This is a genomic window from Sporosarcina sp. P19, from assembly GCF_002743165.1.
In the GTDB taxonomy this organism is placed as follows: Bacteria; Bacillota; Bacilli; order Bacillales_A; family Planococcaceae; genus Sporosarcina; species Sporosarcina ureae.
Genome location: NZ_PDYR01000019.1, coordinates 1 through 47,414 on the forward strand (window position 1 = coordinate 1; position 47,414 = coordinate 47,414).

The window sequence follows — 47,414 nt, forward strand, 5'->3', positions numbered from 1 at the left end:
TAACCCAAAGGTCACAGGTTCAAATCCTGTCCCCGCAACCAAGGTCCCGTGGTGTAGCGGTTAACATGCCTGCCTGTCACGCAGGAGATCGCGGGTTCGATTCCCGTCGGGACCGCCATTTTATACATACGCTTTGAAGAGCGTCTTTCTGGAAAATAACAAATGTGGCTCAGTAGCTCAGTCGGTAGAGCAAAGGACTGAAAATCCTTGTGTCGGCGGTTCGATTCCGTCCTGAGCCACCATTTATATGCCGGTGTAGCTCAATTGGTAGAGCAACTGACTTGTAATCAGTAGGTTGAGGGTTCAAGTCCTTTCGCCGGCATCCTTACTGGTGGGGTAGCGAAGTGGCTAAACGCGGCGGACTGTAAATCCGCTCCCTCCGGGTTCGGCGGTTCGAATCCGTCCCCCACCACCATTTAGGGGCATAGTTCAACGGTAGAATAGAGGTCTCCAAAACCTTTGGTGTGGGTTCGATTCCTACTGCCCCTGTATTTTTTAAAAATAATTATTTTGGCGGTCGTGGCGAAGTGGTTAACGCATCGGATTGTGATTCCGACATTCGGGGGTTCGATACCCCTCGTCCGCCCCATATTTTAAAAGCATTAACACTCATTACTATACTGTAAGTGATCATAACATGGCGGGCGTGGCGAAGTGGTTAACGCATCGGATTGTGATTCCGACATTCGGGGGTTCGATACCCCTCGTCCGCCCCATTAATGGGGTATAGCCAAGCGGTAAGGCAACGGACTTTGACTCCGTCACTCGTTGGTTCGAATCCAGCTACCCCAGTCAGTTTTGCGGAAGTAGTTCAGTGGTAGAATACGACCTTGCCAAGGTCGGGGTCGCGGGTTCGAATCCCGTCTTCCGCTCCACTATGTTGGCGGCATAGCCAAGCGGTAAGGCACGGGTCTGCAACACCCTTACCACCGGTTCGATTCCGGTTGCCGCCTTATAATTTTATATAATTACTTTACACGTGCCCGAGTGGTGGAATGGCAGACACGTCGCACTCAAAATGCGATGCCGCGAGGCGTGCCGGTTCAAGTCCGGCCTCGGGTATCACCAAGTCTTATTGTGTTAATTTGAATAAGACCTAAAGCATCTATAAACGTTGAAATATCAACGTTTGTAGATGCTTTTTATTATGTTTAAATACAAGTAGCTAATTTGACTGTACAATAGGACAGATTGTATTGATGTAATAAAATAACATAAAGTATGTTTACATACTAGCCTTTACTCTTATGAGTAAGGGCTTTTTCATATACTTTAGTATACTTCAAGAAATTTAAGTGTTCTTTAAGAATAGCGTAAGTGAATAGTAAGATGCATTGCATAGTATGGTAAATAGAAATAGTGCGACCAAGGAAAGGAAATAGATACTCTATGAAACCAAAAAACGGTTGGATATGGATACTAATATTTCTTATACTTATCGGAATATGCATAGGAATAAAATATAAAGGTAGGGATGTTCAAATTAAACAAGAAGCTCAAGCTGTAAATCGACTAAGTGCAGAGCAATTTGTGATGGATCATTTGATGAAACGAGACGGACGAATTCATACAAATATCTTAGAAAGAAAAAATGAGTATTTATCGGAAACCGTTGGGTTGTGGATGGAGTATTTACTAGTAAAGGACGATTCAAAGCAATTTAAACAGCAAGTTCGTGTATTAGAGAAATACTTCTTAACAAAAAAATATTTAGTAGTATGGGAGTTGAAAAAAGGAAAAGCTGCAAACTCGAATGCGTCAATCGATGATTTACGAATTATGAATGCATTATTTGAAGCAGGAGAGAAGTGGAACAAACCCGCCTATACAGCACTCGCTAAACGTATGGCAGATGGATTAAGAATATATCAGCTAAATGAAGAGTACTTAATCGATTATATCGATTTGAAATCGAAAGAGCAGGGGTCTGTCATCACGCTAAGTTACATTATTCCAGATGCGTTTGATCGTTTGAAACAACGCGGCTACATCTCTGCAACCGTCTATGACAATACGTTTAACTTGCTTACGGAAATGCCATATTCAGCCAAAGGATTTTTTCCGAAATCATTTGATGTTCAAACAAAACACTTTACTTACGACAAAAAAGTGAACTTAATCGATCAGTATTATATTGGCTATCATCGTGCTCAATGGAACGGAGACGTGACAGAATTATTGGAGTTCACTAAACGAGAAATGTCCAAACCACATGGTCGATTGTATGGTGTTTATGATTTGAAAGAGGGTAAACCATTCGCCGACTATGAAGCACCCTCCATCTATGCACTGGCAATCTTAATGTGTTTAGAACTTAAAGAGGTTGAATTGGCAAAGCAATTGTTTACTCAAATGAGAACACTTCAGCAAAACGATGACTCGAAACGATATTACGGTGGATATATCGACTTACCTACACTGGATACGCACACGTTTGATAACTTGTTGGCAATGATTGCAGAAAGGACAGTGGCTTATGAAAACATTTTTTGAAGGAAGTCAGTTTATACTCATAGTGTTATTGCTAGGAGTTCAATTGTCCACCTACTTATTGCTGCCGTATGGTGTGGAGGGGCTTGTATTAATCGCCTTTTTACTTCTGTTACTCAGTTACACGCTGTTAAGAGGTTCAGCCGCGGGGTTATTTTGGAGCTTGCCCTACTTACTAATACTTGGTGCTGTGCTCTTTGATAGTCAGTTTTTCAATCGTTTTGTAAAGGAAATTGAAGTTCCTCTACCTTATATGTTGGCCTACGGAATTGCTTTAATAGGTCTGATTTTACTTGCTGGTTATATACAAAACCAGCTAACTGATCAGAGGCAGTTAGTTTTGAAGCTTCAAGAGAGAATACGTCGATTTACAGCTGTTGATATTGAAACAGGGTTTGATAATCCAGAGCGAATGGAATTTGAAGTTACAGCGGAAATGAAGCGAATCGATCGATATGGAGGATCTTTCGTACTGCTAATTTTACAGATGGATCACTATGAAGAATTTCAAAAACTTTATGGTGAAAAGGAGAGAGCGCATCTTCTTTCGTCACTTGCTTATAAGTTGGGGGAGTTGACGCGGCAAACAGATCGGAAGTTCAGGTATGACACAGATAGACTAGCAGTTTTATTAACTAATACAACTGTCGAGTCCGTGGAAATAGTGTCAAGTAAATTAGAGAACAAACTTAAAGTCCATCAATTGTTAAGTGGTAATTTAATAGATCTCACGTTCCTAATTGGGCAGGTGACGTATGAGCCAGGTTCAGAATCCATGGATTATGAAGTGCTCATGGAGAAGGTTGAAAGTGAGAGGGTTAGCTATGTACTCTAAGATTTTGGTGCTAACGGGTTTACTTATATTCTTTAGCTGGAGTTCTATAACTGATACTTCGAGCGCGGCTGAAGCTAAGCCAACTATTCTATTCATTTACGCATCTGAAAAAAAACAAGTCGATGAAAACATTCATATGTTAGATGCGACATTTTCAGCTTTTGCTATGAAACAGCAGGTCGTATCTGCTGAAGACTTCACACCCGACTTATTGCGCGGAACAGATGTAGTCGTTTTTGTAGGGGATTTTGAAATAAAACTCCCTTCATTGCTCATTCAGGAAATCGATCGTTTTAAAGGAGAGATTATTGTCATTGGGTATAACGGAAGTCAATTCAAAGCATTCAACGAATGGAAGTTTCAAGATGAAGTTGAAATTAGCAAGCTTGACAATACATCACTTTCCATTCCGATGTCAGTAGTCGATGTGATACCTCCAGACGGGAGTGAACTAATTGAAGTCGGGAATAGTTTATATGCACAGCATCCGTATATCGTAAAAAATGGACGTCTGACATATATTGCTTCTTCTGCATTTGAAAACGATCAGAAATATGCCTTATCAAAACAGATGCATCAAATTATGGGCGTTGAAGAGCCTACAGTCCATCCCGCTTACATCCGACTAGAAGACATATCTCCTGTTTCAGATTATAAGCTTGTACAAGAAACTGGAGATTACTTAGCGGATCAGGGAATCCCTTTTTACTTAGCGGTCATTCCAGTGTATGTGAATAACGAGAATGGCGAAAAAGTCTTTATGAAATCCAATCAGAAGTTAGTTAACGTGCTTCGACATTTGCAAAGTCGTGGCGGAATCGTTATCGGCCACGGATATACACACTCTTATCGCTACGAAGAAACAGGGGAAGGCTTTGAGTTTTGGGATGATCAATTAAACCAGAAAATCACAACGGAACGGACTGATAAATTGCCGGAATCGTTACCAAAACGAGAGTCGTTTCGCTCAGAAAGTGAATACAGAATAATCATGGACAAAATGGATTTAATTGAAAAAGGCTATATCGAAACCAAACATCAAAAAGCGATTGGAGAGTTAGCGGATATTGGATTGTATCCGCTCGCTTTTGAAGCGCCTCATTATACGATGAGTTCAACAGGATACAAAATCACTTCAAATTACTTCACTTCAATTTTTGGGCAAGTTCAGTTGAGTGACGAGGACTGGGAGATTATGGACGCTCCACTGTTTGTATCGAATCCTTCAATTCTATCGGGGATGACGTTGTATCCTGAAACAATTGGCTATGTAAACCCTCAGCTAGAGGATCCTTTAGAAGTAGCTAAGGACACTGTCAAACGATTAAAAGATGTACCAGGTTCTATGGTTGGAGGGTTTTATCATCCGTACTTAGGGATGGAACACTTACAAGAAATGCTGGAACTCATCTATTCAGTCGGCACAATTGAATGGCTGGATTTGAGTGAGACAGAACAACGAGTGCAAACAGATCAGGTATTGGTACACCAACAAGCAAACGGTGAACTAACAGTAGAATCTGATCGAAATACTTGGAATCGTTTAGTGGAAAACTCCGTTGATAAACCGCTTGAAGCAATGCTCTGGGGGCTTTCGATTGTCGTCTTGTTGTTTATCATTGCCTTTTTCATCTACATTGTAAATTTACGCGCAGCGCTGAAAAAACGATTGTTTAGAGAGAGGGATTATAGTGGCTGATATTCTTTTTTATACATCACTAATACTTATATGGATGATGCTTCTCTATCATATGTTTCTAATGCAAGGTGGCTATCATCACTTTAAGACATTTGAGAAAGTCATTCCGCAATGGAAAAAAAACATGACAGATTTGCCTACAGTGAGCGTATTTATCCCTGCCCATAACGAAGAAGTTGTAATTGAACAGACGCTGAAAGCAATGGCGCGGTTGTATTATCCAAAAGAAAAATTAGAAGTTATTGTAATAAATGATAACTCATCCGATCGAACGGGCGCGATAGCTGCTCTTTATGGAGATAAATATCCATTTATCAAAGTAATTGAAACAGAGGAGCAAAATAAAGGTAAGGGAAAGTCTTCTGCTTTAAATGATGCCTTACAACGAACAGAAAGTGAAGTTATAGTTGTCTATGACGCAGATAATACGCCTGAGCCAATGGCAGTTTGGTATTTGGTTATGGGGTTAGTAAATGATCCAAAAGCGGGCGCAGTGGTCGGCAAATTTCGCGTGACAAATGCTCAAGCAACCTGGCTAACGAGGTTCATCAACATCGAAACGATTTGTTTTCAATGGATGGCCCAAGCAGGGCGGTGGAGTTGGTTCAAAGTAGCAACGATTCCAGGGACAAATTTTGCAATTAGACGGTCGATTATGAAAGAGCTTGGTGGGTGGGATGTGAAAGCACTCGCCGAAGATACCGAACTAACTGTACGGGTATATGATTCAGGCTATCACATTCGATTTTTTCCAGCTGCTATTACTTGGGAACAAGAACCGGAAACGCTTAGTGTTTGGTGGAAGCAACGTACTCGGTGGGCAAGAGGGAACCAATATGTAGTACTAAAATTTTTAATTCAGTTTTTCAAGTTAAAGCGGAAGCGAATTATCTTTGATTTGTTTTACTTCTTCTTTACGTATTTTCTCTTTTTCTTCGGTGTCATCGTCTCAAACGCATTATTTATCATCAATCTGTTTTATGACATTCAGTTGTCTGTAGGCAATGTCGCTTTAGTTTTATGGGGGTTAGCATTCTTACTATTCCTAGCTGAAGTTATGATTACGCTCAGTATCGAGAAAACACAAATGAATCGCAAAAATTTCTTCAATGTTATCTTAATGTATTTTACGTATTCCCAAATGTGGATTGTTCTCGTGTTTTATGCGTTAGTTCTTGAAACAAAAAGAGTGATTTTCCGGCAAGAAGTCCGTTGGTATAAGACGGAGCGATTCGAAAAGAAACGAGGAGATGTCTAATGAATAGATTTGTTGTTATGTTATTAATGAGTATAGGTTGTTTTATCGGAATGTCAATAGTCGGAGAACAGGTACTTGCAAAGTATGAAATTCAGGTAGCTGACGTTAAAGTGAGTCCGATTGATAAGCAAGTTAAGAATCGTCAATCGTTAACGAACAGATCTATCGAGCTCTATGGTCCAGTAGAAGAAAAAACATTCTTTTATGAAGTGAAAACTGAAACGGAAACAGTTGGGAATGAGGTGGTTTTCCACTTAAAGCATTCTGAACTACTTATTGAGCCTTCCGCTGTAACATTTAGTATCGATGATCAAACTGTACATTCCGCAGCGCTAAAGGAGAGTGAGTTAGCGAACAAAATCGTCATTCCTTTACCAAAAGAAGCACTGTCGATAGGTTTTCACACCATTACCGTATCGTTTAATGGCGTGCTAAAAGAAGGGATTTGTGTCGACCAGGAGATGCCAAGTAATTGGTTGAAAATCGGAATTGACTCTTACTTACAACTGCAAGGTCAACAATCTGAAGATGTCAGTTTGTCAGATTATCCGGAGGTTTTTAGTGCGAAAGATGATCAATCCGTTTCAGTGATCCTTCCGGATAAGCCTTCTTTAGAAACCAAAAGCGCAGGAAGTGCAATTGCTGCATTTTTAAAAAGTAAGTCTGAGAATAGTAAAAGAGTCCAAGTAATACGTGAATCTAAAGTGAACGTGATCGATGGAAATTTCCTTATAGTTGGAACACAATCAGAGTTTCAAACAAAACGGATAAAAAAGATGCTTACTGAAGCAAAAGTAAACGTTCCAGACAAAGGTCTTCTCTTATCTAGACATCGCTTAAACGAGAGTGCGGAGTCGCTGTTCATTCTCGTGAAAACTCCGCAACAATTCAAAGACCGAGTTGAAGTTCTACTTGATGACTCTTTGAGTAAACAACTTACAGATCAGCAAATGATTATTACATCGACACCTGCACTTGATAAAACGAGTGGTGTCATTCCATTGAAGAAATTTGGGATGAGTGATATTACATTTGACCGGACAAATAGAGTGAGTGATACGTATTTCGGGTACGCCCCACCGAGCTGGAATGCTAAACCAACATTAGAACTATTTTTACGCCGCTCAGATACATTGAAATATAGGGAAAATGAAGAAGGTGTAGAACTTTCAGGTGAAGATGTTGAATTAGTTGTTCACATAAATAACATTCCGTATCCAATTGATATTCGGGAACTATATGAAGAAGAGAACGGCGTATTCTCTGTTAAAATTCCTATCGAAGAAGGAACGATTCAAGAAAATCATCTAATTTCACTAAAAGTAGAAGTGAATGGCTTACGAAGAAAGAATCCTTGTTATAGCAACAACGAAAATCGCTGGGTGTACTTATCTGAAGACAGCTATTTCACATTCCAAGAAGGAGATTCAACTAGCGAAAAGACATTAAAGAGTTTCCCATATCCATTTAGTGATTCAGCGCAACAAACAAAAATCATCTTGCCACAGGGTCAAGAAGTTGCAGATGATGACCTAACGAAGTTAATCTCTTCGTTAACTGCATTTGGCAGGGTCCCTGCCATCGAACTTATTAAAGGGGAACAGTTTAAAGAAGCCGATGCAAAAAATAGTCATCTCATCTTCATAGGAGGAAGTGGGCTCCAACCTATATTGAAAAAGAATGAAAAAGATTTAATCATTCCTTTCATAGATGACATTCCCGATTTTCAAACGTTTGGATTTTTACAAGAAGCGGTTCAGCACTATAGCTGGATTCAAGAAAATCCTTGGAATGAAAAAGGGTATTCGATGATGGTTTTTGATGCAGCCAGCGCTGAAGCAAAATTGATTGACGAGCGATTCCTTGAGTCGCTAACAAATCTGAACGAAACGTCTACTATTGCAATTCAAACGAAAGAACATCATCTATATACAAATGCAAATGAATTTGAAGTGAAGAAAGGTAATTTGAAAGCGGCTCACATGTCTGACGCGAAGAGTTCGTTTAAGAATTCTAGCTGGTGGGTAGTTGGATTTGTAATTTTATTAATTCTCGCAGCAGGACTCTTTATTAGGGTGAAACAAAAACGACTAAAGAGTAGAGAGAACTAATAAAATGTAAAGTTTCTATACTAACTATTCTATTGTGAGGTGAATAAAATGCTCTTACGAGATGTCTTTAATACGCCACAACAAGATGTGCTGTATCAGCTGCTAGAAGAATCATTGTTAGTTGCCTATCTGTCATCAGATGGGCAATTTCTAGAAGTCAATAATCGCTTTTTAGAAACGTTTCACTATACACTAGAAGATCTCCACGGAAAAGAATGTACGATGTTATTAGATGGTCAGATTTACAATATCGAAGGTATCTCACGCTCTATCCATCAAGGAGAAGCTTGGAAAGGGGAAACGTGTTTCATCACAAAATACGGTGAGTTGAAATATTTAGAGTCTACGTTTGTGCCAGTTGCGGATTTGGAAGGGAGAATCGATAAAATTATTTCTATTCATATAGACCGCACGGAACAGAAAAATGCGATAAGATGGAAGGAGATCGCTTTTCAAAATGAAGTAACGAATTTACCGAACCGCAGAAAGTTGACTGAGGTTTTAAAGTATTATCCTAGAAAAAATTCAGAGTTCTCAGTGATAAATTTAGATATTGATAATTTTAAATTAGTAAATGATACGTATGGGCATGCTGTGGGAGATCAATTGCTATTCCAAATGGGGAACCGATTGAGCAATCTATCCTTTTGTAAAGACAGTGTGTTTCATGTAAGTGGTGATGAATTTGTTATTCTGATTCCATTTACAACTATTATTGATAGGACTGTGGAAGCCATTCATGCCGCATTTGCTACTGGTTTTGTCATAGATGATTTTGAGCTTACAGTGAGTACGAGTCTTGGGTATAGTTGTTATCCACAGGATAGTACTGACACATCACGGCTATTAGAACTTGCGGATACTGCAATGTATAGGACCAAGTTATTAAAACATAGATAATTTGGGAGCGTTACTTATTCTAAAAGAAAAAGACTTGAAGTCGTTAAGGGGGCTGTTTTGAATAATAAAAAGCTGTTGCTCATAACTGGATGCTTCATACTTATCCTTACGGGTTTTAGATTGCTATGGGTGCAACAATATGGTCCGACCAGTTATCCGAAAGCGGTAAACGGGCTGCTAGACCTTAGAGGGATAGACTTTGCAGATGAAACCATTCCGTTAAACGGTGAATGGCTGTTGTATCCTAGAAGTTTAATAACACCGGATACCTCATCTAGTAGCCCCGTTGAGATTACACTCCCAGGTGATTGGAAGAGCTACTTTGACGCTAGTTCTGAGACGGAAGATGCGGATTATTTTTATGGGACTTATCAATTACGAATTTTACTAGATCCGTCTACACAAATGGAACCGTATACGTTTTATATGAAAGATATCCGTTCTACGTCAAAGGTTTATATAAATGGACGGAACGTTTCAAACCAAGGAAGTGTCGCTACTTCGTCAGAAAAGTATAGCTCAGGTGCTCGACCATTCTTTGTAACAATTGACAGCGATGTGGATGAAATTGACGTGCTTATCCAGATAGCAGACACTGGACATACACGTATCGGAGGCATTAAAGAACCGGTTCAGTTCGGTTATTCAAAGAATGTAACCACTTTTTACACGCTATCGATTGTCCTTCAGATTTTGTCTGCAAGTATCTTAATCTTACATTTTCTTTTTGCTCTTATTATTTACTTTGGTTTTTCTAGAAGACTTGAAATGTTCTATTTGGCTATGGTTTTTGGCAGTGCAGCGATTTCGATTCTGATGGACGATGATCGGGTTTTCCTAACCATATTTCCCGAAATCTCTCCGCAGTTGTGGATGCATCTGTTTTCAATATCCTACGTGACATCCGTAATATTCCTGATGCTTGTTTTTAAACGTTTAGTAGATAGATCGACAAAGAAGAGAATAGGTGTAACTGTTGCTTATTACATGAGTCTTGGATTATATGTTATATATATATTCATGAGGGTGTTTGAGTGGTTTGCAGTTGCGCAATTTCTGTTTTCTTTCTTAATGCTCACTGTCCCTCTTATAATTGCTATTAGTTTGTATTTACTTCTCAAAGACGGTACTTCAAGTGTTATTTACTTACTACTAGCAGTAGTTAGCATTGCAAATAGTATTGGATGGGGCACTTTGAAAACAAATAGTATAGTTGTGTTGCCTTACTATCCATTTGACATAATGATTGCGGTTCTACTGCTTGCAGTCTTTTGGTTTAAACAATTCTTTAGAGTATCCAAAGAAAGTCAGGCGTTAGCAAAGAGGTTGCAGCGAGTTAGCGACCAAAAGGACGAATTCTTAGCAAATACATCCCATGAATTACGCAATCCACTTCACGGCATTATGAATATTTCCCAAACAATTTATGAAACTGATTGCCAGTTGTCGAAAGAAAGCAAGGAAAATATGGAAACCTTAATAACAATAAGTAAAAGAATGTCCTATATTTTAAATGACTTAATAGATGCTCAAATATTGAAAGAAAAAGGAATTCAGTTACATTTAGAAGAAGTCAATATTTCTGCGGTCGTAACAAGTGCGGTAGATGCACTCAAGTTTATGACTGAAGGGAAGGATATTCATTTCCGCATACAGATTCCTAAGGACTTTCCTTTTGTTATAGGGGATGAAAATCGCTTATTCCAAATTGTTTTCAACTTGGTTCATAATGCAGTGAAGTTCACAGGGTTTGGTGAAATTGTCATCACAGCAAGGACTGTAGGGGACACAGCGGAGATTTCAGTGCGAGATACAGGGATTGGGATGAATCCTGATGTGTTAGAATCTGTTTTCCAACCATATGAACAGGCAGATTCGAGTATCACAGCGCTTGGCGGAGGTCTAGGATTAGGGTTAGCCATTTGCGAACAGCTTGTTCACTTGCATAATGGTGATATCGGGGTTCAATCTGAACTAGGAGAAGGGTCTACATTTACATTTACAGTACCAATAGGAAAAGAGCGTACTCTTAAAGACGAGACGATTTCTCCAAATTCTATGACGTCAATCAGTAAGGAAACGAAATTTACAGACTCGAATGTTCCTGACGTAGGAGCTCAGATTCTTGTAGTAGATGATGATCCGGTAAATAGATCAGTCATTAAACAAATTTTGCAAAATAACGGTTTTGTTGTGACAACCTGCGCAAGCGGTTCACAAGCTCTCGCCTGTATAGATGAGAAAAAGTGGAGTTTGGTCATTACAGATGTGATGATGCCGCAAATGTCAGGTTATGAGTTATGTAAGCAAATACGTAAGCGCTACTCCATTGTAAAATTACCAATTCTGCTGCTAACGGCACGAAGTGCTGCAGAAGATGTACAAGTTGGGTTTCAGTATGGTGCAAATGATTACGTAAGAAAACCTGTGGATCGAATCGAATTAGTAGTACGCGTCCAAGCTTTAACCGATTTACAAAAATCCATGAATGAACGTACTGCAATGGAAGCGGCATGGTTGCAAGCGCAAATTAAACCACATTTCTTATTTAATACGCTTAATGCTATAGCCGCACTAAGCGAAGATGATCCGGAAAAAATGATGAATTTAATCAACCAGTTTGGTACGTATTTAAATTCCAGTTTTTCTACTCAAAATCTAAATCAGTTAGTGCCACTTGAGAATGAACTGCGTTTAGTCAAATCATACACGTATATTGAACAACAGCGTTTTAACGATCGTTTAAAGATTGAGTGGGATGTTCGAGTTCAATCGAAAGTGAAGGTGCCACCTCTATCCATTCAAACATTAGTAGAAAACGCGATTACGCATGGTGTGCTTTGTTTACCAGAAGGTGGAACAGTTACGATAACCATTGTTGAAGTATCAGATCATGTAGAGATTTCAATACATGATGACGGTATAGGAATGAGTGATGAAAGAATACGGACATTATTAGAACGCGAAAATGAGCAGGGTAAAGGAATTGGATTGATAAATACAGATAAGCGTCTAAAACAATTATTTGGAAATGGATTAGACATTACTAGTGAGATTTCTAAAGGAACAACTATATCATTTTATATAACTCTCTAAAAACTAAAAGAGGGCAATCACTATTCTAATAGAACAGTGATTGCCCTCGATTGTTTATTCTAAAAGTGAAGAAAAGAGTTCCATCGTTAACGAGTCTGGCGTAATGCCAAGATCTTCCATAATCAAGTCTTTTAGTTCATTAAAAACACGTAGAGCTTCTCCTCTGTTGCCATTGTTTATATGGAACTGGATAAGTTGACGAGTGTAATAATCGGAGTAGGGATCAGCTGCAATAAGACGTTGTAAGTATTTCTGTTTCTTTGTAGGCTGGGAGTCTGACGAGAAGTAATCAGCAACATTTTGAAGAGAATGAAGTAGCAGTTGTCTTAATGAATTGGCCTTTGCACCTGCCCACTCATAACCATTAACTTCTAAATAGTCTCCAGTATAGGTTTGCAGAAGCTTTTCGCATTGGGCAATCGTTTGCACAGTTACAATGGGTGATTCACTAAAATACTGTTCAAATTGTTGTGCGTCGGAGTGGAGTCCGTCTAACTGCATTGAATAACTGCCTTGTGCAAACTTAATGGCATTTGGATACCCTAAAGAATCTAGCAAGCTGCGCAAATAGGATATAGTTGTATGTAAGAGAATCTTGGCTCGTTTATATTCAACTTCTGGCCAAAGCGCATCGATTAGTGTATCACGGTGAATCGAGTCCTGTACATAGGTAATGAAATAGGCGAATAGTTCTTTAACTTTCGCTGTTTTCCATTTCACTTGCTCTGTCTCATGATATACCGTGAACTCCTTAAAACAAGTAATTTTAAACGAAGGACCCTGTTCTGTGGGGATGAGAACACTACCTTTAGAACGAATACTTAATTCTTCTTGTAGGCGATGGATAGTTTTTAACAGGCGATCCAGCAATATTGGTTTTAATAGGTAATCAATGGAATGTAGCTCGAAAGCTTGCACTGCATAATCTCGATAAGCAGTTACAAATACAATTAATATGTCTTTGTTCCAATCCAAGATTAAATCCGCCAATTCTAAACCGCTCATTCCAGGCATATCAATATCTAAGAAAATAACATCAAATGGAATCGATCTCATATTTTTTAATACTTCAGTCGCATTGGAATACGAGGCTACGATTTCAACTTCGCTTGTCTTCAATAATTGTTTCTTCATCTGTTTTAAAGCTAGGTGCTCATCGTCTACAAGTATTGCCCGTATCATTGTGATTTTCCTCCTCAACTTATCCACTTCCCGAACACATTCTATCATTATGTCAGATTGTGGAAATATAAACAAGGCTGACGCTAATTGAAAACAGTTTTAAAAACTATAATATCTACATCCTTATGGATATTTGAATGTTTAAAACGGCACTATAATAAATATTGAGGTTAATATGTTTTTACAAAAATGAAGACAACCTGAGAACATCTAAGTACAAGATGTAAATACAGGACTCGGGACATTGTATCTAGTTTTTTAAAGTTCCCACCCTAAATGAAACACTTTATATAGTAGCATTACAGATTCTCTGGAAAAGAGAGAATTTTATTTTGTGGGTAAACCACAAAAAATATATTCGCTGTAGGTGTCTCTAATGCCTACTATTACTGAGTTCCCATTTCTTGATTATCTCAGAAATTCACTTTGTCCCGAGTCCTGTTATATCAAAAAAACATGCCTCTTCTTTACAATTCCTCAATTTTTGCTATCCTGTAGAAACAATGAGAAAGGAGAAATCCGAAGTGAAACTTGATTATACTAGTGCGATACCATTGCATATTCAATTAAAAGATATCATTGAAAAACAAGTAGCGGAAGGGATTTTTTCTGAACAAATTCCGAGTGAACGCCAGTTTATAGGAGAATACAACATTAGCCGTAGTACGGTGCGTGAAGCCATCAATCTATTAGTTCGGGAAGGGATTCTTGAAAAGAGGCACGGTAAAGGTACATTTGTTTCGTTAAAACCGATTCATGATTGGCTTGGGAATTTAAGTAGTACGACGGAAGCCATCCGTGACATAGGAATGAAACCTGGGGCAAAACTAATCACGCATTACAAAACTATACCGTCGACTTATATTCAGGAGCGAACTGGGTTTACAGAAGCCTATTTTATAAAAAGAGTGCGTTATGCGGATGATATTCCAATTGGTATTGAACGACATTATTATCCAATTGCGATTGGAGAAGAGTTAATTAAATATAATTTAGATAATGCTACACTTTACGATTTAGTTCAAAATGAACTAGGTATACAGTTCGCCGAGGCAGATCAAACGATTTCGAGTGGGTATTTGTTGCCAGAGGATATGGAGTATTTGGATGTTCCAGCTAATACAAATGTTATGATTGCGGTGCGAATTATTAAAGATCAAGCTGGTTCTGTTGTTGAAATGGAAGAAGCATTTTATCGGAGTGATATGTATTCCTTTAAATTGAATCTATCACGAAAATTCGGGTAGTATTAAATGCTATCCCCCAATAATTACGTATTGTAATAAGATGTATTGAGTTTTCAAATATCTGAATTGAAAAAAAACATTGTAAACTAATACCACTTTCGTATACACTATTTATAAACCTACTACAACTGGTCCGGACGTCACGACCTATCGCATAAATGTTGTGCTGGTTAATTAAGGGAGAATGGAGTGATTTTCATGATTATTGGGGTTCCTCGTGAAGTTAAGAACAATGAACACCGAGTTGCACTTACACCATCTGGAGTTACGGCTTTTGTGCATGCAGGACATCGTGTGTTGGTGGAAAGCATGGCAGGTAATGAAAGCGGTTTCTCGGATGAGGAATATAGAGTATCAGGTGCTGAAATTGTAGCTACAGCGGGTGAAGCATGGGCGGCAGAGATGGTGATGAAGGTCAAAGAACCGCAACCTGAAGAGTATAGTTACTTAAGGGAAGGCTTAATTCTATTTACGTACCTCCATTTAGCTGCCGAGGAAAATTTAACGCGACAACTTGTTGAGAAAAAGGTAACTGCAATCGCTTATGAAACAATTCAGAACAGTAATGGTTCATTACCACTTTTAGCTCCAATGAGTGAGGTTGCTGGGCGGATGTCGGTTCAAATTGGTGCACAGTTTTTAGAAAACTCCAAGGGCGGAAAAGGTATTCTTCTTGGTGGTGTACCAGGAGTTAAACCAGCAAATGTTGTCATCATTGGTGGTGGTGCTGTAGGAACAAATGCCGCGAAAATGGCGATCGGTCTAAGAGCGAATGTAACCATTATTGATATCAATGCAAATCGTCTCCGTGAATTGGATGATATGTTTGGTGGAACTATCACAACCTTAATGTCAAATCCACTAAACATTCAAGAGGCAGTAGAACATGCAGATCTATTAATTGGGGCAGTACTGATACCAGGTGCTAAAGCTCCGATATTGGTTTCTGAGGATATGGTAAAGAAAATGTCCAAAGGGTCTGTCATTATTGATGTTGCAGTTGATCAAGGAGGATCGATTGAAACAATTGACCGTATTACGACACATGATGACCCAACATATCTGAAAAATGGCGTATTGCATTATGCTGTTGCAAACATGCCTGGTGCCGTAGCGAGAACATCAACTATATCATTGACGAACAATACAAGTCATTATGGTGTTTTACTCGCGAATAAAGGATTACAGAATGCGGTTGAAACAAACGAAGCATTTGCCAAAGGTGTAAATACACATGATGGATTTGTAACATACGAAAAGGTTGCCACTACACACAACATGCCTTATAAATCACTATCTACTATCTTTACTGAAAAACCAGTTTCTTCCTTTTGAACCTACTGTTAAGTTAGAATGATAATAGAATGGGGGAAAGACCTATGAAGACAGCAGTTGAAATGAGTAATATGATGGAAAAAACAACATCTCATTTATGGAATGCAATGCATCGCCACAATCCAAATGCACAGCAAACGGTTGGAGTATCAGGTGAAGGATCATGGTTTACAGATGAGAACGGAAATAAATACCTCGATGGTGTGTCAGGTTTGTGGTGTTTGAATCTTGGTTATGGGCGTCAAGAAATAGTGGACGCAGCCACAGAACAAATGAAAAAGCTATCTTATTTTCCGTTAACAATGAATCATCAACCTGCCGTCGGATTGGCGAAGAAAATAAGTGAATTGTTAGGTGCGAGTTATCAAACCTTCTTTTCTAATAGTGGTTCTGAGGCAAATGAAACGGCTTTTAAAATCGCGCGTCAATACCACAGCCAAACGGGGAATCCAGGCAAATTTAAATTCATTTCGCGTTATCGTGCTTACCATGGATCGACACTTGGGGCATTAAGTGCAACCGCACAAGCAAATCGCCGTGTCAAATATGATCCAGGGGCGCCAGGGTTTTTACATGTATATCCACCTTATAGCTATCGCTCAATCTTTGGTGGAGATCCGGAAGAGTCTGATTTAAAAGCTGCGCAAATGCTTGAAGAAATGATCAATTGGGAAGGAGAAGAGACTGTAGCAGCCTTCATTATGGAACCGTTCATTTCAGGTGGAGGTGTCATTATCCCATCTAATAAATATATTCAACGCGTTGCGGAAATTTGTAAAAAGTACAATGTATTACTGATTATGGATGAAGTCGTTTCCGGTTATGGTCGAACAGGTGAAATGTTTGGCTTCATGCATGCAGAAGGCGTTCAACCCGACATTGTGACAATGGCAAAAGGTTTAACAAGTGGTTATTTACCGCTTGGAGCTACAGCTGTTAAATCGGAAATCTATGATGTGTTTAATCAGGAAGGAAAAGATAATCACTTCCGACATGTTTCCACTTATGGTGGTCATCCAGCTTCATGTGCTGTTGCACTTAAAAATATTGAAATTATTGAGAGGGAAAATATCGTTGATCGTGTACGTGAGTTAGGCGAAACGAAATTAGGTAAACTAGATAGTCTAATAGACCACGAAAATGTTGGGGAAGTTAGGCGGGTTGGTTTTCTACTTGGGTTGGAAATGGTAAAAGATAAACAATCAAAAGAACCTCTGGATGATTTGAAGATGGCTGAAATCGTTGGCAAGTGCAAACAAAAAGGCTTGATTATTGGTAAAAATGGTGACACTGTCCCAGGTCAAAATAATGTTATCATCGTTGCACCACCATTAACAAGCACGGAAGAGGATTTGGATTTCATCGTTGAAACAGTAGAATCTGTTATTCGTAGTCTCTAAATTAACCCTGACTCACATGCTGCTAATCTGGAGTAAAGAGCGGGATGGATGGGAAGGTAATATAGATGAATTACGAAAGATTAAAAACATTTATTGCAGTTGCTGAAAAGAAAAGCTTTTCTGACGCAGCAAAAATATTGTATGTTACTCAACCTACGATTACATCACAAATAAAGGCGCTGGAAGAAGAACTAAATACTAAGCTATTTGAGAGAACCACGAAAAAGGTAGCAATGACTCTATCCGCACATGTTTTATTGAAATATGCCAAAGAGATTATCCGTTTAAGTGATTCAGCTCAAAAGGAAATTTTGCAAATGGAAAACACTATAACTGGTGATTTAAGTATGGGATGTAGTCTAACAATAGGTGAGTATATACTTCCAGAGTTCTTAAAAAGATTTATAGATTCGTACCCACTCATTCAAATGAGTGTTAAGATCGAGAATTCAAACAAAATCGTAGATAATCTTAAAGATCAATTAATTGATGTTGGGTTAATTGAAACACCAATAGAGGATCCACAAATTACTCTGGAACCAATTTTAGAAGATGAACTTATTTTGATTGCTGCACCAGATTATTTTTCTAATAATGAACTGAATATTTCATTGGATCAACTGAAAGAAACACCGCTTATTATTAGGGAAAAAGGATCAGGTACACGAGCTGTTGTGGATAAATATTTAAAACAGGCCGGACTTTCATTAAATGATTTAAATATAGTTATGGAGTTTGGAAGTACTGAGGCTATTAAAACGGCTGTTGAATTAGGCTTGGGAGTGTCGTTCATTTCAAAAAGTGCGATAAAAAAAGAATTAAAATTAAAATTGCTAAAGACATATTCAATTAAAAATATATCTTTTTATCGCTCCTTTTACATCGCATTTTGTAAAGATCGCGTTTTAAAATCATCAACTGAATTATTTTTGGATGAGTTACGAAGTATTATTCGGGAAAAAGAAGTAGGTACTCTAATCCACCTACCGACGAGCAATGCTCGATGTAAATAGATTGAAAAATCAGTAATTATATTTAGAGGAGGAATTTTAAAATGGTAAAAGAACAAACAATGGTGAAAAAAGCAACGAATCAAAAGGTTAAAATGACACCAAGCGAGGCAATCGTCGAAACACTTCTAGCGGAAGGTGTTAAAGAGGTTTATGGTATTTTGGGCTCGGCCTTTATGGATATGCTAGATTTATTCCCGGCAGCTGGTATAAAATTCTTATCGGTTCGTCATGAACAAAGTGCTGGACATATGGCGGATGCCTTTACACGTGTTTCCGGTGTTGCAGGGGTTCTTGTTGGACAGAACGGACCAGGAATTACAAATATGGTAACGTCCGTTGCAGCTGCGAACCAAGCACATACACCAATGGTTATTATCTCCCCTTCAGCAGGGACGCCTACAATTGGTTGGGATGGATTCCAAGAATGTGACCAAGTTTCCATCTTTAAAGAAATTACGAAAGAAACAGTCCGCGTAACACATGTGAGCCGTGTAGCTGATTGTCTGCGTACTGCTTTCCGAATTGCGTATGCTGAGCGCGGACCAGTATTGTTCGATATTCCACGTGATCTATTTTATGGAGAACTGGAAGAACAAATTCTGCAGCCACATCAGTATCGTGTTGATGCCAGAGGTTGTGGTGACCCCGCATCGATTAAGAGAGCTGTGGAACTATTAAAAGACGCAAAATACCCTGTTATTATTTCGGGACGTGGCGCAGTAGATGCAGATGGTATTGATGCGGTTGCTCAAATAGCTGAGCATTTAACAGCACCTGTTGCAGTAACATATATGCACAATGATGCTTTCCCTGCAAATCACCCACTTGCAGTTGGGCCAATTGGTTATATGGGATCAAAAGCTGCAATGCATACGCTGAAAAAAGCAGATGTCGTTCTAGCGATTGGAACACGTCTATCGGTATTTGGAACATTACCTTGTTACGATATTGATTATTTCCCGAAAAACGCTAAAATAATTCAAGTCGATATTAACCCACGACAAATCGCACGAACACATCCCGTGGAGGTTGGAATTATTGGCGATGCAAAAGCAGCGAGTGACGAGATTTATAAACAATTAATTTCTGCCTTACCATCTCCAGAGAAAAAACAGGATCGTTTGGAAGAGCTTGGCAAGGTCAAGGAAGAATGGGAACAAGAACTGATCGACTTGGCAATGGTAGACGGTAGTCCAATCAACCCACGTCGTGCCTTGTTAGAATTAAGAAAAGCCTTGCCTGAAAACACGATTATCTCATCCGATATTGGAAACGTATCATCGACTGCCAATGCATACCTGAAATTCAATCAATCTAGACGTCATATCGCAGCATTAACATTTGGTAATACTGGCTTTGCTTATCCAGCAGCACTTGGAGCTCAGCTGGCCGAGCCGGATTCACCAGTAGTAGCCATCATTGGTGATGGTGCATGGGGAATGAGTTTGCATGAAGTAAGCACGGCTGTGGAACAAGATATTCCTGTTATCGCTTGTGTGTTTAACAATAAATCATGGGCAGCAGAGAAAAAGAATCAAGTCGACTTTTATGATAACCGCTTTGTCGGCGCCGATATTGATGCGCCTGATTTCGCTGAAGTAGCTAAATCAATGGGAGCAATTGGCCATACGATTACTAATCCAGAGGATATTGGACCGATAGTAAAAGAGGTTTTGGAGCAACGTAAGCCAGCAGTCCTAAACATCTTCGTGGACGGGACACAGCTTGCACCACCATTTAGAAAAGACGCATTAAAAATGCCAACAAGATTTTTGGATAAATATAAACACCTAGATCATGATGCATGGAAAAAATAAAAATAAATAAGTAAGCAAAAACATCTCCATACTGGCCTATGCTAGCATGGAGATGTTTTGTTATGAGAAAGAGATAACATTTATCATCTATTAACTAACCTTTCAGGCACAATAAATAAGTTTTCGGCCTTGATGTAAAATGGCTGAAGGAGGTAAATTATCAGGCTATACTTGAATAGAGATACAATTGTTGTGAAAAGTCTTGTGAATTTGTTCGTCAGTTATAAGGGAATCTGCAGCTAACACGGTACCTATTAGTTCAAAATAGTCAATAGGTATTTGGTGAAGTGGATCATCTCTACTTCATTGCAACACACGTAAAAAAGTAAATCAATATATAAATGCTTTGTAACTGAGGCACTGAAATTCTTTATCCAATCGTAAATGAGAATTTGTTACATTGAAAATACATTCAATCGCCCAGCTTCCTTTACTGATTGCCCGGCTTCACTTATCAATGCTCTAATTCGTTTGAGATTGACCGCAAATATGGCCATCGCACCTTGTATCTGCATACCGATAGACCTGCGTGTTATCAATACACACTGTACTGACGAAGTAGTTGTCCTAAAGTTGCCTAGGAATAACTAGCGAAGGCACCTTTTTAGTGGGAGGCATCCAAAATGCACCAAAGCGTGTCAAATGGACAATTCGTAGTTCAACCTATAATCCAGGACTTTTTCAGTGGCCTCGGCGTGGATGTAATACCCGTACAAGACCTGCGGAAGCACATCCTAGAACACTATGAAACCAGCAAAATGGAACCCCTTTAGGGTGCTTCTAGGCACAGCCTGTCCGCAGGGAAGAAATCCCGAAACCTGATGGTGGAGTGCGGTTATTAGGTATCCCTACCGTGACAGATCGTCTCATTCAACAAGTCATTGCCCACGAATTAACCTCTTTATATGATCCGACATTTTCAATCCATAGCTTTGGGTTTCGAACAAATCGATGCGCCAGTGATGTGATAAGGAGAGCAAAAGGATATATTCAAGGGGGGAATCGTAGGGTTGTGGATATGGACTTAGAGAAGTTCTTAGACATGGTGAATCATTATAGGTTCACGAGAACACTTGTGAAGCAAATTGAAGATAAACGTCTACTCGGGCCAATCCGTAGCCGTCTGAAATCTGGAACCATATATAAGTGGTCTGGTGACAACAAGTGCAGAAGGAACTCCACAAGAAGGACCTCTTAATCTTCTACTCTCTAATGTTGTCTTAGATGAACTGAATATAGAGTTGGAGAAAATGGAACATAACTTTGTCCGATACGCCGATGCCTGCAATATCTATGTGAAAACAAAGAAATCGGAAAATTGATTCGTGCATTCCATCACTTCATTTATCGAAGGGAAACCTAAGTTGAAAGTTAATCAGAATAGATCCGCGATGGACCGCCCTTGGAAGAGGAAGTTTCTTGGATTCATCTTTACTTTTCAGAAAGAATCAAAGGTTCCGATTCCTGAAGAAAGTTTAAAGCGGATAAAAAATAAAATCCGCGAGATAACCTCTAGGAAGAAATCCTATCCCATAGATTATCGAATCAAGAAATTAAATCAATACCTGTTGGGTTGGTGCAGTTCCTTCGTTTTGGGGGAGGGCCAAGTGTTTTCGGAGACTTCGATTCTTGGATTAGAAGAAGGCTTCGAATGTCTACGTGTAAAAACTGGAAGGTACTAAGTAAGAAGGTGAGAGAACTCATTGGATTAGGTGAACAGAAAGTTAAGGCATAGGAATAGGGTAACTCACGTAAGAGTTACTGGAGAACTTCCAAAAGTCCTTTATTATATAGAGCCCTCGGAAACTCCTACTGGAGTTTCCGAGGGCTCAAAAGTCTACTATCACGATAAGTAAATTTACGTCATCAGTCTTAATTGAACCGCCATATACCGAACGGTACGTATGGTGGTGTGAGAGGTCGGGAGGTAATCACTCCCTCCTACTCGTTTGAATATCGGCGCTGATTATTTAATATCCTCAATACTTGCAGCTGTAACAGAAGTTAAGGCACCGGAACATCCTCTGTTTTTTTATCAACATAATCCATTTCAACATTTGGCTCTTCAATATCTGCACTTGCAGCTGCCACAGGAGCTAAGACAGATGTAAAATCCTCTGCTTTTTTATCAACATAATCCCCCAAAACATAATGATCCATTTCACCTTTTGGAATGGCACTATAACTTTTAAATCTAGTAATAAAGAAGATACCACCAAGTCCAACCCAAATAGATAAGGCGATCCATGACGGTGTTCCTAGGAATCCGGGTGAACCTGGTACGACAAGTAAAAGGAAAAACCCTATGCTACTGATTACACCTAGTAAACATAAAAACTTACGTGTTGGTGCAACAATGGAAATTCCTTTTGGATTCTTTGCGGATGCATCTGACCATTTAAGTAAACGGTAAGCTATAAAACAGGTATAGAAGTAGGCGATTGTTACTCCAAGAGCCGACATATCAACTACCCATAATAACGCTTGTCGTCCAAATAATGGAGCGAAAACGGTTACAGCCAAGGTGAATAAAATACCAATATATGGTGTTTTATATTTGGGATGTAATTTTCCAAATGCTGCTGGAAGGACTTTGGCTCTTCCCATTGCGAACAGTAGTCGACTAGTTGATGCATAAAAACCATTAAGTCCGGTAAAGATACCCATCATTAAAGCAAAGGAAAGTAAAATAACTCCCCAAATCCCATAGGCATTTTCGACAATAGTACCTGTTCCCCAAATAGATCCTGTTTCAACAGCACTAGTCCAAGATTGACCTACACCAGTAGCTATTATGGATAAACAATAGGCAAAACCTGCACAAAGTAGAGCGATAACAATTAATTTAAATGACTTTTTAGGAGAAAAGTCAAATTCTTCAGCCGCTTGTGGTATATTACTAAACCCAACATATGCCCAGGGTGCAATGGCAACGATGGCAATGATTGATGACAAAGCTCCTACCCCTGGATTAAACAGTGGTTGTATGTTCGTAAAAGAGCTGGCTGGATGTAGAATCATACCGATTGTTAGTAAAGCTAAGCCAACTATTAATGCGACACAAAATACAAATTGAGAAAATCCGGATAAGTCCGCTCCTCGTATATTTATAAAAGCAAAAACTACTAATGCGATACAGGCAATGACAACCTCTCCCGCATAAACCTCCCATCCAGCAATACTATACATAAAACCTCGTTCAACAATAGATGGTAAGACAAATTTTCCTAGAAGTGCTATGGCAGATGCATTTAATGCTACAATCGACATATAGCCAAGCGTTAAAAACCATCCACATACAAATGCATGATATCTACCTAATCCATAATAAGCATAGGTAAACTCACCTCCAGATATGGGTAACTTTTCAACAAGGAAACCGTAGCTAATTCCGATGATTATCATCAAGAGCGCTCCAATTAAGAAACCAATAATGACCCCGAGTGGTCCCGCCATTCCCATCCAATCAACTGGTAAAACAAACGCTCCCCATCCAACCGCCGAACCAAAAGCAATTGCCCAAACCCAATGTGGTTTTAATGTTCTCTGTAACTGTTCACGTTGTTCCATTTGTATTCCTCCTCGTCATTATTTTTTGTAAGCGCTATCAAAATAGTTTTTTTAAAAAGTGTCTATGATTCACACCCGAAAAGCCAAAATCGCCTTGATTGTTTCCTGACCGAAACTGAAAAGTGGTAAAATAGTAAATATCGCACAAAAAGGATCCGAGGAAGGGGGAAATTAGGTACACCAATCGGAAACGCAACAGAAGTATACCGACACATGTTTAACAAAAGCGATAATAGCTTATAACTTCAAAGCTGTGATAAAAATATAGAGCTAAGACGGTTTACTTGGCATGTTTAAAGTCGCTCCTCTCCGAAATTACTGCCCATTGTAAAAAAAATATTTGAATTCACAATAAACTCTTAAGGGATTTTCAAACCTTATCTTATTGGGGTTAAATCATGTCTATAGATTAAATTCTAGCGGTTAAATACTGAATAATCAACAATTTCTGTAAATTAGAGTTATTGGAAAGTGAGATAAGGTTTATGGTTAATTTTTATATACTGTCGTGTTTTCATGAAATAATAATTCGAACTGAATAATTAGCTTTATGGTGAATATGTAAAAAGTTGGTCGGTCCCGTCAATGTAACGAGGAGAATACTTTTTAAAACCACTATCTCATTTAGAAATGGGAAGGGGAAAAGGATTTGAGGATTCAAAGCAGCACTGCCATAAGGTGAAGTGCACATTACCCTTCGGAGGATAAGAGGGTGTTTGTTCCACGGTAAATTCCTTTTGATGGAAGTTCCTTTATGTAGTGACATGTAACCATCTTCTATTTGTGATTAGCAGTGGCTTGCAGGACTTTATGTATATCCTGTGGATTAGAGTAACAACACTTGAATACATCCAGTAACATTTGCCCCGCATTATGCATCGCAATTCGCAATACATCCAGAAATCGCTTGTTTTCCACTTCTAGTTCCAATGAAGGTTGATCAGTCGTCTCTGTGGATGCCCTTTCAGGCAATGAAGAAAGCTCCTCTCTAGCCGTATGGATCCGTTTCTCGGTTTTTTCCTTTTGTTGCGCTAGCTTCTACATGTCATTCTGCTGTAGAAGCTAACGCAACAAAAGTGAACTTACCTAGCGATATGAGCCATCTATCGGCCTGTTCTTCACCGCTACTAATCATAGTATCTCAACTTTCGCAGACTGAAATCGGCAAATAAGCCTTGATATAACTAGGCAGAGCAGCGATCCACCGTTCCAGTTGACTTTGAATTAACTTTTTGATTTTTGAATTCGTCTGTTTGCGCGCATCTCAAGTAGACCGATCAACTGCTGTAAAGCGATAGCCCAATCGAGTTTATTTTCTTCGTCGCACAGCTCATAAAAAAGCCCACCAAGTGTGCGTTGATCAGTATGGCAGCGGTTTTGCCACGTAAGTACGATATAGCGCGCGAAAACAATTATTGTATGACTGATTAGCACGTCGAAAGAGCGATTTTGAAATTCCTTCTCCAATCTTAAAAGGGACTCGGCCGTCTTAAAGAAGGCCTCAATATCCCACCGCATGCCGTAAATCCGGACGATTTCCTGTTCGGCTAGACTGCAGTCGGTACTAAGGATGGCAAGCTATTCACTGCGTTTATTCCTGTTCTGGATAAAAACAATCTTAACAGGCGTTCCATTCTTCATCACCGTGTCGATGGAACGAAGAATCCCTTTCTTGGACTCGACAGGCTGCGCCAGTTGATACAGTTGCTTCAAGGAAACCGGTTTTCCATTGACGAGGTAGCGCTGCTTTGTTTTTTTTACCATGCCAATGACGTCCAATCCCTGCTTTACGATGGCTTTGACAAGTGGAGGCAGGGTGAACCATGAATCCATCAAGACATAGCTGGCTTCCACTTCGTTTGCCAGGGCCCGTCTAATCATGTCAGGCAATCTGTTTAGGGGCTGACTGAAGCGTATTCTCTCGACGTTTATAGCCGCAAGTGCGTTTTTCGATATCTTGAGAAATGCTATTAATTTGAGACTTTTTCGAACTGAGCAGGGAAAATCGATAGGCAGGAACGTATGGCCATCCGACCATCCCAAGGTTAACATGCGAAAACCTTTGTAAAAGCGCATTTTCAGGGACGCATGATCAAAGCAGCGTGCTAATAATTCTACTTTTTTACTACGATTTCGATCATACGCAGAATCATCGATGATCAACACTTTCGGCCGATCTTTATCTGTAAGGCGAGTCACCTTTTGAATGGTGAATGTACTTAAAAGAAGGAGAAAACGATGCCAATTGAACGTGGATTATTTCAAAAATCGATACACGGCATCTTGGCTGGATAGTTGTCTGCTTTCTTCGAGTCGAGTAGAGAATACCAATTCTTGTGCTGGAAAATCAGTCAGAACACCAGCTGGAATAAGTACGAACAGCTGAAACCAAGGGATTTTCGAATGCCTGTTTCGCGCAAATGCTTATTGATTTTCAGCTCGGTAAAAACAGAATCCAATTCCTTTGGCAGTTGATTATGTGGGCTCGTTTGATCTATCATAGTAGGGACACCTCTTCTGTGGTAGTGATTTCTTAAACAATCTCACTTTACCAAAGAATGAGGTGTTTTTTCATTTCTTATTGTAGATGTCAAGGTTACTAATCGGCAAGCCCTAGTGCTAACACTATCAATGGTTACATACTATTTTTCTAGTGCAAAAGTTAAGTAAATGCTTTTTTCATTCTTTCAATTTGAGCTTATATAATAGAAGGAACAGATCTTATCGGAAGAGGTGGCATGTATGGCGATTGTAATACCTTTCAAAACTTAAAAAAGGCACCGTCTTGGGCGGTGCCTTTTTTAAGTTTTTTTCCTTAATATTAATATTTGGCTTATGAAGCCAGTTTTATATTTCAATTATAAAGGGAAGAATCATCGGCCTTCTTTTTGTTTGAGTATATAATAGATTTTCAATTGATTTTTTTAGATTATGTTTTAAATCATTTCGTTTATCCCCATTCGATTGTTTTGATTCGTTAACGATAGTAATAACTAGCTGATTCACTTCATTCAAAATATCCTCCGCAGCACGTTCATAAACGAATCCACGGGAAATTATATCTGGATTTGAAATGATCTGCCCATCCGTTTTGCTTAGGGTAATTATAACAATCAGCATACCCTCCTCTGAAAGCAATTTACGATCACGTAATACAATTTTCCCAACGTCTCCAACACCTAGTCCGTCCACGAAAACATTACCGGCTTGTATTCGTCTTGTTTGACTAGCAGCAGTGTTGTTAATATCTACTACATCTCCATTGTTAATAATGAAGACGTTCTCACTTTTCACGCCAACAGATTCGGCTAATGTTCGATGTTGCTGAAGCATACGAAATTCTCCATGAATGGGAATGAAATATGTTGGTTTCATCAAGGTGAGCATGAGTTTTAACTCTTCCTGGAAGGCATGTCCCGAAACATGCATACCTGATGTGCTACCGGATCCATAGATAACTTTGGCCCCTAAATGGAATAAATTATCAATGATGCGTGACACACTTTTTTCGTTACCAGGTATAGGGCTTGATGCCAGAATGACGGTATCTCCAGCCAATACAGATACTTGACGGTACGTTGAAGTCGATAAACGTGATAATGCTGCCATAGGCTCACCTTGACTGCCTGTGCAAATAATGACAACTTCATCTGGTGCCATCCGATTAATTTCATTTGCCTCTATTAAAGTGCCATCAGGTATTGTTAAATATCCGAGTTCTGCTGCGACGGATACAATATTCACCATACTTCTACCAAGCAAGGCAACCTTTCTATTTGTTTTAAGGGCAGCATTTATGATTTGCTGAACCCGATAAACGTTTGATGCAAATGTAGAGATAAATATTTTTTGGTTGGCCTTGCGAAAAGCATCTTCAATATGTTCGCCAACTACGCGTTCAGATTGTGTAAAACCAGGGCGTTCAGCATTAGTGCTCTCGGATAATAGAAGCAGCACTCCACGGTTCCCGATCTCGGTCATTTTATGAAAATCTGTATACTTCTCATTTATAGGTGTTAAATCAAACTTGAAGTCGCCTGTGTGTACAACGGTCCCTACTGGTGTATGAATTGCAATTCCTAGACAATCCGGAATACTATGATTTACAGTGAAAAATGTCATGTTTAGCGTACCTGCCTCAACATTCGAATCCGCATTAATCGTCTTTAGTTCCGTTGCACGTAGAAGTCCGTGTTCTTTCAATTTCAATTTAATTAAACCGAGGGTCAAGTTAGTCGCATATATAGGAATACTTAGCTGTTTTAGTAAGTATGGAATACCACCAATATGATCTTCATGCCCATGAGTCACAATCAATGCACGGATTTTATCTTTATTGTTTTGTAAGTATGATATATCTTGAATAATTAAATCCACACCTAATAAGGTTTCATCAGGGAACTTGGCACCACAGTCGATAATGATGATGTCATCTCCATATTGGAGTACGTACATATTTTTTCCGATTTCATTTATGCCACCCAAAGCAAAAATGGATAACGTGTTCTTTCCTATTTTCAATGCGAAAAACCCCTTACAAAGTTATTTTCAATAAGTTAGATGTAGATTATGATGACCATAATAATAAAATTTATGTAGTATGAACATAGATAAGTTCTCTTTGCTTATTTCTCAGTGTGGAAAGTGGGTTTAAAATAGGAAGAAGCGAATTGGCAGAAGGTAGTAGATAGGGAAGCAAATGAAGTAAGTTTAGCCTAGTCAAACATTCACAACGGCATATTTAAAGTTATTATACATTTACATGTGAAATGCAATTAGATTCACCTGTACGATAGGTTTTGTTGTAATAACATAAAAAAATACCTGCTGCCTGTCAAAATGACAGGCAGCAGGCCATAGAGGAGAAATATGAAAGGGTGTTACTTATTAAGGGTTCATTGCCATGGACATGGTTGGTAATAGGTCATTGGTCAATGTGTAAAGGGTAACGAGTGATTGGTTTCAGCAAGTTTGAGTTCATATTCCCCACTCTATGCCTCAAAAAGGAGTCTCACCTTTTTGAGGTTAAAAGTAGTTAGCGCCATCAAAGTCAAGAACGATTGTATAGTTTTTCATGTTAATTCGATTCGATAACTGGTGTGCCGCTTTTTCAGCTTGTTGTGCTCTCAGTCGATATTCTTCTGGATCAAATAATGCTACACGATAAATCGTAGTGGATTCGGCAAAACCATATTGTATTTCTTCTTTACTCGCTAAAGAGAATTGTTTATAGTAAGAAGACTTTGCACGCAATTGGATAGCCAGTTCAATGGCTTCAACTAATGATAGTTGTTTGTCTTCGAATTCTACTGTATTTGTGCTGTTTGCTACGTAGATGAGATAATCTAGTTTGCGTTGATCTAGTCTAACTTGTTCCATCTCGGCTTCTACGTCTTTTAATGTTCGGCTGATTATTGGACGTGGTGCACCTTTTTCAACCGTTATGAAAGCGACTCGTTGGGCTTCTGTTTCCAGTTCACGTAATTGTTTAGATAAGATACTTTTTAATTTAATACCTTCAGCTAATGTAATGTTCATGATTTCACCTCGTCTGTTAGTATAAAGTCTGGATTCTTACTATCCAATACAGAACTCTGATAGTCGCCACCATTTATGCTGGTGAACATTTTTCCGCAAGCTTCAGCTAATTGTAGAGCCTTGTCGTTATCTAGCGAAGGATGAATGAAAAGCAATTGAATGATGTTTTCGGTTTCCTCTGTTACGGCTGTTCGTATTGAATCAACATATGGACTACCAAACGGACTGTATCCGTCGCTTAGAAGTAAGATGTTTTCAAAGGTATTGAATTGATTATTCAATCCTTCGTAGCCGTCCTCAGCCGTGCCGACAGACAACATAATATCTCCCGCTATTTTGTCAGCATCATAAATAACTGTTGGGATTTCGTATTGCAAGGAAAAGAAAGTGTTCAGATCTTCTGCACTATGGAAGGACGATGTATAGCGACGATCTTTGATCTGTTGTAAGAGTAACTGAAGAGCTGGCGGCTTAGTCGATGGGTCTGCACCGAGAGTTGTCCAAATGGATTGCCATTCCGCTAGACCGTTGAAATCTGTCAAATCTTTGTCGAGTAGCTCGAAATATAGTTGTTCTTGGAATAATTGTAATCGTCCTTTTAGCATTTGAGGTGATGCAGAGACGATTGTTTTGTTATAATAGATTAAGCCTAATTTAAAATCAGGGATTTTCGTGAATATAGAAGAATCAATAGTAAGTTGCATCAGTATCACCTGCTTGTAATTTTACTTCATCTTATCATAAGGGAGGCGGGGAATGGTGAATGTCGCTCAGTTACAGCATGAAATACAAACGTTTGCGGCGTCCATTGGAATAGACAAAATTGGTTTTACGACAGCAGCCCCGTTTGTGAAATTGAAAGATCGTCTGAAACAACAGCAACGATTGAACTATCAATCCGGTTTTGAAGAGCCGGATATAGAGAAACGAACGGAGCCTTTATTATTACTAGATCAAGCAGAGAGTATTATTGCTATAGCAGTTGCATACCCTTCGAAAATGTCAGACAGTCCCCGTGGGAAAAAAGGGGAACGTCGTGGTATGTTTTGCAGGGCTTCTTGGGGTGAAGATTACCATACCGTATTGCGTGATAAACTAGCACAACTGGAATTATTCATTTTAACTAAGGTACCCGATGCGCGACTTCGTTCTATGGTAGATACAGGAGAACTTGTAGATCGTGCAGTAGCAGAACGTGCGGGTATCGGTTGGTCGGCTAAGAACTGTTCAATTATTACACCGGAGTTCGGGTCGTACGTTTATCTGGGTGAAATGATTACGAATCTGCCATTTAAACCAGATGAGCCGATGGAAGATCAATGTCTAGACTGTAATTTATGTTTGGATGCTTGTCCGACTGGCGCGCTTGTACAGCCTGGACAATTAGATGCCCAGCGTTGTATTGCGTTTTTGACACAAACAAAGAAACCTGTACCTGAAGAATTCCGTCTCAAGATCGGGAATCGTTTGTATGGATGTGATACTTGCCAAACCGTTTGTCCAAAAAACAAAGGAATGAATCACAAACATCAACTTTCATTCACGCCTGAGCCAGAGCTCGTAAAACCTTTGTTGCTGTCACTATTGTCCTTATCCAATCGTCAATTTAAAGAGCAGTATGGTCATATGTCGGGCTCTTGGCGCGGGAAAAATCCGATTCAGCGAAATGCGCTCATTGCATTGGCTCATTTTAAAGATGAATCGGCGATACCAGAACTAACGAGATTGATAAAAGAAGATCCGCGACCGATGATTAGAGGGACAGCTGCATGGGCACTTGGGGAGATTGGAACGACAGAAGTACAAGAGGTGCTCAAAGAATGTTTGGTTATAGAAGAAGATGAGTTTGTAGTAAGTGAAATTAAGCAGGCTCTAGAACAGCTGCATATTAATTGAAAGAAGGTAGTAAGATGACGATTCACGTTGCATTATTCGAACCACAAATTCCCGCGAATACAGGAAATATATCCCGTACGTGTGCGGGTACCGATACTGCTCTCCATTTAATAAAGCCACTTGGTTTTTCTACTGAAGATAAAATGTTGAAACGTGCCGGACTAGATTACTGGGAGCATGTTGATATTACGTATCACGATGGAATTCAAGAGTTTATAGACGCGTATCCCGAGGGTGAGTTTTATTTCATTACAAAATTCGGAGAGACGAGCTATGACACGTTTGATTATTCGGATACCGATAAGGATATTTTCTTTGTGTTTGGCAAAGAGACAACCGGATTGCCAAATGAAATAACGGAGCAGTATAAAGAAAGTTGTTTGCGTATTCCGATGAACGATGAGCATATCCGTTCATTGAACTTGTCGAATACTGCTGCGATTCTAATCTATGAAGCGCTTCGTCAACAGAGATTTGCACATTTAACGTAATATATAAAAAAAGGGGATTGGCTCATGGCCAATCCCTTTCTATTTACTTCATTTGATTCGTTTTTGATTCGCCTGGCTTATTTTCATATCCGCCAGTCAAGATTGCAGATAAGAATGCAAAACAAACGGCCATAATTAGAATTAGTCTCATTGTTTGTACCTCCTATGAAATCAATAGTCCTTCATACAGTATACCGTAAAAATTATATAAATGAAATAATCTTCGTCATTTTATGTGACAGGTTACTAACAAATCTTAATGAGGCAGGAATAGCAACTGATAAGCGAATAGTACCGCAAAGATATACATTAATAAGGGCACTTGCTTACCTTGCCCCTTTGTAATCTTCAGTAACGGGTATGTGATGAACCCAAGTGCAATACCTGTCGCAATACTTGAAGTAAGTGGCATCGTTAAAATAACTAGAAATGCTGGGAACGATTCGTCGAATGAATCCCAGTCAATGTTTTTCACCGCACCGATCATCAAACTACCTACAATGATCAAAGCTGGTGCCGTAATGGCTGCGACGCCAGATAAGGCGCTAACGATCGGACTGAAAAACGCAGCGGCTATGAATAGCACGGCAACCGTTAATGTAGTTAACCCTGTACGACCGCCTACGGCTACACCAGAGGACGACTCGACGTAAGCGGATGTAGGGCTAGTTCCGACCATTGAGCCGACTGTGGCGGCTACTGAGTCGGCTAGAAGCGCATGGCGAGCACGAGGTAAAGAATTACCTTTCATGAGCCCTGCTTGCTTGGCTACGCCGATCATCGTTCCCGTTGTATCAAATAAAGTAACGAGTAGAAATGATAGTACGACACCGTATAAACCGTATGAAATTACATCTTCCATGGCCTGTACAGGATTCCATACAAGAATTCCTTCAGGCAGGTGAGGCATTTTTACAACACCATCGAAGTGTAACTGCTTCGTGAAGAAGGCGACGATACCTGTTGCAATCATACCTATAAAAATAGCCCCGTAGACATTGCGATTCATAAGAATAATCGTCACGAGCAATCCGAACAAAGTCAGTAATACGGCAGGCGAGGTGAGTTCACCTAGCTGTACGATGTTGGACTCATGAGGAACTACTAATCCCGATAATCGCATCCCGATGAAAGCGATAAACAATCCAATTCCAGCTGTAATACCATGTTTAAGATTTTCGGGAATGCCTTCTATTAGCTTTTCCCGGAAAGAAGTCATTGATAATAATACGAAAATCAGACCTGCTATAAAGACCGCAGAAAAAGCTGCTAAATAGTCCAGTTGACCGTTTGAACCTATGACGACTGAAGCAAAGTAGGCGTTCAACCCCATACCTGGTGCAATAGCGATTGGGTAATTAGCGAATAAGGCCATCCAAAGTGTACCGATGACAGTAGCTATTATAGTGGCTAAAAAGACTTGGTCAAATGGGACACCGGCCTCCGATAAAATAATGGGATTGACGATGACGATATAGACCATCGTCAGGAAAGTGGTCATCCCTGCCAGTAGTTCTGTTTTGACAGTCGTTTGATTCTTCTTTAATTGGAACACTGTGAATTCTCTCCTTATATTACGAACATAATAAAGTCCATAGACAATAATATTCGTTTTTACAGAAGAAATCAACCTGTTATACTGAAAAAGCATTCGTAAATTCTGTGAAATAATGTACAATTACCCTATGAGTGTATAAAGGAGGATTTTTTATGTCAACGATTTTTGATCAGCTGGTTACACTGAGCAACGGTGTGCAAATGCCACAGTTCGGTTTAGGTACGTATAAAATGACAGAACCTGAGCAGACCATGCAAGCTGTCGAGAAAGCGGTTTCACTAGGCTATCGCGCAATTGATACAGCATCTATTTATGATAATGAACAAACCGTGGGGGAAGCAATCCGTCACTCTGGTATCGCACGTGAAGACTTATTTGTGACATCTAAAGTATGGAATGATGAGCAAGGATATGATGAAACACTGCGCGCATTCGAACGTTCGTTAACTAGATTGGACATGAATTACTTAGATTTGTATTTGACCCATTGGCCTGTTGCCGACAGTTATGTGGATACATATCGTGCAATTGAAAGACTGTATGATGAAAAATTGATTCGGGCTACTGGTGTTTCGAATCATCATGAAGCTCATTTACAAGAGATATTCACGTTTGCCAATATCCGTCCTATGGTGAATCAAATAGAACTCCATCCTCGTTTAACTCAAGAGCCATTGCGGCAGTTTTGCAGTGAGCATCAAATTGCGGTAACTTCTTGGAGTCCGCTAGCTAGAGGGCAAATTCTTGAAGATGCAACACTCACTGCAATCGCTGCACAGCACGGGAAGACTGTAGCACAGGTCATCATCAGGTGGCATATCCAAAATGGCTTGATCGTCATTCCAAAGTCTGTGTCACTTGACCGTATTCACGAAAATTGTGAGGTAGCTGATTTTGAATTAACATGTACGGATATGTCGATGATCAACGCGTTAAACCGTGATGAACGGACAGGTATGGATCCAGACTCGTTTTAAGTGGAGCTATTGAGGTAAAGGGGTCAAGATGTAAAAGAAGTGGACAACTGTTTAAAACACGATATGTAGCTGTTGTTAGTGAAGTGATAAATTTTGAATGCCCTAGAAGTCAGCATACTCCATGGGATTCTTTTTTTGCAATGTTAGATTTAATAGCAAAAAGCAGGGTGTCTACGAGGAGGGAATTGAAGGAAATAGCTCACTCACTGTCGTTAGTGTGAGTATTGTTTTTGTCTTTGGGCTTAAGTAGAATCAAGTTCAAATGCTAACCAGATTACAAGTCTCTTTATACTTCACGAACAACTTTCCAAGTAATAAAACAGGAATGAAAAAGAGCTGTCATCAGTGGTCTCTACGACCTCCTGGACAGCTCTTTTTTTATTCAGTTTCCACTACAATCAACTCTGACGTAATAGGATGTGTGAAAGCGACCTTTGTAGCAACTAGCTTATATGGTCCTCTTGCCATTGTCTCGCTGCCATACAGCTGATCTCCAACTACGGGGTGACCCATATGAGAGAAGTGGACACGAATCTGGTGTGTTCGGCCTGTTTCCAACTGAGCTTCAACAAGTGTCGTATCCGGTTTACGTTCAATCACCTTAAAATGCGTGACTGCCGATTGGCCGGACGGTGATACTCTGCGCTTAGTGGCATGATAGCGATCTTTACCAATTGGCATATTAATCGTGCCACGCGGTTTTCTTAGCTGGCCTTCAAGTTCAGCCGTATAATATCGTTCGATTTGATTCTGTTCCAACATCCGATCGAACATAGTTTTTGCTAGTGGATGTTTTGCGATAAGCAAAACTCCAGCCGTGTGTTGATCTAGGCGGTGGATATGCTCTGCATAGCTGCCACCTTTTGCATCGATATAGCCCATGACTTCGTTCATCAATGTGCCAGTACCAGGTACGTGTTCTGGGTGTACGGACACTCCGGCGGGTTTGTGTACCGCAAGTATATGCTCGTCTTCCCATAGCACACGTAAGGAGTCGGAAGGTTCTGGTTTGTAGTCGGACTGTGCCTCAGAGAAACCGAAGATCAGCTCCGTGCCCTCGGGGAGGGGTTCTTTCCATTCCACTGGTTGTCCTTCCGTATCCGTTACGCTCTTATCCATGCGCATTTGATGAACCGATTTCTTACCGCCTTGCCATTTTTCTCTTAGTAATTTTTCAATTGTCTCACCGGGTTGTTGAGTTGTATAATGAAAACTTGTCATCTACGTAGTCTCCTTAGTTGCTTTCGAATTCATCAAAGAATGCTCTTATTTGATCGTCAGGCTGTGAGCCGACTGTTCTGCCTTGTTCTTTTCCATCTTTATAGTGGACTAGTGCAGGCCATGCTGTAATATCGTATTCCTGTTTTATCTGATCTCCATACTCAAGCAGATTATACTGGTAGACATGTGCATTATATTCGTCTGCAATCGGCATTAAACGCGGAGTCATATCCATACAGTGCGGGCATTCCGGACTGAAGTAATAAACGGTTGTTGGTTCGCCGCTTTCAATTTTTTTGAAGATATCTTTAGGAAGTGCGACGTTCTGATAATTTTCATTGTCTAATAAATCAATTGTGGATTGCTGTAGATTATTTGTACCGTACGGATTGTCAGCCAGTTTTGTCTCATTGGATTTATTATTAAGGACGATGATCAAAACGAAGATCACGACTATAATTCCACCAATGGCTAATAATTTTTTCAATGTGTTTCACTCCTTTGTCTGTTTCAAGATTACAAGACTTGCGATGAAAATAAAAGCGAATGCTATTAATGCAAGAAAAGGAATCGTAATAAATCCGAAATAATTGATGTAAGCACCTGTACAAGAAGCCCCGCCACATTCAGGAGCGCTGTCTTGTAGGAAAGCCAGTTTCTGAATACCATAGTGGTAGAGAGAAATACAACCACCGATAAAAGCGAAGGAAGCCGTAGTCCAGGCAATTGAAATGTTTTTCTGAATGAGTGCGATCAAACCAATCAATACAATAGGATACATGAAAATCCGTTGATACCAGCACATCGTACAAGGTACGTAGCCTTTGATTTCTGAAAAATACAAAGAGCCAAGAGTAGCGATTAGTGCGACGGTCCATATGGAAAGGAGCCAGTTTTCCTGTTTTTTATTCATGGAGCATCTCCTTATAATTAGATAATAGATAAAAGCTTTCCTGTTTAAACAGGAAAGCTTTATTTGGACGAATCGGTAGCCTCATTGGTTGCGATGTCGGGAGGTTGCTTTTTAGCTTCTAGATAAAGAATGTGATTCCCGTCTACTTCTTTAACAGTAAACTCATATCCTTGTTCAATAATCTTTTCTCCTTGTATAGCCTCAAAGCGTTGATCCATGAACCAACCGCCGATTGTGTCAATATCTTCTTCAAGAATTTCAATATTTAATGCGTGATTGACGTTTTCAATCAACATCTTAGCATCTAAAATATAATGGTCTGGACCAACATTCTGAAGTTCAGGTAGTTCATCCATATCGAACTCATCGCGGATTTCACCAACAATTTCTTCTAATATGTCTTCAATAGTGACGAGACCTGAAGTCCCTCCATACTCATCCAATAGAACAGCCATATGAATACGTTCGCGTTGGATCTTTAAGAGTAAATCTCCAATTGGGATTGTTTCAATGACTCGGATAATGGGCTGCATATAATTGGTGACCGATTTACTGCCATTTGACGGATCTTTAATATAGGCCGTCAGTAAATGTTTCATGTTGATAAGTCCGATCACGTGATCTTTGTCCCCGTCGATAATTGGATAACGGGTAAACTGTTCTACGCCTAGTAATTCAAACACTTCGGATAACGTCATATCTTTATCGACTGTCATCATTTCTGTTCGTGGAAGCATAATTTCTTTAGCAACTCGATCATCAAACTCGAAAATACGATTGACGTATTTGTACTCTGCTTGATTGATTTCACCGCTACGTAAACTATCGGATAAGATAATGCGCAATTCTTCTTCTGTATGACCTACTTCTAGTTCGGAAATGGATTTGAAGCCTAGCAATCGTGTAACAAGACGTGCCGATCCGTTCATTCCTTTAATGATCGGGTACATAAGACGGTAAAATAGATTCAGTGGTACGGCAAGGGATAGGGATAATTCTTCCGCCTTGTGCAATGCGATGGTCTTTGGAGCTAGTTCTCCAACCACGACATGCAAATAGGTGACGATCGCTAAAGCGATAGTGAATGAAAGAATGGTTTCGACATTGGCATCGAGCATAAACATGTCAAAAATGGGAGCTAGCATCATGCGAACTGTTGGTTCCCCGAGCATACCTAGGCCAAGTGCCGAAATCGTAATTCCGAGCTGACAAGCGGATAAATATTCATCTAAGTTATCGGCAATTTTTTTTGAAAGAACCGCGCGATGATTACCTTCATCGATTAATTGGTCGAGACGCGATGAGCGGACTTTCACGATTGCGAATTCACACGCAACAAAAAAAGCGGTGATTGCGATCAAGGCAGCAAATGCTGCCAATCGTATGGCAATATCCAAATAATAGCTTCGCGCTTAACCCAGATGAGGGAAAAGAACAAAGCGTACACCTCCTGTAAAGTAAAGTTAGTTATCTTTTATAATAATTTATTTATAGAGAAATTACAATTCGATTTGCTTACAGAAGGGAAAAAAATCATTTCAGGGGTACATAATGTGTCGATCCAAAGAGTGGAGGGGACGTGGTAACACCGCCACACGAAGAAACTAGCTTCGACTTATGATTAATTTTGTTGTTTTTAAAATCTTTAAAAAACTTATAAAAAAGACTGAAGACCAAGTCCTTTTTACAAGGAAAGTGTCTTCAGTCTTAGGTAATACGTTTACTCGCCGTATTGTGATTGAGTTTCTTTAAAGGCGTTTTGTTCGTTGGGGATGCGGCTTTTGTCTTCAAAAACGTTTTCAGTTTTTTGGTTTTGTACCTTCAAACGCTCTTTTTCTAACTGTTGTTTACCTTTTGATTGTTCTTTGCCCATAAAAGCACCTCCTCTAGTTAGAGGATGGTCGGTTTAGTTGGATCTCATTCATAGACGTGGAAAGTCATAAGGTCATGAACCATTCGTAAGACTTTTTCTTCATCTGGCGGTGTGCCGTTTGTCCAGTTGATCGTGCCATCTTTATGGTAGTCGCCTTTGTATTGTTTGTTTTGGTAATAGAAAGAGATGGTCCATCCTGGTAGATCAGTGTCTTCAAACATTTTTTTGTAACTGAAGTGTTGTAGCATGTTGTTTTCTCCTTTATCGTTCCATTAGTGATATCCTGTTCGTCCATTTCATAAACTGACCAAAAGGAACGAAAGGATGAGAGTGTGTTTGTTACTCAACTACGTAATGCAGTCGAGGAAAAGTATAAGTCGTATTTTTATTATAAGTCCATGTATCAACTGACGAATGATTTGCTATGGCAGGAATTCATTCGCCATGCGTATGAGGATGAAAAAAGTCATTACGAAATGTTCCAGCAGTTACATTATATAATGACGAACGAGTTTGTGACGAATCCGAAAAAGCCAGCGCCTTGTACGAATTTGAAAGAATCGGCTAAAAATGCGCTAGTTTCTGAACTTGAAGCGGTAGAGCAATGCAAGGAAATGTTTCTGACAATTCCTTTTGAAGAGGCATATGATCCGATTTTCATCGCGTTACATGACGATATGGAGCATGCGATTCGAATGTCTACCATATTCAATGGAGCAAATTAAATCAAACGTCGAAAGAAAAGTCTTTGAAATACTTAGCACCTTCAAGCATCCGAACCCCATACCAGAACATTTCGCCATCAATTAGCTGGATCGCTGAATCAGGTAGCATTTCTTGGAACTGAATTTGCTGCTTTTCTTTAAAGGGATATGGTTCAGATGACAGCAATACTAAGTCGAGATTAGCTTCCTTGAATTGCTCTTCTGTAAGAGCTGGATAGCGGTCAGATGATTCGACAAAAGGCGTGATAAAACCGAGTTTTTGCAACAACGAGTTAATGTAGGTGTCTTTGCCCGCAACCATATACGGTTTTTGCCAAATGACATAGGCAACTCGCGCAGCAGGAAGAGTAGGGAGTTCTGTGAATGCTTGCTTAATTTCCGTGACAAGCGACTCGGACTGTTGCTCATGATCAGTCAATGATCCCATATCTGTAATCATTCTATAGGCTTCTTCGATCGTCTGTACTTCCGCTACATATACCGGATAGAACTCGGCAAGAATGTCGACCATCTCTTTTGTGTTTTCTTCTTTTTCCATAATAATCAAATCGGGTTGTACTTCATGTATCTTTTCCAACTTCAGGTCTTTCGTTCCTGCAACTGCGGGAACGGTCTTGGCTTGTTCGGGATAGATACAATAACGTGTGCGTCCGACAATTTCCTTCTCAAGTCCAATTCCGAATAATGTCTCCGTAATACCAGGACATAATGTGACGATTCGTTTAGGTGGGAAATTATACACAACGGTTCTTCCCAAGTGGTCAATAATTTCTTTCTTCAATGAAATGAAAGCCTCCTTTGGCGGTAGGTGAAAACGTAGGTTCATAGTAAGTAATACTCTACTTGCAACGTACCTGAACGGCTATCAAATGTAAAGTCAGAAATCTCCGCCTCAAATTGCTTTTCATTCAGCTGGTTTTTGTTATAATTGGAACGAAGACCAAGTGGAATAAGGTGAAGCGATTGAAAATAGTGCTAACTATTTTATTCATGGCGTTTATTGGCGCATTGATAGGTGGAGTAACGAATCATCTGGCGATTAAGATGCTGTTTAGACCCCATGAAGCAAAATACATTGGAAAAACACGTTTGCCGTTCACACCCGGCTTGATTCCTAAGCGCCGAAATGAATTGGCGACTCAGCTTGGTAAAACGGTGACAAATTATTTGCTGACACCTGATCTGTTCCGGAAAAAGATGTTGACGCCTGGGATGGAAAAGCGTGTAGAGACGTTTATCCAAAGTAAAATGGATCAATACATCTTGCAATCAGATAGGACATTGAATGACTGGCTCAAGCTTGCAGGTGCCGACAAACTTCCTGACCAAGTGGAAGACAAGTTGGTTACTTTAATCGACCAGCAGCTATACGAGATGAAAACAAAAGTGACAACAGGTACTGTAGAAGAAGTCATGCCGCTTCGTTGGCAACAACAAATTGAAGAAAAAATCCCTTTAGCTTCTGACTTTGTTCTACGACGCGCAAGTCAATTTGTTGATTCGGCAGAAGGAAGACAGACATTCCAAAAGTTGATAGATGATTTCTTAGCTTCAAAAGGGACATTCGGCGGTATGCTCAATATGTTTTTCGGAGAATCGGAGTCGCTGGTCGGCAAGGTTCAACGGGAAGCATTGCGATTTATAGAAGCACCTGGAACAAAAGATTTATTAGATCAACTGATTTGGAAAGAATGGCAGAACGTTCAGCAACAACCGATGGAACAGTTGACGTCTGGATTCGACTTTGATAGTGTGTTTGCTTCAGTGAGAAAATATGCACTCAATCAATTGGCACTACATGAAAGACTCGATCACAGCTTGTTACATTATTGGCCACAAGGTTCCACATGGACGGCTGAAAAGGTTACACCACAGATTGTCAGCTTTTTATTCGCTCAAGCAGAAGCGCAGCTTGAACAATCGTTGAAGAAGCTAAAACTGGATGAAATGGTGAAAGAGCAGGTAGATACGTTCCCTGTGGCGGTTCTAGAAGATCTAGTTCTTGGCATTTCACGCAGAGAGTTTAAAATGATTACGGTTCTGGGCGCATTTCTAGGTGGGATCATTGGAATTGTGCAAGGAATTATTGCGCTTACACTAAATGGATTGTAGGAGGAGATAGTATGTCAGTAAACATTTATGATGATATGAACAAATTGGAATCTACTTTACGTAAGACAGATGAGTATGTAGCGGTGAAAACAGCAATGGCTGATGTGAAAGGTGACGAGAATGCTCGTGCATTGTTCGAAAGCTTCCGCGAAATCCAAATGAATTTGCAACAGAAACAAATGGCAGGTGAAGAGATTGAAGGAGACGAGCTTGAGCACGCACAGAAAACAGCACAACTCGCTCAAGAAGATCCGAAAATATTAGCTATGCTAACTGCTGAAATGAAACTTAGCGAATTGATTGAAGAAGTAAACCGTGTAGTATTGAAACCAATTCAAGATTTATATGAAGGATTTAATTAATAGACACATCGAAACCGGCCTTGGCCGGTTTTTTTCAACAGATGGAGAGTAGGAGAAAAAATGCAGCAATTACATGTAAATCAACCATTCCCCCAAGATTGGATCCGAATGTTCACGCATTTAGCCAATTTATTTTTCGAACAGTCTAAACTAGTTACAGAGCAGGCAGATGATACAGCGATTGATTTACGGTTTACCGAAGTTTACGAAGAATCGCCAAGTATAACTGCGGATATTCAATGGCAAGGTACGCACTATACGTCGCGTTTTGCCGAAGAGGTAAAAGAGACAGATGAACGCGAGCAGCTACGTCAGCGTAAGAGAATGTATTCCCACGTATTGCTAGACGTTTTGGAACAAGCAACAGGAATGAATCAAGAGTGGGGGATTCTAACGGGGATCCGTCCTACAAAGTTGTATCATATGTACCGGCAAGACGGTCATACGATAGATGAAGCAAAGCAATTACTTCAGCAACGCCATCGTGTATCGGTGCGGAAAAGTGAATTGATTGCAGAAATTGCAGACGTTCAGCTGAATGCATTGCCAGATTTGTATTCATTGAAAGAAGAAGTGAGTATATATATTGGCATTCCGTTTTGCCCGACAAAATGTGCGTATTGCACGTTCCCGGCCTATGCCATTCATCGTAAAAGTGGGCGGGTAGAAACTTTCCTCGACGGCTTGCATGAAGAAATGCGCGCGATAGGTAAATGGTTAAAAGAACATGATATTCGCATCACAACAATTTATTTCGGTGGCGGAACACCAACGTCTATTGAAGCAGATGAAATGGATGCGCTGTATCAAACGATGATGGAGTCATTCCCTTATATGGAACATGTTCGTGAAGTGACAGTGGAGGCCGGCCGTCCTGATACGATTACGGTACCGAAACTTGAAGTACTGAAGAAGTGGGGGATCGATCGAATCAGTGTCAATCCCCAGTCATATACGGACGAAACATTGAAAGCAATCGGCCGTCATCACACTGTACAGGAAACGATCGATAAATATTGGTTGTCCCGTGAGCAAGGAATGCGCAATATTAATATGGATTTAATCATCGGTTTACCGAATGAAGGTCTTGAAGAATTTGAACATTCATTAGCGGAAACAGAAAAGATGCAACCGGAATCTTTGACGATTCACACGTTGTCGTTCAAGCGTGCTTCTGAAATGACACGCAACAAAGACAAGTATCAAGTAGCGGATCGTGAAACCGTAGGAAAAATGATGACGCGTGGAGAGGAATGGTCACGCGATAACGGATATATTCCGTATTATCTCTACCGCCAGAAAAACATTTTAGGAAATCTTGAAAATGTTGGGTATTCAAAACCCGGTGAAGAAAGTCTCTATAATATTTTGATCATGGAAGAAGCACAGACCATTATCGGTTTAGGTTGCGGGGCCTCAAGCAAGTTCATGGAACCAGCAACTGGCAAGTTGACGCAATTCCATAATCCGAAAGAACCTGGCGCTTATATATTAGGATTTGAAGAAGCTATTGATAAGAAAATAGCGTATTTAGAAGAGTTATTTCCGTCCTCGGAAACTATAAAATAATGCTGATTCCCCCTTCGCAAAAAATGTCGGGGGAATTTTTTGTTAAAGTTATGCAAATGCTCAGTTAATTGTGTATAATGTAATGAATGAACAACCATTCATATAAAGGGGGAATTAATTTTGACAAAACAGATTGACGTGGAAATTGAAGGAAGATTAGCGACAGTAACTTTTAACCAACCTGAAACGATGAACGCGTTAGACGGGTTCATGATGAAAGAATTGGCAGATATCGTAGATCAATTAAAGGAAAATTCATCAGTACATGTCGTACTATTCAAGGGAGCAGGTCGAGCATTTTCTGCCGGTGGAAACGTCAAGGCGATGTTAGACCCGAATGGTCCGATGAAAATGGAAGATATTATGGTCGATTTGTCAAGATTAGCATTATCTATGTACAGCATGCCACAAATCACGATTGCATCTGTACACGGTGCGGCTGCAGGACTTGGCTGCAGTATCGCCATTGCATGCGACATCGTTATCGCGGAAGAATCAAGTAAAATTGCTATGAACTTCATCGGTATCGGACTCGTACCAGACGGTGGCGGTCACTTCTTCCTGAAAGAACGCGTAGGTACAGCCAGAGCTAAACAACTGATTTGGTCGGGGAAAGTACTTGATGGAAAAAGTGCAATGCAGATTGGACTCGTGGATGAAGCGGTAGCAGACGGTGAAGCTTGGAAAACGGCACAACAACGTGCTCAAGTGATCCTGAACTCCCCAACAGCTGCCATGGCAGCAACAAAGAAAATACTCCATGCGGCGGGCATCGCAGAACTTGAACAAGTAGTGAAACTTGAAAGCGAAGCACAAGCAGCCATGCGTTCCTCAACTGATCATCGCGAAGGCGTACAGGCATTTGTCGAGAAAAGAAAACCGAGCTTTATAGGTCAATAAATGGCATGCAAAAAGACGCGCTAGGAACACTGCGCGTCTCGTTTATATCTATGAATATATTTGAAGAATTATTGATACTTGGCGGCTGTTTCTCTCCATGAGAAATAGCCTTTTTCTATAGCGCGCAATAGTAACTCCGCTGAAGCTAAATTTGTAGCGAGAGGAATACCATAGACGTCACATAATCGAAGTAAGGCGCTCACATCTGGTTCATGTGGCTGTGCGGTCAACGGATCCCGGAAAAATAAAATCAAATCAAGCTCACCCGTTGCGATCATAGCACCCATCTGCTGGTCGCCACCAAGTGGTCCCGACATGAGTCGTGTGACAGAAAGATCGGTTTCTTCCATGATGCGTAATCCTGTTGTGCCCGTTGCATAAAGAGTATGCTTAGCAAAAATCTTCTCGTAAGCAATTGTGAAATTGACCAATTCAGCCTTTTTTTCATCATGCGCAATCAAAGCAATGTTCAAACGAGTCACTTCCTTCTACGATTTCTCAACGACCCTAGCGTATCACAAAGTCCCCGAAAAATCTTGTGCTATTTTTATAAATATTTGTAAAACTGTGCGCAATACACTTTCCTGTGGTGCATGATCATCGTATAAAAAACAAAACCCCCTAAAACGGAGATTTTGTCATTTGTTCACGTATGGAATAATAATAGTTTACCAAGTGGGGAAGCTAGGCGGTGCGTTCGCTCGAGTAGGTCTTTTTCTGTCAATAACTGATGACCTTGTTCTTTTGCTGCATCATCGGATTCAGCAGTGAAAGTTTCTTCTGTAATCAATGAACCATCTTTTTCGTAAGCTGTAAGTTTGTATGTTTTCATTGTATCGCCTCCATCATCTTTTACTTAGTATACTATGAAATGAATAAAATGAATAATGATTCAGTGAATTAAAATGCAAAAAGATACGTAACGTTTAGAATATAGTAAATGAATATTAATAAAAGTGAAACATATTGTCAGTTGAAACGTAGAACGTGATAGAGAGATTATGGAAGGAGATGATGTGCATGGCCTTAGAATTAGAACGAGTAACTAAACGGTTTGGTGATTTTACAGCAGTGGATCAGCTGTCATTGATGGTAGAAGAAGGGACGATGTACGGATTTCTTGGAGCGAACGGTGCCGGTAAGACGACTACGTTCCGGATGATATTGGGATTATTAACTCCAACAGAAGGAAATATATCGTGGAATGGACGCACGATATCATATGAGACGAGTCCGCTCATCGGCTATTTACCTGAAGAACGAGGTCTTTATCCAAAAATGAAAGTGCTAGATCAGTTAATTTTTCTAGGACAGCTGCGCGGAATGAAAAAGTCAGCAGCAAAAAGTGCTGCACTTCATTGGTTGGATCGTTTTGAAGTGCCACAAAATACGAATAAAAAGGTAGAGGAGTTATCCAAGGGAAATCAGCAAAAAATACAAGTAATTGCTGCATTATTGCATGATCCCCAATTGTTGATCTTGGATGAACCGTTCTCGGGACTTGATCCAGTTAATGTCGAGATGTTGAAAAAAGCGATTGTTGACTTCCGTAATAGCGGAGCGACGATCCTGTTCTCGAGCCACCGCATGGATCATGTAGAAGAATTATGTGAGCAACTTAGTATTATTCATCATGGTAAACAATTGGTCAGTGGCAAGTTGCGTGACGTAAAACGTTCATTCGGCAAACAGAATGTTCGAATTCGTGCTGACTTCCCTTTATTAGAGTTAGAAAGCATCGAAGGGGTAACGACTGCTCATCATTCATTGGAAGGTGCAGTCTTTCAAGTAGAGGATGAACAAGTAGCCCATACGTTGTTGCAGGCTACATTGCAAAAAGGACCGATTCGTCAGTTTGAAATAGAAGAACCATCTTTGCAGGATATATTCATTGCGAAAGTGGGGGAAGGGCATGCGTGAGTTTTGGATTATTTTCAAACAAAGTTTCCTAACAAAAGCTAAAACAAAATCATTTTTCATTACGACACTTATTATGGTAGCTGGGATTTTCCTCTTCGCGAATTTACCGAGCATTATTGATAAGGTCGGTAAGATGATGGGAAGTGGAGAAGATGATCGTGTACTGGTTGTGGATGAGAGTGGGGTTTTGTTTGACCGCCTACTCGAGCAACTTCAGCAAAATGAACAAGGCATTTCATTGGAGCTGACGGAAGAAACGCAAGATCAGTTATCAGAGAAAGTAAAGTCAGAAGAAATCGAAGCGTTTATGGAATTGAGTTTTGACGCTGAACAAACTATCCACGCGTCTTATACAACGGGTAGTTTAGTTGAACAGTCTTTGCCTTCTGCTCTACAAGATGCATTGCAGAACATTCAAACGGAAGTGAAAGCTGATCAGCTCTCCTTATCCGGTGAACAAGTTTCTAAGCTGTTTGCGCCGATTCAATTTGAAAAGCATAATATTTCAGAAACGGCAAAATCAGAGGAAGAGCTGAACCAAGCTCGTGTCTTGGTGTATGTATTGATGTTCGTCATATACTTTGCCGTTATCATTTATTCATCGATGATTGCGACGGAAGTAGCGACAGAAAAATCATCACGCGTGATGGAAATTCTTATCTCGAGCGTATCACCGGTTAAGCATATGTTTGCGAAAGTGCTTGGAATCGGATCACTCGGAATTGTGCAAATTTTAGTCTATGCAGTATCAGGATTTTTAGCTTATACACTTTCTTCCGCTGGAGAGAAAAATGAGCTATCCGCATTCTTCAGTTTAGAAAACCTAGAAGTAAGTACGCTTGTTTACGCCGTAATATTCTTCTTACTCGGCTATTTCTTATATGCCACACTCGCAGCCTTGCTTGGTTCGTTAGTGAGTCGTACAGAAGACGTACAGCAAATGATTATGCCAATGTCGTTGTTGATTGTTGCAGCTTTCATAATCGCGGCAACTGGGCTTGGGAATCCAGAATTGGGCTACTTGAAAATCGCGTCATTCATCCCATTCTTTGCCCCACTCGTCATGTTCCTACGGGTAGGAATGCTCGATTTACCTTTATGGGAGCCTTTACTATCCATAGGTATCATGGTTGTGACTATTTTCGTCCTTGGCTGGTTCGGAGCGAAGGTGTACCGTGGCGGTGTCTTGATGTATGGGCCATCGCGTTCATTGAAAGATTTGAAGAAGGCTATTCAGCTTGGAAAAGAATAGGTTTACGTGTCCCAAGAAGTTACAGTGCTTCTTGGGATATTCTTTTTTGCGTGGATTTAAGTTCAAGTGTAAGTGGAGTTAGTTACTATGTGGGAATGGAAGCTCCAGCTTGCGGACGCTTTCCCATGGGCCCGCGGTGAGCCAACTAGTCACT

General features: G+C 39.9%; 42 protein-coding genes and 11 tRNA genes. 35 read left to right on the forward strand and 18 right to left on the reverse strand.

Annotation, left to right across the window (positions count from 1 at the left end; genetic code table 11):
- Nucleotides 1-42: 42 nt before the first annotated feature.
- The 18 genes from CSV74_RS15100 to CSV74_RS15185 all read left to right on the forward strand — a co-directional run bounded on the left by CSV74_RS15100 (nucleotide 43) and on the right by CSV74_RS15185 (nucleotide 12,389).
- A tRNA-Asp gene (locus CSV74_RS15100) sits at nucleotides 43-118 on the forward strand.
- A gap of 48 nt (nucleotides 119-166) precedes the next feature.
- Nucleotides 167-242: transfer RNA gene (locus tag CSV74_RS15105), tRNA-Phe, on the forward strand.
- A gap of 7 nt (nucleotides 243-249) precedes the next feature.
- Nucleotides 250-322, forward strand: a tRNA-Thr gene (locus CSV74_RS15110).
- Nucleotides 323-330: 8 nt separating this feature from the next.
- Nucleotides 331-415 (forward strand) — tRNA-Tyr (locus CSV74_RS15115).
- Nucleotides 416-418: 3 nt separating this feature from the next.
- Nucleotides 419-489: transfer RNA gene (locus CSV74_RS15120), tRNA-Trp, on the forward strand.
- A gap of 24 nt (nucleotides 490-513) precedes the next feature.
- A tRNA-His gene (locus CSV74_RS15125) sits at nucleotides 514-589 on the forward strand.
- 51 nt (nucleotides 590-640) lie between these two features.
- Nucleotides 641-716: transfer RNA gene (locus tag CSV74_RS15130), tRNA-His, on the forward strand.
- A 4-nt stretch (nucleotides 717-720) separates the two neighbouring features.
- Nucleotides 721-792: transfer RNA gene (locus CSV74_RS15135), tRNA-Gln, on the forward strand.
- A gap of 8 nt (nucleotides 793-800) precedes the next feature.
- Nucleotides 801-875: transfer RNA gene (locus tag CSV74_RS15140), tRNA-Gly, on the forward strand.
- A 7-nt stretch (nucleotides 876-882) separates the two neighbouring features.
- Nucleotides 883-953: transfer RNA gene (locus CSV74_RS15145), tRNA-Cys, on the forward strand.
- 28 nt (nucleotides 954-981) lie between these two features.
- Nucleotides 982-1,062 (forward strand) — tRNA-Leu (locus CSV74_RS15150).
- 327 nt (nucleotides 1,063-1,389) lie between these two features.
- A complete protein-coding gene (locus tag CSV74_RS15155) occupies nucleotides 1,390-2,493 on the forward strand; it encodes a glycosyl hydrolase family 8 (RefSeq protein WP_099692302.1) in 1,104 nt (367 codons plus the stop codon).
- Complete coding sequence (locus CSV74_RS15160; RefSeq protein WP_099692303.1) at nucleotides 2,477-3,325, forward strand: GGDEF domain-containing protein; 849 nt, start codon at nucleotides 2,477-2,479, stop codon at nucleotides 3,323-3,325. The genes CSV74_RS15155 and CSV74_RS15160 overlap by 17 nt, the downstream gene beginning before the upstream one ends.
- Complete coding sequence (locus CSV74_RS15165; RefSeq protein WP_158231819.1) at nucleotides 3,315-5,024, forward strand: DUF2334 domain-containing protein; 1,710 nt, start codon at nucleotides 3,315-3,317, stop codon at nucleotides 5,022-5,024. Before CSV74_RS15160 ends, CSV74_RS15165 begins: the two co-directional genes overlap by 11 nt.
- The gene (locus CSV74_RS15170; RefSeq protein WP_099692305.1) at nucleotides 5,017-6,282 is read left to right on the forward strand and encodes a glycosyltransferase family 2 protein; all 1,266 of its coding nucleotides are present in this window, start codon (nucleotides 5,017-5,019) and stop codon (nucleotides 6,280-6,282) included. Before CSV74_RS15165 ends, CSV74_RS15170 begins: the two co-directional genes overlap by 8 nt.
- Nucleotides 6,282-8,393, forward strand: a complete 2,112-nt coding sequence (locus CSV74_RS15175; RefSeq protein WP_099692306.1) for a cellulose biosynthesis cyclic di-GMP-binding regulatory protein BcsB — start codon at nucleotides 6,282-6,284, stop codon at nucleotides 8,391-8,393. The genes CSV74_RS15170 and CSV74_RS15175 overlap by 1 nt, the downstream gene beginning before the upstream one ends.
- Nucleotides 8,394-8,441: 48 nt before the next feature.
- A complete protein-coding gene (locus CSV74_RS15180; protein WP_099692307.1) occupies nucleotides 8,442-9,293 on the forward strand; it encodes a sensor domain-containing diguanylate cyclase in 852 nt (283 codons plus the stop codon).
- A 57-nt stretch (nucleotides 9,294-9,350) separates the two neighbouring features.
- Complete coding sequence (locus tag CSV74_RS15185; protein WP_099692308.1) at nucleotides 9,351-12,389, forward strand: hybrid sensor histidine kinase/response regulator; 3,039 nt, start codon at nucleotides 9,351-9,353, stop codon at nucleotides 12,387-12,389.
- A gap of 54 nt (nucleotides 12,390-12,443) precedes the next feature.
- On the opposite strand, the gene CSV74_RS15190 is transcribed toward CSV74_RS15185, so the two are convergent.
- Nucleotides 12,444-13,571: a response regulator gene (locus CSV74_RS15190; protein ID WP_158231820.1), complete on the reverse strand. Its 1,128-nt coding sequence runs from the start codon at nucleotides 13,569-13,571 to the stop codon at nucleotides 12,444-12,446.
- Nucleotides 13,572-14,095: 524 nt separating this feature from the next.
- Here CSV74_RS15190 and CSV74_RS15195 point away from each other — a divergent pair.
- The 7 genes from CSV74_RS15195 (at nucleotide 14,096) to CSV74_RS16960 (ending at nucleotide 22,065) form a co-directional block, all read left to right on the forward strand.
- Nucleotides 14,096-14,818 (forward strand): GntR family transcriptional regulator, encoded by a 723-nt coding sequence (locus tag CSV74_RS15195; protein ID WP_199170367.1) that lies wholly within the window; start codon nucleotides 14,096-14,098, stop codon nucleotides 14,816-14,818.
- 198 nt (nucleotides 14,819-15,016) lie between these two features.
- Complete coding sequence (gene ald / locus CSV74_RS15200) at nucleotides 15,017-16,153, forward strand: alanine dehydrogenase (RefSeq protein ID WP_099692310.1); 1,137 nt, start codon at nucleotides 15,017-15,019, stop codon at nucleotides 16,151-16,153.
- 44 nt (nucleotides 16,154-16,197) lie between these two features.
- On the forward strand, nucleotides 16,198-17,553 hold the full coding sequence (locus tag CSV74_RS15205; RefSeq protein WP_029054158.1) for an aminotransferase: 1,356 nt from the start codon (nucleotides 16,198-16,200) through the stop codon (nucleotides 17,551-17,553).
- A gap of 65 nt (nucleotides 17,554-17,618) precedes the next feature.
- On the forward strand, nucleotides 17,619-18,566 hold the full coding sequence (locus tag CSV74_RS15210) for a selenium metabolism-associated LysR family transcriptional regulator (protein WP_099692311.1): 948 nt from the start codon (nucleotides 17,619-17,621) through the stop codon (nucleotides 18,564-18,566).
- A gap of 41 nt (nucleotides 18,567-18,607) precedes the next feature.
- Nucleotides 18,608-20,383, forward strand: a complete 1,776-nt coding sequence (gene xsc / locus CSV74_RS15215) for a sulfoacetaldehyde acetyltransferase (RefSeq protein ID WP_099670867.1) — start codon at nucleotides 18,608-18,610, stop codon at nucleotides 20,381-20,383.
- A gap of 853 nt (nucleotides 20,384-21,236) precedes the next feature.
- A complete protein-coding gene (locus CSV74_RS16955; protein ID WP_233190987.1) occupies nucleotides 21,237-21,581 on the forward strand; it encodes a reverse transcriptase family protein in 345 nt (114 codons plus the stop codon).
- 193 nt (nucleotides 21,582-21,774) lie between these two features.
- A complete protein-coding gene (locus tag CSV74_RS16960) occupies nucleotides 21,775-22,065 on the forward strand; it encodes a group II intron maturase-specific domain-containing protein (protein ID WP_233190989.1) in 291 nt (96 codons plus the stop codon).
- Nucleotides 22,066-22,387: 322 nt separating this feature from the next.
- Here CSV74_RS16960 and CSV74_RS15225 read toward each other — a convergent pair whose 3' ends face one another.
- The 7 genes from CSV74_RS15225 to CSV74_RS15255 form a co-directional block, all read right to left on the reverse strand.
- Nucleotides 22,388-23,953 (reverse strand): APC family permease, encoded by a 1,566-nt coding sequence (locus CSV74_RS15225; RefSeq protein WP_099692312.1) that lies wholly within the window; start codon nucleotides 23,951-23,953, stop codon nucleotides 22,388-22,390.
- Nucleotides 23,954-24,730: 777 nt separating this feature from the next.
- Nucleotides 24,731-24,925: a hypothetical protein gene (locus tag CSV74_RS15230; RefSeq protein ID WP_099692313.1), complete on the reverse strand. Its 195-nt coding sequence runs from the start codon at nucleotides 24,923-24,925 to the stop codon at nucleotides 24,731-24,733.
- Between the two features lie 606 nt (nucleotides 24,926-25,531).
- The gene (locus tag CSV74_RS15240) at nucleotides 25,532-26,152 is read right to left on the reverse strand and encodes a transposase (protein ID WP_158231822.1); all 621 of its coding nucleotides are present in this window, start codon (nucleotides 26,150-26,152) and stop codon (nucleotides 25,532-25,534) included.
- 152 nt (nucleotides 26,153-26,304) lie between these two features.
- Nucleotides 26,305-26,454, reverse strand: a complete 150-nt coding sequence (locus tag CSV74_RS16705; protein ID WP_158231823.1) for a hypothetical protein — start codon at nucleotides 26,452-26,454, stop codon at nucleotides 26,305-26,307.
- Nucleotides 26,455-26,800: 346 nt separating this feature from the next.
- Nucleotides 26,801-28,474, reverse strand: a complete 1,674-nt coding sequence (locus CSV74_RS15245; protein WP_099692316.1) for a ribonuclease J — start codon at nucleotides 28,472-28,474, stop codon at nucleotides 26,801-26,803.
- Nucleotides 28,475-28,978: 504 nt separating this feature from the next.
- A complete protein-coding gene (locus tag CSV74_RS15250) occupies nucleotides 28,979-29,491 on the reverse strand; it encodes a hypothetical protein (protein WP_099692317.1) in 513 nt (170 codons plus the stop codon).
- Nucleotides 29,488-30,195, reverse strand: a complete 708-nt coding sequence (locus CSV74_RS15255) for a B3/B4 domain-containing protein (RefSeq protein ID WP_099692318.1) — start codon at nucleotides 30,193-30,195, stop codon at nucleotides 29,488-29,490. The genes CSV74_RS15250 and CSV74_RS15255 overlap by 4 nt, the downstream gene beginning before the upstream one ends.
- Before the next feature lie 55 nt (nucleotides 30,196-30,250).
- On the opposite strand from CSV74_RS15255, the gene queG reads away from it, so the two are divergent.
- Nucleotides 30,251-31,387 carry a tRNA epoxyqueuosine(34) reductase QueG gene (gene queG, locus CSV74_RS15260; RefSeq protein WP_099692333.1) on the forward strand — a complete coding sequence of 379 codons (1,137 nt, stop codon included), beginning with the start codon at nucleotides 30,251-30,253 and terminating at the stop codon, nucleotides 31,385-31,387.
- A gap of 14 nt (nucleotides 31,388-31,401) precedes the next feature.
- A complete protein-coding gene (gene trmL, locus CSV74_RS15265; protein ID WP_099692319.1) occupies nucleotides 31,402-31,878 on the forward strand; it encodes a tRNA (uridine(34)/cytosine(34)/5-carboxymethylaminomethyluridine(34)-2'-O)-methyltransferase TrmL in 477 nt (158 codons plus the stop codon).
- Nucleotides 31,879-32,134: 256 nt separating this feature from the next.
- Here the strand turns inward: trmL and CSV74_RS15270 are convergent, their stop codons facing one another.
- Complete coding sequence (locus tag CSV74_RS15270) at nucleotides 32,135-33,433, reverse strand: NCS2 family permease (RefSeq protein WP_099692320.1); 1,299 nt, start codon at nucleotides 33,431-33,433, stop codon at nucleotides 32,135-32,137.
- Between the two features lie 155 nt (nucleotides 33,434-33,588).
- Here CSV74_RS15270 and CSV74_RS15275 point away from each other — a divergent pair, with 155 nt between their 5' ends.
- The gene (locus CSV74_RS15275; RefSeq protein ID WP_099692321.1) at nucleotides 33,589-34,413 is read left to right on the forward strand and encodes an aldo/keto reductase; all 825 of its coding nucleotides are present in this window, start codon (nucleotides 33,589-33,591) and stop codon (nucleotides 34,411-34,413) included.
- A 378-nt stretch (nucleotides 34,414-34,791) separates the two neighbouring features.
- Here CSV74_RS15275 and CSV74_RS15280 read toward each other — a convergent pair whose 3' ends face one another.
- The 6 genes from CSV74_RS15280 to CSV74_RS15300 all read right to left on the reverse strand — a co-directional run bounded on the left by CSV74_RS15280 (nucleotide 34,792) and on the right by CSV74_RS15300 (nucleotide 38,668).
- The gene (locus CSV74_RS15280; RefSeq protein WP_099692322.1) at nucleotides 34,792-35,634 is read right to left on the reverse strand and encodes an RluA family pseudouridine synthase; all 843 of its coding nucleotides are present in this window, start codon (nucleotides 35,632-35,634) and stop codon (nucleotides 34,792-34,794) included.
- A gap of 13 nt (nucleotides 35,635-35,647) precedes the next feature.
- Nucleotides 35,648-36,121, reverse strand: a complete 474-nt coding sequence (locus CSV74_RS15285) for a thioredoxin family protein (RefSeq protein WP_099692323.1) — start codon at nucleotides 36,119-36,121, stop codon at nucleotides 35,648-35,650.
- A gap of 6 nt (nucleotides 36,122-36,127) precedes the next feature.
- The gene (locus tag CSV74_RS15290) at nucleotides 36,128-36,547 is read right to left on the reverse strand and encodes a disulfide oxidoreductase (RefSeq protein ID WP_099692324.1); all 420 of its coding nucleotides are present in this window, start codon (nucleotides 36,545-36,547) and stop codon (nucleotides 36,128-36,130) included.
- A 59-nt stretch (nucleotides 36,548-36,606) separates the two neighbouring features.
- Nucleotides 36,607-37,944, reverse strand: a complete 1,338-nt coding sequence (locus tag CSV74_RS15295) for a hemolysin family protein (RefSeq protein ID WP_199170368.1) — start codon at nucleotides 37,942-37,944, stop codon at nucleotides 36,607-36,609.
- A gap of 323 nt (nucleotides 37,945-38,267) precedes the next feature.
- Nucleotides 38,268-38,420 carry a hypothetical protein gene (locus tag CSV74_RS16710; protein WP_158231824.1) on the reverse strand — a complete coding sequence of 51 codons (153 nt, stop codon included), beginning with the start codon at nucleotides 38,418-38,420 and terminating at the stop codon, nucleotides 38,268-38,270.
- 44 nt (nucleotides 38,421-38,464) lie between these two features.
- Nucleotides 38,465-38,668 carry a YheE family protein gene (locus tag CSV74_RS15300; RefSeq protein WP_099692325.1) on the reverse strand — a complete coding sequence of 68 codons (204 nt, stop codon included), beginning with the start codon at nucleotides 38,666-38,668 and terminating at the stop codon, nucleotides 38,465-38,467.
- A gap of 84 nt (nucleotides 38,669-38,752) precedes the next feature.
- Between CSV74_RS15300 and CSV74_RS15305 the strand changes: the two genes are divergently transcribed.
- Nucleotides 38,753-39,145 (forward strand): ferritin family protein, encoded by a 393-nt coding sequence (locus CSV74_RS15305; protein WP_099692326.1) that lies wholly within the window; start codon nucleotides 38,753-38,755, stop codon nucleotides 39,143-39,145.
- Nucleotide 39,146: 1 nt separating this feature from the next.
- On the opposite strand, the gene CSV74_RS15310 is transcribed toward CSV74_RS15305, so the two are convergent.
- Nucleotides 39,147-39,926 carry a helical backbone metal receptor gene (locus CSV74_RS15310; protein WP_099692327.1) on the reverse strand — a complete coding sequence of 260 codons (780 nt, stop codon included), beginning with the start codon at nucleotides 39,924-39,926 and terminating at the stop codon, nucleotides 39,147-39,149.
- 191 nt (nucleotides 39,927-40,117) lie between these two features.
- Between CSV74_RS15310 and CSV74_RS15315 the strand changes: the two genes are divergently transcribed.
- The 4 genes from CSV74_RS15315 (at nucleotide 40,118) to CSV74_RS15330 (ending at nucleotide 44,088) form a co-directional block, all read left to right on the forward strand.
- Nucleotides 40,118-41,257: a DUF445 domain-containing protein gene (locus tag CSV74_RS15315; RefSeq protein WP_233190990.1), complete on the forward strand. Its 1,140-nt coding sequence runs from the start codon at nucleotides 40,118-40,120 to the stop codon at nucleotides 41,255-41,257.
- A gap of 11 nt (nucleotides 41,258-41,268) precedes the next feature.
- Entirely contained in the window at nucleotides 41,269-41,619 is a 351-nt protein-coding gene (locus CSV74_RS15320) for a YlbF/YmcA family competence regulator (protein WP_099671298.1), read from the forward strand.
- A 60-nt stretch (nucleotides 41,620-41,679) separates the two neighbouring features.
- The gene (locus CSV74_RS15325; protein WP_099692329.1) at nucleotides 41,680-43,188 is read left to right on the forward strand and encodes a coproporphyrinogen III oxidase; all 1,509 of its coding nucleotides are present in this window, start codon (nucleotides 41,680-41,682) and stop codon (nucleotides 43,186-43,188) included.
- Between the two features lie 117 nt (nucleotides 43,189-43,305).
- Nucleotides 43,306-44,088, forward strand: a complete 783-nt coding sequence (locus tag CSV74_RS15330) for an enoyl-CoA hydratase (RefSeq protein ID WP_099692330.1) — start codon at nucleotides 43,306-43,308, stop codon at nucleotides 44,086-44,088.
- A gap of 68 nt (nucleotides 44,089-44,156) precedes the next feature.
- On the opposite strand, the gene mgsA is transcribed toward CSV74_RS15330, so the two are convergent.
- Together mgsA and CSV74_RS15340 are read right to left on the reverse strand one after the other, a co-directional pair.
- Nucleotides 44,157-44,561, reverse strand: a complete 405-nt coding sequence (gene mgsA / locus CSV74_RS15335; RefSeq protein ID WP_029054127.1) for a methylglyoxal synthase — start codon at nucleotides 44,559-44,561, stop codon at nucleotides 44,157-44,159.
- A gap of 173 nt (nucleotides 44,562-44,734) precedes the next feature.
- Nucleotides 44,735-44,920: a YhzD family protein gene (locus CSV74_RS15340; protein ID WP_029054126.1), complete on the reverse strand. Its 186-nt coding sequence runs from the start codon at nucleotides 44,918-44,920 to the stop codon at nucleotides 44,735-44,737.
- Between the two features lie 188 nt (nucleotides 44,921-45,108).
- Between CSV74_RS15340 and CSV74_RS15345 the strand changes: the two genes are divergently transcribed.
- Entirely contained in the window at nucleotides 45,109-46,008 is a 900-nt protein-coding gene (locus tag CSV74_RS15345) for an ABC transporter ATP-binding protein (RefSeq protein WP_099671302.1), read from the forward strand.
- The gene (locus CSV74_RS15350) at nucleotides 46,001-47,260 is read left to right on the forward strand and encodes an ABC transporter permease (RefSeq protein WP_099692331.1); all 1,260 of its coding nucleotides are present in this window, start codon (nucleotides 46,001-46,003) and stop codon (nucleotides 47,258-47,260) included. Before CSV74_RS15345 ends, CSV74_RS15350 begins: the two co-directional genes overlap by 8 nt.
- Nucleotides 47,261-47,414 lie beyond the last annotated feature (154 nt).

Coding starts and splice junctions, on each gene's coding strand:
- CSV74_RS15155 (WP_099692302.1), top strand. CDS start 1,390: ATGAAACCAAAAAACGGTTGGATATGGATACTAATATTTCTTATACTT.
- CSV74_RS15160 (WP_099692303.1), top strand. CDS start 2,477: ATGAAAACATTTTTTGAAGGAAGTCAGTTTATACTCATAGTGTTATTG.
- CSV74_RS15165 (WP_158231819.1), top strand. CDS start 3,315: ATGTACTCTAAGATTTTGGTGCTAACGGGTTTACTTATATTCTTTAGC.
- CSV74_RS15175 (WP_099692306.1), top strand. CDS start 6,282: ATGAATAGATTTGTTGTTATGTTATTAATGAGTATAGGTTGTTTTATC.
- CSV74_RS15180 (WP_099692307.1), top strand. CDS start 8,442: ATGCTCTTACGAGATGTCTTTAATACGCCACAACAAGATGTGCTGTAT.
- CSV74_RS15190 (WP_158231820.1), bottom strand. CDS start 13,571: ATGATACGGGCAATACTTGTAGACGATGAGCACCTAGCTTTAAAACAG.
- ald (WP_099692310.1), top strand. CDS start 15,017: ATGATTATTGGGGTTCCTCGTGAAGTTAAGAACAATGAACACCGAGTT.
- CSV74_RS15205 (WP_029054158.1), top strand. CDS start 16,198: ATGAAGACAGCAGTTGAAATGAGTAATATGATGGAAAAAACAACATCT.
- CSV74_RS15210 (WP_099692311.1), top strand. CDS start 17,619: ATGAATTACGAAAGATTAAAAACATTTATTGCAGTTGCTGAAAAGAAA.
- xsc (WP_099670867.1), top strand. CDS start 18,608: ATGGTAAAAGAACAAACAATGGTGAAAAAAGCAACGAATCAAAAGGTT.
- CSV74_RS16960 (WP_233190989.1), top strand. CDS start 21,775: ATGGACCGCCCTTGGAAGAGGAAGTTTCTTGGATTCATCTTTACTTTT.
- CSV74_RS15225 (WP_099692312.1), bottom strand. CDS start 23,953: ATGGAACAACGTGAACAGTTACAGAGAACATTAAAACCACATTGGGTT.
- CSV74_RS16705 (WP_158231823.1), bottom strand. CDS start 26,454: ATGATAGATCAAACGAGCCCACATAATCAACTGCCAAAGGAATTGGAT.
- CSV74_RS15250 (WP_099692317.1), bottom strand. CDS start 29,491: ATGAACATTACATTAGCTGAAGGTATTAAATTAAAAAGTATCTTATCT.
- CSV74_RS15255 (WP_099692318.1), bottom strand. CDS start 30,195: ATGCAACTTACTATTGATTCTTCTATATTCACGAAAATCCCTGATTTT.
- trmL (WP_099692319.1), top strand. CDS start 31,402: ATGACGATTCACGTTGCATTATTCGAACCACAAATTCCCGCGAATACA.
- CSV74_RS15275 (WP_099692321.1), top strand. CDS start 33,589: ATGTCAACGATTTTTGATCAGCTGGTTACACTGAGCAACGGTGTGCAA.
- CSV74_RS15280 (WP_099692322.1), bottom strand. CDS start 35,634: ATGACAAGTTTTCATTATACAACTCAACAACCCGGTGAGACAATTGAA.
- CSV74_RS15290 (WP_099692324.1), bottom strand. CDS start 36,547: ATGAATAAAAAACAGGAAAACTGGCTCCTTTCCATATGGACCGTCGCA.
- CSV74_RS16710 (WP_158231824.1), bottom strand. CDS start 38,420: ATGGGCAAAGAACAATCAAAAGGTAAACAACAGTTAGAAAAAGAGCGT.
- CSV74_RS15300 (WP_099692325.1), bottom strand. CDS start 38,668: ATGCTACAACACTTCAGTTACAAAAAAATGTTTGAAGACACTGATCTA.
- CSV74_RS15320 (WP_099671298.1), top strand. CDS start 41,269: ATGTCAGTAAACATTTATGATGATATGAACAAATTGGAATCTACTTTA.
- CSV74_RS15325 (WP_099692329.1), top strand. CDS start 41,680: ATGCAGCAATTACATGTAAATCAACCATTCCCCCAAGATTGGATCCGA.
- CSV74_RS15340 (WP_029054126.1), bottom strand. CDS start 44,920: ATGAAAACATACAAACTTACAGCTTACGAAAAAGATGGTTCATTGATT.
- CSV74_RS15345 (WP_099671302.1), top strand. CDS start 45,109: ATGGCCTTAGAATTAGAACGAGTAACTAAACGGTTTGGTGATTTTACA.
- CSV74_RS15350 (WP_099692331.1), top strand. CDS start 46,001: ATGCGTGAGTTTTGGATTATTTTCAAACAAAGTTTCCTAACAAAAGCT.